Source organism: Nostoc sp. (genome assembly GCF_036917235.1).
GTDB lineage: Bacteria > Cyanobacteriota > Cyanobacteriia > Cyanobacteriales > Nostocaceae > Nostoc.
Window position 1 is genome coordinate 1 of sequence record NZ_JBALDU010000053.1, and the last position, 57671, is coordinate 57671.

Consider the following 57671-nt stretch of genomic DNA (forward strand, 5'->3'; position numbering starts at 1 on the left):
ATTCTCAACACCATTGTGTTCAGTTTAACCATTGAGTTTTACCCACTTGACAAAACTCTAATTTTCTTAACTTGACACCAATGGCGAGACGCCCATCCCACAAGAGTAATTGATTTTTTCTTACTTAGTCCACGGAGGTGAACTAAGCTTTGTGTAGTAGCGAATTCTATTCGCCCAATCTTTTCTTACTTATCTGGCTGGCTAAAAAACCCTCTCTTGAAATTCACCCAAAAGACTGCCTTACAGTGCAGATTTGAGCAAAGCGATCGCTCGAACCCATAACATAATACTAATGGGCGCTCCAAGTAGAATACCAGCGATCGCCCAGCCTCTCTGATGGGCTTTGAATTGTTCAATACTGCGCCACTGCCTACTTTTCCAAGCCCATTCATTGCCTTTTGCACCAAGTGCGATCGCCATTACCCACCAAGCATTAGGTACAAAACAGAATAAACCATACCACACTTGATTCGGCCACATCCACAACCAAGGCATTAGAAAAGCGCCCCAATTCCAACCAAGAATTTCCTCTGGGACTGTTTCATTCTGATTACTTATGCCGCATCCAGAATTGTTGATTATTTCTTTTAGCGGCAAAAGCTGATTATTCTTTGCAGATTTGACAGTCAGTCCCGATTTGAGAGCATTCAGCGCTTGGGTGGCGCTAGTAAATCTTTGTTCGGGAGCAGGTTCTATCAACTTTTGTAGCCAACTGACAAAACTGGAACTCAAGTTAACTCGGTCTGTAAATTGCAGTCGCAAATCCTGTTGGGGTAAATCAGAGGGGGAAGTTCCAGTTAACAAATGAATTAAAGTTGCTCCCAGTGCATAGAGGTCTGAAGCCGGAACCGCTCGACCACCAAATTGTTCCATTGGGGCATAACCATAAGTACCGACAACGGTAAAAGTAACGCCCTCTCTTGCCGCTTTATCCTGAACTGCGCCAAAATCAACTAAATAAATCCGATTATCGTCGCCCCAGATTAAATTACTTGGTTTAATATCTCTATGCAACACTCCAGGATTCAACTCATGTAAATAGGTGAGAATATTTAAAACCTCAACAGCAATTTTTCTCGCTCGCTTTTCACTAAACCTTTTGCCAACAGCAAGTTTTTCCTTAAGCGACTCACCAGGAATATATTCTTGGATTAAGGCAAACCAGAGTGTGCGATCGTCGATACAAAAATAATCTATATATCGAGGGATGCGGGGATGGTTTAGCTGTTTAAGAATTTGTGCTTCCCTCTCAAAAAGTTTCAGGTCATCCCACTGCACAGTACCGCCAAAGGCCAAAAGTTTGACCACAACAGTCGAATTTTCGCCGTCAGAGGCTTGTAAATCCAATGCTTGCCAAGTTTGGCGAATTCCATTGTTGCCGAGTTGGCGCTGGATTTGATAACGATCTTGTAATATCTGTTCTGGTTGCAGCATCTTACACCTGCTGGCAGTTTACGCTGATCTGAATTCCCTTATATTTAAGGATAGTCATTATTTAGATAAACTGTGAGAGCATTAGAGGATGTCTGAAAAGTTTTTTTGTATACACTTAACCCTTGGAGATCCCCCTAAATCCCCCTTAAAAAGGGGGACTTTAAGACTTTTATTCCCCCCTTTTTAAGGGGGTTTAGGGGGGATCAACAAATATTTGATACTTCTCAGACATCCTCTTAGGTGCAGAATGTGAGTTTGTGGGTTACAGATAATTTTTGCGATAGTAAGCTTGATATTCCTCAGACAGCAGAGGTTCCCACCAATCACGATGATTGAGATACCATTCGACAGTTAAACGTAAACCCTCAGCAATTGTTACTGAAGGTGTCCAACCAAGCTGAGTTTTAATTTTGTTTGCATTAATTGCATATCTCCTGTCGTGTCCCTGTCTATCCTTAACAAAAGTAATCAACTGCTTGGCTGGATATACTGGTAAATCAGGTGCTAATTCATCCATCATCTGACACAAAAGTTGCACCAAGTTGAGATTTTCCACCTCATTGTTGCCGCCAATATTGTACGTTTCTCCTGGTTGACCATGATTGATTACTACATCTAAAGCACGGCAATGATCGCCCACATAAAGCCAATCCCGTACATTTTTACCATCACCATAAACAGGTAATGGTTTCCCAATTAAAGTGTTGATACACATCAGGGGAATTAGCTTTTCAGGAAACTGATAAGATCCATAATTATTAGAGCAATTTGTGATAATAGTTGGAAGGTGATAAGTATGATAATAAGCACGGACTAAATGATCGCTACCAGCTTTTGAAGCTGAATAGGGACTATTGGGAGCGTAGGGTGTCGTTTCACAAAAAGCTGCATCATCTGCACCCAAACTACCGTAGACTTCATCAGTAGAAACGTGTAGAAAACGATAATCAGATGGCTGTGCTTTCGTCTCCCAATGTTGCCGAAAAGCTTCCAGCAGCGTGAAAGTTCCGACTACATTAGTTTGCACAAAAGCAGCTGGGCCAAGGATCGAACGATCAACATGAGATTCAGCGGCAAAATGGGCAATGGTATCAATATTTTCCGTTGATAATAGCTCGTCTAAGATGGTGCGATCGCAAATATCCCCCAGCACAAACCGAAAATTCTCTCTTCCCTCAACCAGCGCTAAATTCAGACGATTCCCCGCGTAGGTAAGAGCATCTAACACCACTACGCGATCGCCTGGATAAACCTGACACCAATGATGGACAAAATTCGCCCCAATAAACCCCGCACCTCCAGTAACTAATAACCGCCGATTCATTCAATTTCCTCTCTTCTCTCTGTGTTCTCAGTGTCTCTGCGGTTCGTTTTTATAACTTAAAATATTTTTTCCTCAATTTACCATATATCTTCTGAGCAAGTAATTTCGCCATCCGTATTTTAGTCAAACTCTTAATATTAGATGGCTGCTGTCTCTTGTGATCAAAAAACTCATTTAACTCATCCAGAATAACTTGGAAACGCTTAATAATGTTTTCAGTCCGATGCTCAACCAAAAAATCTTCGGATAAGCTAAAAACTTCCGAAGATTCAATCACCTTTAGAATTCGTTGCACATCATACTCTTGAGAATATCCAGCAATTTTATAACAATTAAATCCAGGGTCTAAGTAATCAGCTAGTCCACCGTTGACACTAGAAAATACTTGGCAGCCACAGGCAAGAGCTTCCATTGGTTGTAAACCAAATCCTTCACTAACACGCTGTTGTGCCCAGTACTCAGCAGAATCATAGAGGTAAACCTTAGCTCGGTTGAAGAGTCCAGGTAAATCCTCTACATAAGAGTCAACAACCAATACTTTGCAACGTTTTTGCAACGCCGGAATCAATTCTTTAATTAAATATTCAGAAGACTTCCGAGCTTGAACCAAAACATCAATATCTCGTTCCAAACCTAAATTTTGAAACTCATCAGAAATTTGATTGGGCAAATAATAAATTAGAGAATTGGGTGATTTTTCTCCCCAATAACCCATTGTATAGCGGCTAACAGTCATTATTGGAATACTTGCAGGTAGTCTAAACGGATAACCTGGACTATGTGCATGGTAAACGACATTGTATTGTTTAAGTTTAGCTACGAGTTGAGGTATATGAAATCCCCAACTGATTACAAAAATTACATCATTTAAATTTTTCTCTTTTAGCAAATCATCAATAAAAAGCTTATCTTTCTCTCGTTGACGGTAAGTTACAACTTCAGCACTACAGAAATTCTGAGCTAGATTAAGCGCTTTTAACTCAGCCCAAAGACCACCACAGGCAAATTTGCTATCTGTACCGGGAAGTAAGAAGTAAAGTTTTCTCATAATTTTTTTAGGGGAGTAGGAAGTAGAGAGTGTGGGGAGATGTGGTAGACAAGAGAGAAAATTTTATCTTGTCCCCCTCATCTCTTCTTGCTCTCTTCATTCTTGCCAGCCCACTTTAACAAAATGTGCTTCACGCCCCCAAACATCTCGTGTACGGGTAATATTTTCAATTCCTAAGTTAAAAGGAATGGCAGTTGTTAGGTAACGCTGTGCCATAGAACCTAAATCAGGTGCGATTTCCGCGGCTGTCGTTGCCGCTAACCCCAAACCTATAAGTTGCTCGATTGGTCGAAATGGTAGCAATAGATGCACACCGACAGCTAGTCCAGCTGTTAAGAGCATTGCTACTGATAAATTTGTGCCACAACGGGGATGTACGGCCAAATCCCATTCTCCACTGGTAATCCGATGTCGAGCAAGTGTGACTGCACGCCGCAAATCACTAATATTTACCTCACCATAAAGGTAGAATCCCTGCTCAGTAGATAAACCGCCTAATAGTTCATTATCTAGTTGAACATTAGTGGATTCTGCTGGAGCAGAATAGGCGCTTTTTGATTCGCTAAGAACCCAAACAGTAGCATGTTCTAAAGCGTGAACCTGCCGCAGCATCAAAATTTCTTTCAACCCTGGAATAAACGATAGCTGTCTGAGTAAGTCGGCATCTTGTGTGGTTTGCGGAAAGTCTGAAGATTGCTCTTCCAGACTTGGAACCTTCTCAGATACAGGTATCGTAAAATCAAAGTTAAAAAATTCAAAGGGAGACGAGCTACCCTGAAAAGAAGCGGAAGTATTCATTGGAACACTACTCCCAAAGCCGATGGGGCAACATAGATTTCTTTCAAATGTAACGCTTACACCACTGAATTGTTGCTAATTTTTGTAGATGATTTTTAGTTAGGGGATTGGGCATTGGGCATTGTAGATGGTTCTCCCTATTCCCCAGTCCCCAGTCCCCAGTCCCCATTGCCCCTAATCCCCAGAGGGGACCCCGAGTTCCCCATTCCCCAGTCCTACATCTGTTCTGCTGAATAAGAAATTCTGATCTTTGATAGTTTCCGAGTCCGAGGGTCAGCTGGCTCCACTAACATAAACTCCGGCTGAGTGAAGGACTCGGAACTTTTGGTAGAGTGTTCACACTGAAAACTTAGGCGTAAGGAGGGGAACAATCAGTAAAACTTGAAATTGGCTTGTAATTTACCAGACCAAAGCAATTAAGCTTCTACTAGTAAATTGTTCATTCGATCTGGTTCGGTAGAGTACAGCAATTGACATCATTTAAACAGACTTTGCCCCACTGTAAAGCCCAGCGGACAAGAGCTACTCGATTATCTGTCTCAGTCTTCGTGAGAATATTACTGATATGGTTATCAACTGTACGCTTGCTAATCTCCAGTTTTCCTGCAATCTCTTGGTTAGTTAAGCCAGCGGCCACTAGGTCGATAATTTGCAGTTCTCTGTCTGACAGACTAACGGGGGTCTCAGACTTGCCACCAGCCATGACTATTTCTATCCTCCCTTGGTATATGTACTTAATCGCTCTTTCTAATTCTAGAAGATTCTTTTCTTGGTAGGGGTTTCAAGTGTTAGCAGTAATATGATTGTCAATATTTTCTTTGGATTTCAAGTTGGCAAAAATATAACCTACGAGACATTTTAAGTAATAAATATAGCCAATTTTGAGGTAGTTTTCATCTCAGCACTGAGATAAAATAAGCGGAGATTAGAAGCACCTACATGCTATAGGAGTAGTAAAAATTGCTATTTCATTCTATGAAGGACTGGCGACAGATTAGCAAAAACTATTGTAGATTTTATACTGTAAATTCCTAATCCCAAATCGAAATCTAAAATTGAAAATGAGATGAGCAATCCCCGTGTTTTGTGCCTTGGTGAAATTTTGTTTGATTGTTTAGCCGATCAATTGGGGCTAAAGCTGGAAGAAGTGAAATCTTGGACTCCTTACCCAGGAGGGGCACCAGCTAATGTAGCCTGTGCTTTAGTCAAGCTGGGAATGTCAGCGGGATTTATCGGAGCTGTTGGCGAAGATGAGCCAGGAAATGCACTGGTCAAGCTATTACAAGATGTAGGTGTAGAGACTACGGGAGTACAACGCCATCCCACAGCACCAACGCGGCAAGTTTATGTTACACGGGATCTGACTGGCGATCGCACCTTTGCCGGATTTGGTCAGTACGATACCGCAGAATTTGCCGATACTCGCCTGCAAGCTAAACAATTGTCAGATTCGCTGTTTCAACAGGCAGATTTTCTAGTTTTGGGTACTTTGGAATTAGCGTATCCTGAAAGTGAAGAGGCAATAAACCGCGCTCTAGAGTTAGCAGAACTTTACGACTTAAAAATTGTGCTGGATGTCAACTGGCGTCCTGTATTTTGGAAGGAGCCAAACATCGCCCATCAAAAAATTCCAGAATTAGTTAAGCGAGTCGATTTTCTCAAACTCTCCAAAGAAGAGGCTGAATGGCTATTTGAAACCGCAGATCCCGGAGCCATTACTTATCGTCTAGCTTCGATTGAGGGAGTATTGGTGACAGATGGGGAAAACGGCTGCACTTATTGTCTGGGTGAGAACGAAGGCAAATTACCCTCCTTTTCCATCCCTGTAGTTGATACAACTGGTGCAGGGGATAGCTTTTTAGCAGGATTCATCCACCAACTGGGTCAGTATGGTATCCATAGCTTGCGGGATGCAGAAACAGCAAAACGCATTGTTACTTATGCCAGTGCTGTTGGGGCACTAACTACTATTAAACCAGGTGCGATCGCTTCTCAACCTACTGCTGCTGAAGTCGAAGCTTTTCTAGCCACACATCAACTCTAGGAACTAGCATAAACTGGGATATCAGCCACCCCACCACAGGCTGATACTCCTGGCTAGAAAATGGACGAAAATCTTCATGCCATTGTGCCGTCATATTGCACAATAAACGCAGTTGGAGAGGTGTCGGTACTGGGTTAACGCGCTCAATTTTTACTTTTAGAAGTTCCGAATTATCCTCAGTGCATAAGAGCAATGCACTCAGATTAGATGGATTTTGAAATTTGTTATAAATACAGCAGAATTCAGAATTCAGGAGTAAAACACGCTTTATACCTGGGTAACAGACGAATCGTTATGTACCTCATTTTCCTTGAAATCTGCTGTATAACAGTTCACCCGTTTGTAATCGATTAATCCGTTCAGTTGCATAAACAAGAAGGTGTCGCAGTCTATTTGCAAAAAATATTAAATCTTTATACTTCTATTATCTGCATAAACAGTAATACTGATATTTATAAGTTAATGGAAAGTATAGATTAGCTTAAAGTATTGCTGAAGCATTATGAAAAACATTACAAAATGGCTTTTGGGCTTGGCGATTGTTCCTGCAAGTTTAGTATTGGCATCTAGTCATGCTAAAGCCAGTCAAATTGCTGGTGAGTGGTTCTTTGGTCTCTGGGATTGTAATATTGATGGTAGACCAGCCAAAATGCAGTGGAAAGTAGTCGATGATCCACAAACTAGTTGTAACGGTGATGTTTGCTCTACTACTTCTGGTGTCCGTCTCATCGGGCGGTTTAGTGATAACGGTAGTGGGTGGGTTCCTCTAGGAAAACGTTTTTCCAGCAGACAAAAACAGGATTTAGGTATTCGTTATTTAGGTGCAGAACAAGATAACTGGTATCTCAAATACAACAGTAGTACTAAAATAGCAGATGGTTGGACGACATGGCGGGGTAAGCGCTATCCACTACAATGTCGTAATCGCAGATAAACATTTGCCAAATTATGCAAAATATGTGAATAAGCGATCGCTAACTTTGAGTAATAAACACACCAGCACCACATTTTTATTTAACTTGACAGGCTAATCCTTTAGTTAGCCTGAGCTTGCTGCCATAGAGTATTAACAGTCACAAACTCATAACCTTGTTGTAGCAGTTGTGGAATGAGAATTTGAATTGTGGCAGCAACATCTTGTCCACCGCAAGCACCATCATGCAAAACAATTATTGAACCATTTTTCACCTGCTGCATAATTCGCTCTACCACGGTGGTTACGCCTGGTCGCACCCAGTCTTCTGGGACAACGCTCCACATAACTGGGCGGTAATTCCACTGAGAAAAAAATTTTAAAGTAGCAGGTGTAAAGAAACCATTAGGCGGGCGGACATCTTGCACTTGTTGAGGTTGCAGGTTGCAGGCATTGTAAATGGCAGCTTGGGTTTTTTCTAAACTGTCCTTCAGGTCATTTGGGGAAAGCATGGGAAAAGAGCGATGATCGTAGCCATGCAATCCGATCCAGTGTCCGCGATCGCTAACGGCTTTAGCAATGGCTGGTGAACGGTTGACGCAAACACCCAACCAAAAAAAACTCGCTGTAATCTTGTAACGATCTAACACTGCCAAGACTTCGGGCGTGTATTGTGGATGTGGCCCATCATCAAATGTGAGTGCGATCGCTTTAGCATGAGAATTTCCAGTCCAAAGACAGTTGGGAAAACTCGGCTGGAGAATGCGGTAGAAAATTGGGAACAGGGGAGCTAGTTGCATTTTGCGTTTATCTACTTTGTAACAAAATTTGTAACAGCAATACTATTTGAGCTATTACTCGTCTAGATTGATGAGAAATCTAAGGGTAATCCCTGAATTAAGGGTTGATGTTACTAAAAGATATACGAGATTATCAGATTTTATTTTTGGGCTTATTCCTAGTCTTGGGAATCGGTACACGAGATTGGACGCTGCAACCAGAGTTAATTGGGGTAGCGATCGCCACAAGTCTAGCAACTCAATGGATCTTGTCATGGTTAGCAGGGAAAGAACAAGTAACGAATCTTCGTAGTGCTTTAATTACCTCACTGGGACTCAGTTTACTGTTGCGGGCTGACCACTGGACGACAATGGCAATAGCCGCAGTTCTTGCGATCGCCAGTAAATTTATCTTCCAATTCGGCGATAAGCATTTCTTTAATCCCGCCAATTTTGGCATCATATCTGCCTTGATTCTCACCCCCGATGCTTGGGTTTCACCGGGACAATGGGGTGAAGAGTGGTGGTATGGGCTATTATTTCTCGGTACTGGCGGCATGATTTTGCAGCGCGTTGGTCGCTGGGACACCACAGCAGCTTTTTTGGGTTCTTACTCTTTACTGGAAGCCATTCGTAATCTCTGGCTGGGTTGGACTTGGGATGTTTACTGGCATCGATTGATGAGTGGATCTTTGCTGCTGTTCGCCCTATTTATGATTACAGATCCGCGATCGATTCCCAATTCCCGAATTGGGCGTATAGTTTGGGCAATTTGTATCGCTGGATTAACTTTTATCCTGCGAAATTATTTCTTTGTTTCCACAGCAGTTTTCTGGGCGCTGTTTGCCCTTGCACCGTTGAGCATCTTGCTAGATGGTTTCTGGTTAGCCCCAAGGTTTATTTGGCAACAGAAAGATGAGGAAGCAGGGGTAGAACTCCTAACTCCTAACTCAGCACTCAGCACTAAAAAAGTAGAGGTATAAAATGAAGTTTTTTCGACTTTTAACACCATTATTGTTAGCAATTGTAGCTGTTTTGTGCTTTGCCCCCGCAGCTTGGGCATTTTGTGGATTTTATGTAGCCAAGGCTGATACAAAACTGTATAACAAAGCTTCTCAGGTGGCGATCGCGCGGGATGGCGATCGCACTATCATGACAATGGCAAACGATTTTCAAGGCGAAGTCAAAGATTTTGCAATGGTAGTACCAGTGCCAACGGTGCTGCAAAAAGAACAAGTTCGCGTCACTGAACCCAAGATTATCGAGCGGCTAGATGCTTTTAGTGCGCCGCGATTGGTAGAATATTTTGACCCAGATCCTTGTGCCCCAGTTTACGATAGGGAGTTATCAGTAGCACCAGCACCAGCAGCAGCGAGAAGTGAGGCGGGGAGTGCAAGGGGCGATGCTAGTTTGGGTGTGACGGTTGAAGCACGTTTTAACGTTGGCGAATACGACATTTTGATCCTCAGTGCGAAAGAATCTGGTGGATTGGAAACTTGGCTAAAACGCAATGGCTACAAAATCCCCAGAGGTGCGAAACAGTTACTTCAGCCTTACATTCGCTCCTCAATGAAATTCTTTGTTGCTAAAGTCAACTTGGATAAATTCGAGCAATCTGGCTACCAGTTCCTCCGTCCGTTACAAATTTCCTACCAATCACCTAAATTCATGCTGCCAATTCGTTTGGGCATGATCAATGCTAAGACAGAGCAGGATTTAATTGTCTACATTCTCTCGCCCCAAGGACAGGCAGAAATCACTAACTATCGGACGGTAAAAATTCCCTCCGACGCGAACATTCCCTTATTTGTCAAAGATGAATTTGGTGAATTCTACAAATCCATGTTTCAAACTATCTACACCAAAGAAGACAGGAAAGTTGGTTTTTTAGAATACGCTTGGGATATGGGTAGTTGCGATCCTTGTTCTGCCGAACCCCTGACTCCAGAAGAACTCAAGCAAGCAGGTGTATTTTGGCTAGATGATAATTCTACAAGTAATGTGCCAGTATCCCCCAGCTTTCGTCGTTCCTCTCCTAGAAGTAACGTTTTTATCTCTCGATTGCATATTCGCTATACCCGCGACAAATTCCCTGAAGACTTGATATTTCAACAAACTGCCAACAGTGAATCTTTTCAAGGACGCTATGTTTTACAACATCCGTTCCAAGGGGAACTCAAGTGTCAGGCTGGTAGACAATATAAACAGTCTTTACCCAAACGTTTTGAACAAGAGGCGCAAACTCTAGCTAAACTAACCAACTGGAAAATCCAAGATATTCGCAACAAAATGAAATTGAGTGTAGGTAATCTGAGATATTCTTGGTGGGAAAATGTCCTATCCTGGCTGGGATTGTATTGAGGAGATTGGGGAATCGCCACGACTCTAAACGGACGCAGAGGAATTGTCAGACTACGACTGTAGCAGAATCCGTTGAAGCGTCAAGAATCACCGAGGCTTCAGTCCGGTGAGTATTTCAAGAAAGGTAATTCTTTCGGGTGTTGTTATACGCAATACTAAGATATTCTTGCTTTCTTCGCCAAGATTGTCATGGTTCAATTCGATGAACAGCTACGCCGCTTAGTTACAGAAGCCTGTGGACACCAACCTGGAAGCCCTCAGCGTCAGAAGCTGCTCACGCAAATTATTCGCTTGACAGCAAGTAGACTCTGGAGGGAAACTACTCCCTACTATCAAGACGCACTACAACAAACTTGGTTGTATTTCTGTCGCAATGTTTGTGAAGGTTTGACAGGTCAAATCTACGATCCAAATTATGGCAGTGTGATCACCTGGCTGAATGCTTACCTAAAACGGAGACTACAAGACTTTTACCTTAAGCAGAACCGAGAACAAGCCACAACAGTCCCTTTGAGAATTCGTCAGTCTACATCTGGTGGAACAAGTGAAACCATCGATCCTGTAGATAATCTACCGGCTAGCCCCCAAGCACCTCCGATTTTGGAAGAGTTGGAGATATGGGCGAAGACAGATTCGGATGGGGAACTGCGCGGTACTTACATTAAAGGGCGTCCAGATGTGAATTGTCAGGTGTTAATTCTCAAACGCTTACCCCCAGAAGTTAGCTGGAAAGATTTATCTGAGGAATTTAAGTTGTCAATTCCGACATTAAGCAGTTTTTATCAACGCCAATGTTTACCGCGTTTGCGTAAGTTTGCAGAATTGGAGGGATTATTATGATCGGTACTGTTTCGGTGGGTTTTTGGTTAAGGTTAGCGATCGCCTTTTAACCTAGTTCAGCAGAAGTCCTACATCTGACCTGTACTCAGGCAGTGTAGGATGCCAGTCGCCTGCGATGGGAAACCCGTCTACAGCGCTGGCTCATGAATGCGCGTGAGTGAGGAATTGACCAACAAACGAAATTGAACACAGTTCAATCAGGATCGTTGGTCGTTGGCGAAGCCTCTCGAAGAGATGACGAACGAACATTTTTTATTTCTGGCAATGAATCTATCCAATCTTCTATCAGTCTAGTCATTGATTGTTCTTTAGTTTCTGCAAAAAGCTTCAACTTATTCAATCTGCGCGGTGTTGTTCTTATTCTTATATATTCACTTTTCATACTGTATCCTATTTGTTTCCTCTATATGCTACTATATAAATAGGTCGTAAAACAAATAAAACAACATGAGAAAGAACATCCTATCAATACCGATTAAAGCCTAACAAGAAGCAGATAAAAATAATTGATAACACACTAGATATGTTGCGTTGCCAATATAATTATCAGCTTGGACAAAGGTTCGAGTGGTTTGAGCAACGATTTTGCTCAAGGGACAGATGCTCACTTGTTGTTTGTCATATCCCAGAACTAAAGGATAAGCCGAATAGATTTAGTCAACAAGCAACTCTAACCCAACTTAAAAAAGACCGTCCTTGGTACAAAAGTATTCACTCTCAAGTATTACAAGAAGTACCAAAAAAAGTAGAGCTAGCTTTTGACCGTTGGTTAAAAGGAGATGTTAATGGAAAACGTAGTGGTAAGCCGAGATTCAAAGCCAAAGGTCAATACAAGACTTTCACCTATCCACAATTCAAGAAAGAACATTTTGCTAATGATAAAATAACACTGTCAAAGATAGGTACTGTCAAAGTAATCGTTCATCGTCAAATACCAGATGGTTTTGATATTAAAACCGTATCTATTACCAAAAAATCAGACGGTTATTATGTTACTTTGAGCTTAGAAGATAAGACAGTTCCAACAATCAAGCCTGATTTTGATATCAATAATATTGTTGGCATTGACGTAGCATTGATTGATTTTATTGTTACTTCTGATGATGAAAGAATTTCTGCACCAAAGTTTTTACGCAAAGCTGAACGTAAATTAAAGTCGGCACAACGTCGTATCTCTCGTAGAAAAAAAGGTTCTAACCGTCGTAAGAAAGCAATTGTAGAATTAGGTAAACAACATAAAAAAGTAGCTGATACTCGAAAAGACTTTCATTTCAAAATTGCTAATACTCTACTCAAAAAATATGATGTTATCGCAGTAGAAAAATTAAATATTAAAGGACTCGCTAAAATAAGACTAGCTAAAAGTATAAATGATGCTGGTTGGGGACAATTTATAAGCATACTTTCAAACAAAGCCGAGAATGCTGGTTTGAAGGTTGTAGCTATAAATACAAACGGTACTAGTCAAGAATGTTCTAGCTGTGGTACTAAAGTAAAGAAGCCTTTATCCCAAAGAATGCACAATTGCGCTAATTGTAAGGTCAGTTTGTGTAGAGATTTGAACGCAAGTTTGAATATAAAAGCGCGTGGGACACACGCCTTAAAAGCTCAGATTATGTCTTCAATGAAGAGTCTCTGAGAAGCTCACGCTTACCTGTACTCAGGAAGCGTGAGTATGTCACCTATAGCTAATCAAGTTTCACTGCGATCGCCATAAATAAGAAAATTGTGGAAGCTCAAAGATTGGTGAGGGATGGGAATGTTAACATTACCCTGTTAGCCTACAGTTCATCCTATGTGTTTCTGGTTATCACCTACCTCTCATCATGCTTATGGCTAAAACAACTAGGATTTTTGGCGCGAATTTTCTAAAGTTTAAAACCAGGAGTCGGGAAACGGCAAGGACGCGCTGGCTCACCCCCCTAGCTCAGTGTTTACGTTTGCCTTTGTACTTCCTGGTCGCTTTGCTATGCATTGTCGGTTCACCAGTGCTAGCAAAAGTTCCTAGCTCAATCAATTCTTTATCCCAATTGCCAATAAATAGTCTAACATCGCTGACTGTGCCCACTGATGCCGCTTCACTCCTACAACAGGGCAAAGTTTTATACAGTAATGGCAACTTTGCCAAAGCTGTAGAAGTGTTACAGCAGGCTGTCCAAATATATAAGCAGCAAGGGGAGAGCCTTAGACTAGCAGCCACATTGAGTAATCTTTCTTTAGCTTACCAACAACTCGGTGCATGGAGTCAGGCGCAGCAGACAATTACAGAAAGCTTAAATTTACTCAAAGGACTGGATAAAAACCAAAATTTGACAATATTTGCCCAATCATTAGATATTCAAGGTCGTCTGCAATTGGCAATGGGACAGTCCGAGGCGGCTTTGGCAACTTGGCAGCAGACAGAAGAAATTTACAAACAAGCAGATAATCAAAATGGCGTGGTGCGATCGCTAATCAATCAAGCACAGGCCTGGCGCACCCAAGGATTTTACCCACGAGCGTTCAAAACACTCGCTCGAATAAGTCAGACGTTAAAATCTCAACCAGATTCTATAGAAAAAACAGTGAGTTTGCGATCGCTCGGTGATGCCCTTTTGGTATTGGGCGATTTGAAAAAGTCACGCAAAGCGCTAGAAGAAAGTCTGATAATTGCTCAAAATCTCCGATCAAGCGCTGATATTGCGGCTAGTCTGTTCAGCTTGGGGAATAATGCCCGTAAACAAAACCAAAAGGAACAGGCGATCGCCTATTATCAACAAACAGTCGCAGTATCTCCCTCACCCCTCACAAAAGTTCAAGCGCAACTCAATCACCTGGGACTACTAATTAAAGATAGGGAATGGGCAAAGGTTCAAACTATTTTGCCGTCGATTGAGTCCCACTTCAAGCAACTCTCTCTCAGCCGTGCGAGTATTTACGCTCAGGTTAATTTTTCACAAAGTTTGGCAAAAGTCAAGAGTGGTGTGCTGCAAGCATCCAGCCATAATTTTTACTCAGGATTAAGTACAAAAGACTCAGCAAAATTACTCGCTAGCGCCATCCAGCAATCTCGTAGTTTAGGAGACAAGCGGGCAGAGGCTTATGCTCTGAAGAGTTTAGGCGGCTTGTATGAAGAAACCAGACAGTGGTCAGAAGCGCAAGATTTGACCAGACAAGGATTAGCTTTGGCACAGAGTAGCAATGCACCAGAAATTACCTATAGCTTGGAGTGGCAGTTAGGTAGATTGCTTTGGGCACAAAAAGATATTAATGGTGCGATCGCCGCTTATGATGCTGCTGTAGACACTCTTGAGTCTCTCCGCAGAGATTTAGTAGTCAATAAAGATATAGTGAACCAGGATGTGCAATTTGACTTTCGGGACAGCGTAGAACCCGTCTACCGCCAGTCAGTAGAGTTACTGCTGCAATCTCAAAAAGGAAAACCAAATGAAAAAATATTGGAGAAAGCACGCGAGCGAATTGAAGCACTCCAACTAGCCGAATTAGACGACTTCTTTCAGGAAGCTTGTCTGCAAGGTCAGAAAGTAGCCCTAGATCGAGTAGTAGACAAAGATAATTCCAAGGCTGCCATCCTTTATCCAATTATTCTTCGCGACGAAATCCAGGTAATTGTCAAAATTCCTAAACAATCTCTGCAAAGCTACAGTACCAAGATTTCCCAAGGAGAAGTAGAGAAACTCTTAATAGAACTGCGAAGAAATCTTGTCGATCCAACTGCTACTAAGATCGTCCAAACCCAATCGCAAAAAGTTTACAACTGGCTGCTTAAACCCATTGAGTCACAATTACAACAAAGTCGCGTCGATACGTTAGTGTTCGTCCTAGATGGGCCATTACGCAATTTACCAATGGCAGCTCTCTACGATGGTAAACAATATTTAGTAGAGAAATACGCGATCGCCCTGAGTGTCGGTCTACAACTCCTCGACCCGAAACCGCTGGTAAAACAGCAGCTGAGAGCGCTAACCGCAGGACTAACTCAGCCGCCGCCAGGATTTCCCAAGTTTGCACCATTGCTGGCGATCAAATCTGAATTTGACGGTATTGCGAAAGCAGGAGTTTCGACAACCAGCCTATTGGATGGAGATTTTAAGAAAAAGAATTTGGAAAGTGAAATTGGTGGTGCTTCATTCAACATAGTGCATTTAGCAACCCACGGTCAGTTTAGTTCCCGCCTTGAAGACACGTTTATTTTAGATTTCGATGGTCAGATCAATGTCAAAGATTTTGATACTCTCTTCCGCAGTCAGAGTAAAACCCTAGTAGAATTATTGGTTTTGAGTGCTTGTCAGACAGCAACAGGAGACAGCCGTGCAGCACTCGGTCTAGCAGGAGCAGCTGTCCGAGCTGGGGCACGTAGTACCATCGCTTCCCTGTGGCAAATTGATGATGAATCAACAGCAATGTTTGTTAGTGCCTTCTATCGAGAACTCAAGACTGGCAAAATCACCAAAGCCGAAGCAGTCCATCGTGCCCAACTACAACTGCTGAAACATCCCAACTACAGAGCGCCAAGCTTTTGGTCTGCCTATGTATTAATTGGTAATTGGTTGTGATTTAGGGAGCCAATTTTCGTAATCGATGGCTCAAATTGTCCGCCCAAAATTTGACAACCTATCTGCTAGTTGATAAGCCGCTTTTAGCAGCTTGAAGCTATCCTTATAGAAGTATAAATACTCAAAATCTCTATTTCCCAGATCATTGCAATATACAATCTTTTAATTTTATGGGATATTTTTACCTAATCCCCAGTCCCCAATTTTCTTTTTCCAGTATTCAGTTTTGTGGCATAAATTTATTGAATGCGGGTGATATATACATAGCAGCATTGATCCCTAGAAATTGACTTATGAATAACTCCACCTATCAGCTAGATGATTTCGCTTTAACATTGCCGATTTCCCAAACAGCCCGCATAACTGCCCAGCAATTTGCTAACCAGCAACCAAATCTTGAAAAAGCAGAGCAAGTCCGGCTGAATACTTTAGCTGTATGGGTGGTGAATGACTACTTGCAGATGATGGATATTCCTACCGATCTTCAAGCTAGTGACAGTTGGAACCCCATCATGCGCCTTTCTGGGGATGTTGCTGATTTAGAAGTGCCCTCAATTGGCCGTCTGGAGTGTCGCCCTGTCCATCTGCATCAGCAAATATGTTTTATTCCTCCAGAAACTTGGGAAGAACGGGTGGGTTATTTAATAGTTCAATTTGATGAATCGCTCGAAGAAGCAAGGCTGCTTGGTTTTATGCCTACTGTAGCAACTGAAACAGTTCCTTTAGCGCAACTACAACCATTGGAAGCGTTTATTGACCACATCTGGGAACTGCGTCAATCCCCACTTAATTCATTAGTGAATTTGAGTCAATGGTTTGCTGGTATATTTGAGACGGGTTGGGAGACTATTGAATCGCTGTGGAACGTGCCGGAACTCAGGACAACTTATGCCTTTCGCAGTGTTGAAACTTTGGAATTAGATACCCTCAAACAACCAGAATCAATTACTAAACGGGCAAAAGTGATTGATTTAGGTATCCAAATCCACAACCAACCTGTGATGTTGATTGTGGAAATCAGCCCCGAAAAAGATCGACAAACTAGTATTCATCTGCAATTGCACGCCACTGGAAATCAAATCTACTTGCCACCAGGAGTTCATCTCACTGTTATAGATAGTTCAGGAGCAATATTTCTCGATGCTCAATCTAGAAAATTAGACAACTACATTCAGTTGCAGTTTCGTGGTGAACCCACAGAGCAATTTAGTGTTAGGGTAGCCTTGGATAATACCAGTATTACCGAATATTTCCGAATTTGAAATATGTAGCTATCTTCCTTTTTTCTCGGTAATTTATTAAGTGATAATTCATTAATTGAAAATTAAAAATTAAAAATCCAAGCCAGCTTTTGGGGATTTTGAAAAAAATCTGTAGACGCTTGCGATCGGACATGAGAACAGGGCACGATCTTGCATGGGGAAATAGCGACGGTTATGCGTAAATTAGTGGCGATCAAATTTGGAGAGGGTAGTTTTGAGCAGGGGTTTGCTGTCACCCTCCAAATTGGTGAAGAACACGAGCGTGCTACAACCGAAATCACCGGGAGGCTCCCTTCATTCCCGGAAATGCCGCTCTATTATAGTCATTGGCAGTCTAGTTATCGGCAGATAGGCAATCGTTATCGCCTCCATGCTGACAAAATGCAGGTGACGAATGTATCGATGGTGCAAGACTGCGAAAACGCTTCTCATATTTTGCGGGCACGCTTTAATACCTGGCTGCGAGCAGAGGAGTTTCGCCCGTTGAGAGAAAAATGGTTAGAAAGATTATCGTCCAGCGACGAAATACGGGTGATTCTGCAAACAGAAAATATCCAATTGCAGCTATTACCCTGGCATCTGTGGGACTTATTAGAACCCTATCCCAAAGCGGAAATTGCCCTTTCTTCACCATCTTACGATCGCATTCACAAGCCACGCACTCTCAATCAATTAGTCAATATTTTGGCAATTGTGGGCAATAGTAAAGGGATTGACACCCAAGCCGATCGAGCTTTACTGCAACAGTGTAGTAACGCAGAGGTGAGCTTTTTGGTAGAACCACAACGTAAGGAACTGACTGAGCATCTCTGGGGAAAAAACTGGGATATTCTTTTCTTTGCTGGACACAGTTCTAGTAACAAAAATGGAGAAAGCGGACGAATTTACCTGAATAGAACTGATAGTCTTACCATTGGCGAGTTGAAGTACGCTCTTAAAAAAGCCATTGAAAACGGTTTGCAATTAGCTATATTCAACTCCTGTGATGGATTGGGGTTGGCGCGAGAATTGGCTGATTTGCAAATTCCTCAAATAATTGTCATGCGCGAACCCGTCCCAGATCAGGTGGCGAAGGAGTTTTTAAAATATTTTCTCCAAGGCTTTGCCGGTGGCGAGTCTTTATATCAAGCGGTACGCCAAGCGCGGGAACGCTTGCAAGGACTTGAAGATAGATTTCCTTGTGCGACTTGGCTACCAGTAATTTGTCAAAATCCGGCGCAGATACCACCGACTTGGGATCAATTAAGGTCTACAAAATCTGAAGGTGAAGAGCAAGCAAGTTTACCTTTGTCTAACAGACGCAAATTTAAGAGAACTGTATTATCCAGCTTGGCAGTTACAGCTTTGGTTTTTGGCGTGAGATTGGTGGGATTGCTAGAAAATCCAGAGATTCAAGCCTTTGACCTGATGATGCGATCGCGCCCTGCCGAAGGTCTCGATCCCCGACTGTTGATTATCACAATTGACGATGACGATTTAGCAATTCAAAGACAAAATGGCGAGTCCTTGATCGGAGCTTCTATTTCTGAAAAATCTCTCAATAAACTCTTAGCAAAACTGAATCAATACCAACCCCGCGCGATCGGCTTGGATATCTACCGTGATTTTCAGGCCAAAGAGCCAGATTTAATTACTCGTCTCCAGCAAACTCAGAACTTGGTTGGCGTATGCAAGGGGAGCGATCGCACAGGAAATATCAAAGGCATTAAGCCGCCACCAGAAATCCCTCCAGCAAATCTGGGATTTAGTGATTTTATTCACGATCGCGATGGAGTTATTCGTCGGCATCTTCTGTTCATGAATCAGGAGACGACATCATTGTGTTCTGCTCCATATTCCTTCAGTTTACAACTAGCATCCCTTTATCTGCACCCTTTAGGAATTCAAACAAAGTTCACCCCTGAAGGAAATTTGCAGTTGGGTAAGACTATTTTTCCGAATCTGAAATCTCGTACTGGTGGCTATCAAAATATTGATGCTAATGGCGGTCAAATCTTACTCAACTATCGTTCTTCAAAAGAAATAGCCGAACAGGTAAAGCTAACACAATTTTTATCTAGTCCAATTAACCCCAACGCCATCAAAAACCGGATTGTTCTCATTGGTGTGACTGCAAAGGGAGATTCTCCAGACACCTGGCCTACACCTTATGGCATTCCTTTAGATGAGCAAATGCCAGGAGTACTTGTACAAGCTCAGATGGTCAGCCAGATCCTTGGTGCAGTCCAAGATGGGCGGCCTTTGCTGCACGCTTGGTTATGGTGGGCGGAGGTCGCCTGGATTTGGGGCTGGTCTTTGATTGGGGGAGTCCTAGCTTGGCGCAGACTTTCCTTACCCTGGTTGGCGTTAGCAATCGGTGTTACTTCTAGCGTTTTGTATGTAGTTTGTTTTAGTCTGTTAATTTCGGGTGCTTGGGTGCCTTTCGTACCGTCGGCTTTATCGCTTGTAGTTATGGCGAGTTTGATGTCAATTTATAATCATTCAAAAACAAAAGTGCGAGTGGGGAATGGGGAAGAAGCAAGGGAGCAGGGAGCAGGGGGCAGGGGAGCAGGGGAGAAGTTGCAGTAAGTTTTTCCCTTTGCCCCTCTGCCTCTTTTCAATGCCCAATCTAAAATCTAAAATCCTATGAGGTCAGGTTTCTATGAATTCAAATTCACAACCGATAAAACTGTTTTTAGTAGTAGCTTTTAGCTGTACAAGTTTATTAGCTAGTCTGACTCCAGTACTAGCAAAACCAACCCCTAATAGCTCTGATGCTAAAACGATCCTTGCTCAAGCCAAAACCTTTGATCAACCTCCAATTCCAGCTGGCTCCCCTCCTGGAGGTCGCGTTCGTGGTGGAGCGAAGCGCGGGGAACCTGGATGTCCTACAACTAAAATTGACTTAACTGCTTTAGTGCCCTTTACTCAGGAAGCTAACTCGGTGATTAATGTCTGGGGACAAACAACAGTAGAACATCCAAGTTGGTATTTTTATGTGCCATATACCAAAGATTCGCCATATACAGTTGAATTTGTACTGCAAGATTCAGACGCTAACGAAGTATACAAAAAAGCGATCGCTTTATCGGATAAGCCAGGAGTCATCCGCGTTTCTTTGCCTAGCACTGCTCCCGGTTTAGCAGTAGACAAACAATACCGTTGGTTTTTCACCATTAACTGTGACCAGGAAAAGAATGCTCCCCCAACTTTTGTTGAAGGGGTAATAAAACGAGTTAATCTGAGTCAACCAATAGTCAAAGAAATAGAAACAGCAGAACCTATAAAACGCTATGCTATCTATGCCCAAAATGGGATATGGTACGAGGCACTGACGACGTTAGCTGAACTGCGTCAAAAAAATCCTCAAGATGCAGCCCTGAAAGCAGAGTGGCGAAATTTGTTAGGCAGCATCCGCTTAAATGATGTTGCCGGAGAACCGATTCTTTCAGGAACACCTTAAACTAGGAAAAATTTTCAGTTAATACCAATTTGAAAAAAGAATCCAACAAATAGACCATTTGTAGAGACGCGATTCATGAGCAAGCGCGTTGCGGGGGTTCCCCCCGTTGTAGCGACTGGCGTCGCGTCTCTACGTAAGGATGTGTTGCAATCATTAATTGAATTAGTATAAGCAAAAATTAATGTAGAGACGTTGCAATACAACATCTCCACAGATGTGTTATTTAGTTTGCAGCAGCACTTACTAAACCGTTGTGCCTGAGCAAAGCGATCGTACTTGGTTCACGACCCCGGAAAGTTTTAAACACCTCCATTGGATGCTTGCTACCACCGAGCGCTAGCACCGTATCACGATAACGCCGCCCTGTAGTTTTTATAGCTTCTTCATTTTCTAGCCCAGCTTCTTCAAAAGCGGCAAAAGCATCAGCACTAAGTACTTCAGCCCATTTATAACTGTAGTAGCCTGCTGCATAACCACCCTCAAAAATGTGCCCAAAAGAACACAACATTGAATCTTCTGGAAGTGGTGGTAAAACAGTAGTAGTCTTAGCTATGCGATGACGCACATCTGCTGGAGTTTCATTGCTGCCAGAACGATAACGGTAATGTAGTTCTAAATCAATACTGCTAAGGTGAATTTGCCGTAACATACCAGTACCACTCATATAATTACGCGCCGCTAGCAGCTTTTGATAATAATGCTCTGGTAGGGCTTCTCCAGTTTCGTAATGTTTAGCCATGCCAAACAAAGTGGGTCGCTCATAACACCAGTTTTCCATAAACTGACTGGGTAGTTCCACTGCATCCCATTCCACATTATTGATGCCTGCGGCTCCAGCATAGTCAACCTTGGTGAGCATGTGGTGCAATCCATGACCAAACTCGTGGAACAAAGTCTCTACTTCGTAGAAAGTCATCAAACTCGGGTTGCCATCTACTGGGGGAGTTTGGTTACATATCAAATAAGCCACAGGCAATCGGATGGCAGTTGCACCATTTTCAGTTTTGGCACGATTGATGCATACATCCATCCAAGCACCGCCGCGTTTTTCTGCTGGACGGCTATAGGGGTCTAAGTAGAAGTAAGCGATGGGAAAACCAGTTTCATCGGCTATTTGGAAATAACGGACATCCTCATGCCATACTGGGGCTTTACCATCGGCAGGGGTTACTGTAACACCAAACAGCCGCTTAACAAGCCCAAACAAGCCATCTAGCACTTGGGGAAGGGGAAAGTAGGGACGTAATTCTTCAGCGGTAAAGGCAAATTTGGCTTCTCGTTGGCGTTCTGCCCAAAAGCTGATGTCCCAATGTTTCAAATCTTGATATTCTTCTCCATAAGATGCAGCAAAAGCTTGGAGTTCTTTTAAGTCTTTGACAGCAGCATCATAACTGGCCTGGCGTAGTTCTTCTAATAGCGCTTCGACTGCCTCAACATTAGGAGCCATTTTACTTGCAAGGCTCAACTCGGCAAAACTCTTAAAGCCAAGTATATCTGCGAGTTCTTGCCGTAACTCCAAAATACGCACAATTAACGGGTTATTATCTAAATCGCCACTAGAAGCACGAGTGATATGAGCTTTGTAGAGCTTTTCACGCAAATCTCTGCGGGTGCTGTGCTGCATGAAAGGGCCGTAGCTGGGGAAGTCTAAAGTAATGCGCCAAGGGCCATTTTCTGGTGTGGCGTTCTCTTCTTTTGCCGCACGTGCAGCTTGGGCAGCTAAACTCACCAAACTTGGTGGTAAACCGTCAATTTCCGCTTTTGTTGTCAGGGTTAAGCTAAAGGCTTTCGTAGCATCAAGTACATGGTTAGAGAATCTAGTAGAAAGTTCTGCCAACTCCATCTGAATGGCATTGAAACGGTCTCTTACCTCTCCTTTTAAGCCAACACCAGAAAGTTCTGCATCTCGAATGGCGGCTTCTACAATGCGCTGTTGGGCTAATTCTAAAGTTGCCCAACTATCACTGCTACGGAGTGCCTTAAAAGCATTGTATATGGGTTGGCTTTGACCGAGTTTGTTGATAAATTGTACAACTAGTGGCTGTACGATTTCATGAGCTTCGCGCAGTTCCGGGCTATTTTTAACACCCATTAAATGATTTACCGTCCCCCAACTCCAGGTAAGCCGTTCTGTCAGCTTTTCTAAGGGTTCTACTAAATCACTCCAAGTAGGCTGTACGCTAGCCTCTAAAGTGGCAAGTTGCTGGTCAAGTTCTGCTAACAACTGATTGAAGGCGGGTACTACTCGTTCTGGTTTAATCTCTGTAAATGGAGGTAAACCAGTGCCTTGGAGTAAGGGATTATCAGAAATAATGGTACTTGCACTCATAGTTTTGTGTGAACTGCGAACGAATAAAAATCAACAATGATTTTTAGTTATATATCTTCTAATGTAACGATCGCTGTGCTATTTATTATTGCCATTGTGGCAAAAAGGTAAAAAAAACGATAATTCCTCACAAAAGTATCCTGATATGACTATTTTGTTTAGTTTATGAACTTTGCGATCGCATATCATAGGTACTTCGCATTGGGAACAGGGTGTATTCACCTAGCTCACTCTGACTAAAGGCGATGCCTATGGCGGGCTACGCCTACGCAAAAAGACGCGATCGTGTATTATGTCAAGCATGGGCGTTACCTAAAAAGCAGAGTTTCAGCCCGATAACTGCACGTTTTCAAGGCGTAGAAGCGTACAAATTAACTGAGCGTCAGCGAGCGTCCTTAGCAAACCGAAAAGGAAGGCTCCAGATTTCCATATTTATGATATTATTTGGCAACTCATCTTTTTACTCGTAAAATCGAAGACAAGATCAAGGTCAGTAGAAAAGAGTCCCTAAATTAATGAATACGTTAATCAGTCAGGGTGGAAGAGCTATCACTAAATTTCAGGTGGTAGACCGGATAAACGATATAGCTTGGCAAGCTCACCAAGGCAGCGTTGCGGCGATTATTCAGTTATTGAACGAAAAGCTAGCCCAGTCGTGTGTCAGAACTAGAGCCATTTTTTCTGATGGTGTCTTACAAATTCTGTGCGAGGCAGCTAAAGTAGAGCAACTAGAGCAATCTCCCCTGGTAGAACAAATCCAGCAAATTCTTGAGTCTATCGCCCCGCGTTACATTCGCCGCGTCAAGATCAACAGTCGGATTGTTCGAGAACAACAATTGCTGTGGTTAAAAGAAATAGATAGCGATCGCGAAAATCAATTGCTTTGGTCACACGAAATTACATTGATTCAGCCCAATATTGTAAAGCAATTAATTAAAGATTTCACAGAAGCTCAAGCTGAACTAGGAAAACCAAATTATCCTAAAACTCAAGTCTCTCGTCCTTTAGTACTCATTAACAAAGAAAAATACAAAAATAAATCTAAAACAAAAATATTAGCGGCAGCTGGTTTATGCTCGCTGTTGTTGCTTACTTGGGTTGTTTATGCCCAGCTAGGTAATAAATTGAAAAACCTCATACAACCAGAAACTTCCAAATCTTTAACTACAGAAAACACTAACGATAGGAAAGCCCAAATACCATCCCGCGCTCCTAACAATAGCTTTTCTGAGCCTTCTGACGATCCATTTCAAATATCTGTGCGAATTGCCAACCAAGCTTCTGCATCTGGTAAAACAGCTACAACCTCAACTCAGTGGTTAGAGATCGCTGCTAAATGGCAACGTGCTTCAGATTTAATGAGTACAGTGCCACAAACCCACAGCCGTTATCAAGAAGCTAAGATTCGTACTCAACTATATAAAAAATATAGTGAGGCGGCACAGAAAGAAGCTGATAAAAGTAAATCTTAGTACAACATTTCATTAATTATTAGCGAATTTTTTGCGTACCTTTGCGTTTAAATTTCAACCCTCAATTCGCCATGATTTTACGCAAAGCTGTACTTATAGGACTTCAATTTGATTTCTGAAAACATAATGAGACCCAAAAGCCCATTTGATTGGGGTTTTATCTGAAATATTGTTCAAAAATCAGAATCGTGAAAATTTTTCTTGTATAGTAGTCAAACAGTCTTGTACAAAATACTGTTGTGGACAATTGGAAAAAAAATCGACTTTATTGGCAATAAGGTCGATTTAATCAAGCAGATTAATTTGTAGAGTCAATCCAAAATCCAAAATATGTATGTCGCCTAACTCAGGAGTTCTCCTGTTTCTTGCAGGGAGTGCAAGCGGCGGTAAATACCCTCGTGACGCAAGAGTTCATCGTGGCTACCCACTTCTACAATCTTTCCTTGCTCTAGAACGACAATTTTATCCGCTTCCCGTACTGTGCTTAAACGGTGGGCAATAACAATGGTAGTGCAAGTGCCCTGAATCGATCGCATCGCTAGCTGAATTGAACGCTCAGACTCATAATCTAAACTAGAGGTGGCTTCGTCAAAAATCAGCACATCTGGTTCCACTAACAGCGCTCTCGCAATTCCCAAGCGTTGTCGTTGTCCTCCAGATAACCTGACACCTCGTTCTCCCACAACGGTGTAATAACCTTGGGGTAAGTGCTGTACTACTTCATCGACTCTGGCAATTCTACAGGCTTCCTTAACCTGCTCCAAACTGGCATTCGTTCTACCATAAGTCAGGTTATCCAAGATAGTACCGTTGAAAACGTCTACTTCTTGGTGAACGATCGCTAGCCTTCGTCTATACTTACCTACATTCAAAGTGCGAATATCTTGACCATCAATCAGAATTTGACCTGATTGAGGTTCAAAATATCGCAATAGCAATTTTACTAAAGTAGACTTACCAGAACCGGAACGCCCCACTAATGCCACTGTTTGGTATGGCTCAATCAACAAGTTGATATCTTGCAAAACTTGATGGTTGGCATCATATCCAAAACAGATGTGCGATAACTCGACTTTTCCAGTAAATTTATAAGGTGATTCTGTCTGGTTACTCTCTTCTAAAAGACTAGCTGAATCAGATGCAGTTGGCTCTTGGAGAAATTCGTGAAACCGCAGCATGGAAGAATAACGACGGGCAAAAACTTCTGCCAAATTGCTAATAGGTTCTAATTCGGCATAAGCCATGCTAGAAAGAGTTAGAGTCATGACAAAGTGACCGAGAGAAATTCTACCGTCTACTGTTGCTGCTAGAGTCAAACCCAGAATAGTAAATACGCAGAACTGAATTACAGTTCTTTGCCAAGTAGCCAGTTTTATATAACCTTTGTGGACACGATACTCAACCACCATTAGTTCGCGAGCCAAACGTTGCTTTTGCCGCTTTAGTTCGTTTGCTTCTGTCGCAAATGCCTTAACCGTTTTGATGTTGGTGATCAGTTCAGAATTGCGGCTTTCAGTATCCTCTCCATATTTATCCAGAATAGTTTCGTGCCAAATTAGCTGCTTTAAATCCTTCAAGGTAAAGCTAAGAATAAGCACAAAGGAAATCAGATAAAAAATCGCAATTCGCCACTCAATCACTAAGATAAAAACAAAAATTCCTAGCACCCGAGCTAGTTTAGGAATCAATTGTCCAGCAATTTCTGGGTACGTAAAAGTGTGGTTAGAGATACCTCTAGCTATTCTTCCAGCAATGCGTCCAGGGTTATTTTCATCATAAAATTCTAGTGGGAGAGTGAGAATTTTTTCTATGGCTGTTTGGGCTTTTTGCCGACGCAACCTTAAGGTTATACCCCAATGAAACCAATGAGTTAACCAAGGTTGTGTTGGCGCTCTCACTACAGTGACAACGAAAACTAAACCCAGTAATACACTCAAAGATAGAGTTTTAGTAATTGGATAATTGGTGATCTCCGAAAAAGTTGCGATCGCACTTTGAAGTGGTTTGTCCAAGGGTTGAGCAGATAAAATATTTAATATCTGCCCGATCGCATAAGGAACAACCAAATCAATAATTTCGTAAATGCTGGATGCTCCGATACTAAAGAGACTCAGCTTCCAATCAGAGCGAAAGTAATTGACAATATCTTGAAATTTGGCCATGATGCACACCGTCCAAGAGCGCGATCGTAAACTTGGAATTTATATACTACGCACACATTACAAAGTAGTCAATAGCTAGATGACAAATCACTCTTTGGGAGTAGTTGGTAGTTCTTGAGGGAAAAATTCGAGGCGATAGCGGTAGAGAGCAACTGGTCGAGAACCGGCTTTAAAGTAATCTGGATCTTGGGGTGAAAGATAAACAGCAGTGACTTGATCTGCTTCAATCGCCGGATTAGATGTTGGAAGTTTATGATAAGCCGTAGTAGATTCTACAGAGTTTAAATAGGGGACTGAACCGCCTTTAAATAGTTGTTGAAACACTTCTGTGGTGATGAATTTGCCATCAGGGGTAGTTTCTGTGGCCCTTGCAGTCACAATAGAAACTAGTTGGCGACTGCTACGCAAGAATGTAATTTGACGATTAGGTGAATCTGGATCTACTTTGACTAATAACACTGCTTCATCCCCTAAATAAGCCCTTGCCAAATTCAAGCTATTAAATGCTCTATCTGCTACTAAAATGGGGGATTTATAACTTATCTGAGGAAGTATTTTTAATCCAGTAATAGATGGTTGCTCTTTCACAAATCTTACTACAAAACTCACAGGCTGATTTAATTGTCGGCGATTACCTTCAAACCCTGGAGTTACAATTTCTGGTGCTAAAGGCGCAGCTAAATCTACTAAAGTACTTGTAACTTTCCAAGTACCAGCCATCCATTCAAGGTAAACCAAATCACCCGAAGCCGATTGCACTGAAGTTAGTTTTTCCCATTGGGGAAAATTTGCTAACCTTTCAGACAACTCTCCTGCAAAAGCTTCACCACCCCAGAGAAGGAATAAAAACAGCAAGCAAAAACTCCAAATTACCTTCATTACAAGCATTAGCAGTTTTGTATTTAATGGTTATTGTTTATCGATTAAAAATTAAGTAATTTTCTGTAATAAATTAAAACTTTGTAGTGAGATAATTAGCCCTATCCTGAATTTATAGTGATAGCATGACATTGGCATTAGGCATGATTGAAGTTTATGGCGTTCCCACAGCAGTGGAAGTGGGAGATGCCATGTGTAAAGCTGCCCGTGTAACCCTTGTTGGTTATGAAAACACTGATTTGGGACGAATTACCGTGTTAATTCGAGGAGCTATAGGCGAGGTGAATGTAGCTGTGACAGCAGGATTAAAGGCGGTGCTGCGAGTTCACGGTGGCGAGGTACTTTCTAATCACATTATTCCCCGTCCCCACGAAAATTTAGAATATATTTTACCGATTCATCGCAGCGTTAATATCGAGCAGTTTAGTGCAGATATCCGATTTCCTCCACCTTTATCAGTTTAGCTGTATTAAATTTCTGCTGGTGAAGGTTGCCAAACTTCCCCATACTTCTCTTTTAAAGTTTGCCAAGCTTCCACTTGTCCTAGTTCATATTCTCCCGGTTTACCCCATTGTAAAAAGAGGCTTAAAGCAGATTCCTGTTTATCATCTAAAAACCGGATAGCATAGGTTGTAAAATTACCTCTCTTCGCTTCACCTGTTTCAAATTTTACCTGAGTGATTTTATCCATATTCAAGTGAAATTCAAAGCCTTCGGTGTGCATATTCGCGTACTTTCCTTTGGGCAATTTTGCATAAAATAACTTTTCTATTTTTCCTCGTGCTTCTAACACCGCAGCACTGCTAGTAACAATTAAACGCAAAGTTCCCAGAGTCTCGCAAGCTTCTAAAAATTCTTTCAAAGTAGTACTCATAAATTGTTATCCTTTGTCAGTTTTTTCACTAATGACTAATGACTAATGACTATTTTTCATATTGTTCATAAGCAGCAACAATGCGCTGAACTAGAGGATGGCGCACGACATCTTTTTGGGAAAATTCGCAAAAGGCAATGCCTTCAACGTGTTTTAAAATTTGTAAAGCCACTCCTAAACCCGATTGTTGATGAAGCGGTAAATCAGTTTGTGTCATGTCGCCTGTAATCACCATCCGCGAACGGAAACCCAAACGAGTCAAAACCATTTTCATCTGAGCGGGTGTAGTATTTTGTGCTTCATCGACAATTATAAAAGCGTTGTTGAGGGTGCGTCCCCGCATATAGGCGAGTGGTGCAACTTCAATCACACCGCGTTCCATCAAACTGGGTACTTTTTCTGGGTCGATGAATTCATAAATAGCATCATAAAGTGGGCGAAGATAGGGATTAACTTTCTGCTGTAAGTCTCCAGGCAAAAAACCGAGTTTTTCACCAGCTTCGACGGCAGGGCGAGTTAAAATTAGCTTTTCCACTTGGTTGGCAAGGAGTGCTTGGACGGCGACAACAACAGCGAGATAAGTCTTGCCGGTACCAGCAGGGCCAATTCCAAAGGTGAGGTCACGTCTACGGAGTGCGTCGATATATTGGCGTTGGCGAAAGGTTTTGGCACGGACTTCTTCACCCCGGCGACTTTTGGCGAGGACATCTCGCTGTAAATCTTGCAGTTCCCCTTGGCGATCGCTATCTATGGCTTGACGGGCTGTTAAAATATCGGCACTGGAGATAGTATGGCCTTTAATCCAGAGGTCTTCAAGCGATCGCACTAATCGAGAAGCCAGATCAATTTGCCCTTCAGTACCAGAAATCACTAATTCCTGTCCGCGTAGCACTAAAGTGGCTCCTGTTTGCCGAGATAGGATTTTGAGATTTTCTTCTCCATCTCCGCCAAGAGCGATCGCACTGAGAACATTCGGCAGCTGAATTGTTAAGGCACCTGCCATAGTATTTCTTAATTGGTGAGGATCTGTATTTGACAAAGGTTAATTTTTCTCGCTAACGGCGAAATTATGCTTTTATTACCTACATTCTGAAAAATTTTTGTAATAAATGAATCGTCCGTAGGGGCGTATAGCTTACCCTCATCCCCTAACCCCTTCTCCCAATATGGGAGGAGGGGAACTGGAGAATTTACTCCCCTCTCCTATGTTGGGAGAGAAGCTGGGGGTGAGGGCATAGCCCCTACTGGTGAAGAGTCCAAAAAAAGATTTTTAAATCTTTTTGCTACTTTCCATCGTTATAAAAATTCTGAGCGGAGGTAACAACAACCGCTCAGATTTGCTCTTTAGTTTCAACCTAGCGGAGGCGCGGTTTAACAATGGGTTTAGGCCCATCATTTCGCGGTTCTCTCTTAGTTGGTGGTGGCGATCGATCTTCTGTGTCTTCATCAAAAGACATACCCTCGCGGCCCGGCGTGGTGCTGCCGTAGATATCTAGGTATGTTGATTGCCCAGCTGCGGCTGCGGCTGCGGCAATTACTGTACGAATCGCCTGAATATTGCGTCCCCCTCGACCAAACACTTTTCCTTTATCTGTGCTTTCAAAGGCGATGCGAACCCAAACCCGGTTGAGGGCCTGAGAAATTTCACAATCGACACTTAATGTCTCTGGAGATTCCAAAAACGGCTGCACCAAAAACCGAACCAGCTCAACATAGTTGGGGCTAGCTGTTGGGAGTTTTGTTCCGAAATTATGATGCGGCTGTTGCACTGACCTGCTCAAAAACATTAGCTTTTACTAGAATGCGACGAACGGTATCAGTGGGTTGAGCGCCTTGTTGTAGTCGCTTGACGATACCGGGAACGTCTAGTCGCACTTCATCAGTTCTGGGGTTATAAAAACCCAATTCTTCTAAGGGACGGCCATCGCGGCGAGCGAGGTTGTTAATGGCGACAATGCGGTAACTTGCTTCCCGCTTTTTACCGAATCGTTTCAAGCGCAGTTTGATCATGGTTGAAGAATCATTCTCCTGTTGTTAGGTATTAGTTAGCAACTAATTGGTGAGGAAGTAACCTAAATCTGGCTGTTGCCGAGAAATTGAGGGTTAGTTTCCTCTGCTGATAAATTCTGAGGTCGAAATGCTAATTTTAGCACTGCCTAGCATTTGCTGCTATTTGTCATTAGTCCTTTGTCATTAGTTCTTTGTTAATGACTAAAGATTACCAAAGCCTTTTTTCTTTTTATCTTTGGGTTTTTTCTTTTTCGTAGCTGGGACACCATCATAACCTCGCCATCCGGGGGCTGCGGGACGATTACCAGCACCTGCGAAGGCATTACCCATACCACCGCCACCGCCGAACATTCCCGGCATTCCAGGGAAGCCACCTTGACCCATTTGCTGCATGAGCGATCGCATTTTTTGGAAATCACCCACCAGTTTCGTTACATCTGACTCTCTATAGCCGGAACCAGAAGCAATCCGCCGCCGCCGACTGGGAGAACTGGCTAATAAATCGGGGTCGTGGCGTTCTTGGCGAGTCATGGAGTTAATCATCGCCTCACAGCGCTTTAACTGGGTTTCTCCCTGTTTGAGTTGATCGTCTGAAAGCTTGTTCATCCCTGGAATCATCTTGATCAAGCCTCCCAGAGAACCCATGTTCTTCAGCATCCGCAACTGCTTGAGAAAATCAGTAAAGTCAAACTTTGCTGACAGGATTTTCTCCTGCATTTTCTCAGCGTCGGCTAAGTCAAACTCTTCCTGGGCTTTTTCTACCAGGGTGAGCACATCGCCCATACCGAGAATCCGCGATGCCATGCGATCGGGATAAAACGGTTGCAGTGCCTCGACTTTCTCACCCACGCCCACAAATTTAATCGGCGCTCCCGAAATCTTTCGCACCGAAAGCGCTGCACCACCACGGCTATCACCATCCATTTTGGTGAGAATTGCCCCAGTAATTCCGATCTGCTCGTGGAAGGTGCGGGTAAGATTTGCGGCCTCTTGACCAGTCATCGCGTCCACTACCAAGAGAGTTTCATGGGGTTGGACAGTTGCTTTGATGCGGGCTAATTCCGCCATCATATCTTCGTCAATTTGCAGGCGTCCCGCAGTATCAATAATTACTGTATTTACACCTTCTGCCCTAGCGCGTTCTACACCTTGTCGGGCGATTTCTACGGGATCGGCGTCGCTTCCTAGTTCAAATACTGGTACGTCAATTTGCTTACCCAACGTTAGCAACTGATCGATCGCTGCTGGGCGATATACGTCTGTCGCCACCAACAAGCAGCTACGCTCTAATTTTCTCAGATGTAAGGCTAACTTAGCGGTAGCTGTGGTTTTACCAGTACCTTGCAACCCAGCCATTAGCACAATAGTCGGCTGTTCCTTGGCTTCTGCAATGGGAACATTTTCTTCTCCCATCACCTCCACCAGTTCATCGTGAACAATTTTGATGAACTGTTGGTCAGGTCGCACGCCAGTAACCACCTCGGCTCCCTGGGCTTTGGCTTCGACTTCGTTAATAAAATCTTTGACTACCTGGAGATTGACATCTGCTTCCAACAGGGCGCGGCGCACTTCGCGCAATGCATCTTGAATGTTGGATTGAGAAATTTTGTCCTGTCCCCGCAGTTTTTTCCAGGCGGATTCTAAACGGTCAGATAATGCATCAAACATAATGTAATTACAGGTAGTTCGCCAATGGGGAATTCTAAACCGCCGATGAATGGGATTTGGAATTTCCGCTAAAGTTTTAACGTGCTATTTACCAGCTTAGTATTTTTCACCGCGACTGTAGCAATCAGATACGGATTGGGGAAGAAGCAGGGGAGCAGGGAGCAGGGGAGCAAGGGAGAAGTTGCAGTAAGTTTTCCCCTCTGCACTTTGATCTCTCTGCCTCTTTATCAATGGACTTCTTGCATAAGTGGAAGGTGGGGTTCCCTCTGGGGATAAGTGGCGGGGGTAAAGGTATGGAATTTTCGCTTCCCCCTCTTCATGACGATCGCGCGTTTAGTGTGTAGCGCTTATCCGATGCGATAGATTTAGACTGAGCGAATCGTATCACTTCTTATCTCGACAAGACCCCAAGTATACAAAAATAGAACTTTTTCTGGAGAAATATCAATGAGCATTTCAATGTATCAAGCTTCAGTACCAGTGTTTATTCACACACTAAATAGCCTTGTAGGTCTTCTGGAAAAAGGTGCTACATATGCAGAAACAAAAAAAATAGATCGGTATGTGTTGGTCAATAGTCGTCTATTCCCAGATATGTTTCCATTGTCAAAACAAGTACAAATTGCCTCTGACATCGCAAAGAGAGGTGCTGCACAATTAGCAGGGGCAGAAGCACCCAAGTTTGAGGACAATGAAACTACATTGCCCGAACTTATTGACCGCGTTCAGAAAACTATCTCTTATTTAGACACATTTAAACCCGAACAAATAGATGGTTCGGAAGATAAAACAATTACCATTACGCAGGGTGACAAGAGCCTATCTTTTGAAGGAATGCCATTTCTGCTATATTTTGTTTTGCCAAACGTTTATTTCCATGTCACAACAACCTATGACATTCTCAGACACTGCGGTGTAGAGCTTGGCAAAAAAGACTTTCTCGGCAAGCCTTAACGCTCCGCAATATAAGAGCTAAATGATTTCCATTCTCCATATCGGGTGAGCGTATAGCGGCTAAATTGTTGTGTCGCCCGATAATTCCTATTATTGTTATCCAACACAGTGGGGATTGGGGACTTTGATGATTGAATATTGGCTACTGCTGCGATCGCTAATTCGTAATATGATCAGTTAGGTAGCTACAGTAGCCAAGATGTCGCAGCGAATCAAAGTTTACTCCTACTCGATATACCACTCGTCAAATTCATATATTGGTATCACTCTTGCCGAAAAAGCATTGCAGGGTTTACCTGTTGATATTGAACGACGACCAATTTACATACCGAAGGAACGAGGTATAAAGGTAGTTGACCTACAAGGACGAACTGAAAACGCCCTATTATCTTCGTATCACAAAGAAGATTGTCTGCGGTGGGCAAAAAAGTACGGCATTGAAATTCGGCTCAAAGAATTTGAAGAATTTGGTAGGTGGGTCAAGCGCTGGGAGACAATGAAATTTGGTCGCGAAGAACTTCCTGCAAGAGCGTATTACGCTGCTTGTGGAACAGGGAAGGAGCATCTGCTGGATGCCGCTTTTTTTCGAGCTACGTACATCGATCTACTTGATGTCAATGATGAGTCTGTGATTAAGAAAGTTGCAAATCATGTTGGGTTGAATGGCGATCGCATTCTTGAGTTAATCCACGGTGAAGCAGCTAAACTTGCAGCAGTGTCAGCTTTGGCAGAATACGAACAGTTTGGCTGTCCTGGAGTTCCGACTTGGGTAGTCGAAGGTGAGAGATTTTGGGGAAAGGATCGTGTTGATTGGGTAGCAGAAAAGGTAAAACAATTATGTAATACTACTGTTACCAAAACAGTAGTGAGTGCCGAGTAAAAAAGTGATAATTTTTCAGATGAATGCGTAAAAATCATCACTTTGCCTCTTTGCTTATTCCTGGTCTAACCCGTTGATTTTAACTACTGTTTTTTAGTTGTTACCTGATGAATCGGCAACTCAATCACAAACTCTGTACCTTTGCCAAGTTCAGATTGGCAGTATATTTTGCCGTTATGTTTTTCTGTAACTATCTGATAGCTGATAGACAGTCCCAACCCTGTACCTTTACCGACAACCTTAGTAGTAAAAAATGGATCAAACAGTCGAGAGAGGACTTTTTCATCTATGCCGAGTCCGTTGTCGACGATGCGAATGACAATCCAATCTTTATTGAGCAGGGAGGTAGAAATTCGGATTTTGTTGGGGTTTTTTGCAAGCACTTCGGAAGATTGCTGTGTGGTTCGTTCTTCTAGGGCATCAATGGCATTAGACAGCAAATTCATAAATACCTGATTCAACTGACCGGGATAGCATTCTATTAGAGGTAAAGTACCATAATCTTTGCTCACATGAATGGTAAGGCTATCAGCTGAGGGCTTCAAACGGTTTTGCAAAATCATCAATGTACTATCAATACCTTCGTGAATATTTGCTGGCTTGAAATCAGCTTCGTCTAGGCGTGAGAAGTTTCGCAAAGAGGTGACAATTTCACGAATGCGTTCAGTGCCGACCTGCATGGACTGGAATAATTGAGGTAAATCCTCGACCAAATACGCTATTTCGGCTTTTTTGAAGAACTCTTGGATTTCTGGTGCGGCATCAGGATAATGATGCCAATAAAGTTGCACATAGCGAAGCAATTCTTGCGTGTATTGGTGGGCGTGTTCTAGGTTGCCGTGGATGAAATTAATCGGGTTATTAATTTCATGGGCAACTCCCGCCACCAGTTGCCCCAAACTGGCCATTTTTTCAGCGTGGATAATTTGCATTTGGGCAGTACGCAGTTCATTTAGAGCCTGGGCGAGTTGATTCGCTTCTTCACGAGTTTGACCCAGCAAACTAGATTGTTGAAACAAGTTCGCTTGACGCAGCGCTACACTGAGTTGAGCCGCCACTTGGGTGACAAATTCCAATTCTGCCTCTTCCCAATGACGTGTATGGGTGCATTGGTGAATGCACAACAACCCCCACAGTTCATCGCCTTCCATCAATGGCACAATAATCTGTGCTTTGACTTGGAATCGCTCAATCACATCCAGATGAGGTACTTTGGAACCAACGCTGTTGACATCAGATATAACTTGCACTTGCCCTTGGCGATATTGCGGTGCGTATTGATCTCCGAAGCAATAGTCTTGTACCTTTACAGTCAGGGCAGAATCGAACTTGGGTAATACATCTTCAGCGATAAATTCACCACTGCAAAAACCGACATTAGGATCGAAGCGGAAAATGCCGACTCGATCTGTACTCAGCGATCGCCGCACTTCCTGTACTGTAGTCTTAAGGATCGTCTCCAAATCCAAGGATTCCCGAATTTTGACGACCAAATCAAATAAAATCCGCCGCTGTTCAGCCGATTGTTGCAGTTCATCAGCGCGAGTTTGAATTTGAGTCACCATTTGAGAACTTTGCAGCGCTACTCCCAATTGGCTAGCAACCTGTCCCAAAAATTCCACTTCCACACTATCCCACTGACGCGGTGCAGAATGTTGATAGGCAGCCAGCAATCCCCACAGATTCCGTCCTACAAAAATTGGGGTCAACGCATAAGCGCGAATCTTGAATTGCTCTAAAATATCTAGGTGACAGCGCGAGTGCCCAGCTTGATAAATATCCTCTACAGCAAAATTTTCGTTGTTGCGGTAGCGTCCACCCTTGGTTTCTTGGAGGTGGGTATCTTCCCAAACGAGATTTTTGCCAAAGGGATTAATGCTGTCCCACTGTGCCTCAACCATGCCGAAATTACTCACGAATTCGCCACTCCAGTCTGGATTAAAGCGATAAACGCCAACCCGCTCAACTCGCAGCAGTTTACATACTTCTTGGCAAGTAGTTTTTAGGATTAAATCAATATTCAGGGAGGAGCGAATTTTACCGACTACTTCAGTTAATGCTCGTTGCCGAGCGATCGCCTCTTTGAGGGCAACTGCCTGTTGTTTCGACTGAGCCAAATTTTCGGCTTGCTGAATCGCAACTCCTAATTGTGCCCCTACCTGTCCGAGAAACTCGACTTCGTAATTTGCCCATTGGCGCGGCCCAGAGTGTTGATAGGCTGCGATCAGTCCCCACAGTTTTGGGCCGATGAAGATGGGTGCTAAGGTATATGCCCGAATCTTGAATTGCTCCAAAATATCGATGTGACAACGCGAGTGTCCGGCTTGGTAGATGTCGTTGACAACAAAACTTTCGTTATTGCGGTAGCGTCCACCTTTCGTCTCTTGGAGGTAGGTATCTTCCCAAACTAGATTTTTGCCAAAAGGATGGATTCTATTCCACTGTGCCTCTACCATCCCGAATTGGCTGACAAATTCACCGCTCCAGTCTTCATTGAAGCGGTAAATTGCTGCCCGCTCTAACTTCAGGAGTTTACAGAGTTCTTGACAGGCAGTGTCTAGAATAATTTTGGTATTTACAGACGAGCGAATATTTCCTACCACTTCCGTCAAAGCACGTTGCCGCGCGATCGCATCTTGCAGTTCTGCTGTGCGTTGTTTAGTCTGTTCTAAATTTTCTGCTTGCTGCATTGCTAAACCGAGATGGCTGGCAGCTTGGGCAAAGAATTCGACTTCGTGAGGATACCATTGCCGAGGAGCGGAATGTTGATAAGCTGCAAGCATTCCCCACAATTTTGCACCAATAAAAATCGGTGCGATCGCATACGCCCGAATCTGAAATTGTTCTAATACTTCAATATGACAACGAGCGTGTCCTGCATCGTAAATGTCAGCTACAGCAAACGGCTCATTTTTGCGATATCGCCCTCCCTGAGTTTCTTGCAAATGCGAATCTTGCCACACTAAGTCTTGTCCAAAGGCAGTTAAGGCATCCCAAGGATGCTCTGCAAAGCCAAAACGATTGAGAAAACTACCGCTCCAGTCAGTGTTAAAGCGATAGATTGCAACTCGCTCAATCTTCAATTGCCGACAAATATCTTGACAAGAAGTCGAACAGAGAGATTCTATATTTACAGATGCGCGAATCTTAGCCAGAATCCTCGCCAATATTTTTTGATATTGAACCGTTAGCTGTAGCTGTTTGTGACACTCTTGCAGGTCTAAGTGGTTCGACGTTTCATAACTGTTCATTGTCATAAAGTATAAATAAAATAGACTACCTGTTTTCAGTATTCCCTTGTTTATTTGTAATTGCTCAACTAGTCTTGGTTCGTGGAGAGTCTTAATTATTTGTAGCTTGCAGTACGGTTCTTTAGTTTCTGGATTTCCTTTCATAGCTCTACTATCAAGGCTTCTGTTGCCTCCTTTGATAGTTGTTTGAGGTTGGGCAGTTTTTGTATTTATTCAGTTAATTTCTATCTCGGTCTCTTGTTAAGAGTGTTGAGCAATTACAAAATCAATTCATAATTAATTTTGGGTATAGAGCGGTCTAACTTCAATTATGAAAAATAGAAAACTGGTAAGTATTTTTATTCAGAGACACCAGAATTTATTCGTAGTGTAAAAATTACATAAAGAACTCATATTGATTGCGTCAAAAAGCTAAGTATAATTCAAATAGTCTTCTTGCTCTTGCCTCTTGTCTGCTAAATCAAGTAAGTTCTCCAAATCAAAATGGATTCCTATCTTTCTCTCTGACTGCCAACATAATTCAAAATATAGAGAGCCTACCTGCTACTCAAGGTGTAATAAACACTAGTGGCGCACAGCTAGCTGTGCGCCACTACGAATCACCTATATTCCAACCTACAAAAGTTTCGGGTTATGAAATCCAGATTACTTAGTAATGATTTAGGTTAATGCCAGCTGCTTTTGCCATTGCTTCTAACCCATTAATTTGTAGGGTTTTAATCGCTTTGGTAGACAACTTTAATCTCACCCAGCGATTTCCGCCTTCCCACCAAACACGCTTGTCTTGCAGATTAGCGTGCTGAAGGCGTTTTGTACGGCGGTGAGAGTGGGAAACAGAAAAAGCGTTATTTGCCTTCTTACCAGTTAGTTCACAGCGACGGGACATAGCTACTATCTCCAGATTGTTATTTTAATACAGCCTTTCCATTTTAGGTCTTAGGCAGCAGAAGTGGGGAGATGAGGGAGCAGGGGAGCAGGGGAGAAATAACTCCTAACTCCTAACTCCTAACTTCCCACTCAGCACAGGCTAAACCTTAGCTATCCGCTAACAGCACTCAGCACTATTTACTAGCTTGTTCTGTCAGCTTGGTGAGTACCTCATTCGATCGCTCGACGAAGGATTTCATTCCCTCAGCGTCAAATCCTTTCTGAGACATCAGTGCTAAATCGTAGACGTGTTGACAAATCAAGTTCACTAACTGATCTGTAGACGATTCACCGTTACCTTGAATGATACTACCTTGGTTCAGATTAGCCAGATTTTGAATTAGCGGGTGAGCAGTATTCACAAGCAAAATGTGATCTTCGGGAAACTCTGCTGTTCCCTGCTGCATCATGGCGTTCATTTCGCGCAGGCGGCGGAGAATCTCTGGTAAAAGCACGATCGCAGGTGGTGTACCATGAGGATCGTCTGATTTCAAAGCTTCGGTACGGATGTTGAGTTTGGGTTTGTTGAGCGATTTCTCAAATAACTCTTTGATTGTCTCGCTGCGAGTTTTATTCGTCTTGGGATCGACAATTTCCTTATCTTTATCTTGTTCCAGCAGAGTATTATCTAAATCTGAGTCTACCCGCGTAAACTTGACATCCTGATATTCGCGCTCTAGGAAGTTGATAAAGTGAGTGTCGATGAAGGAGTCCATAAACAGGACTTCCAAGCCTTGATTTTTGTGCAGTTCTATGTATGTAGCTTGGGTTGTTTCATCAGTGCTGTAGAAAACCCGGTTTTCGTTGCGTTCTTTGTTGCGTTCTAGATACTCTTTCAGCGTAGTATAGGGAGCGCTGGGTGCTGAGTCAGAACTGGGTGCGGGAGTGACATCTTGCCAAGCATCGCCGTCTGAAGATTGGACTTCAACCACTGGCGTTTCAGCAGCAACTTTTTCTGTCAGCTTGGCGGTGGTGCGGAAGACGATGATATCTTCGATTTGTTTTTTGAATTTCTCGTCGTTGAGAACGCCGAATTTTACAAAAGTGCCGAGGTCTTTCCAGGCACTAATATATTGTTCGCGGTTATCGCGGAAAAGTTCTTTGAGGCGATCGCCTACTTTTTTGGCAATGTAGTCACCAATTCTCCGCACGGTGCGATCGCCTTGCAAGGCACTGCGCGATACGTTCAGGGGAATATCGGTACTATCAATCACACCCCGCATTGGCATCAAAAATTGCGGGATAATTTCTTCGCAGTTGTCGCTAACAAAAACTTGATTGCAAAATAGCTTGATCTGACCTTTCGTAACATCTACATCCGGTCGCATTTTCGGGAAATACAAAATCCCGTTGATGATAAAGGGATAGTCTGTATTTAGATGTACCCACAACAAAGGTTCTTCCTGAAAAGGATACAGGTAGCGGTAAAACTCTAAATAATCTTCTTGAGTTAGGTTACTTGGAGACTCTCGCCACGGTGCTTTTTGCTTATTTATTACTTCGCCATCTAGTTTAATCGGGACTGGCAAGAAGTCGCAGTATGTCTTGACAAGATTCTTGATTCGTGCTGATTCGAGAAATTCCTCTTCTTCCCCTTGCAGGCTGAGAATAATAGTAGTACCGCGAGTTGTCCGAGAAGATTCTTCGAGAGTGAAAGCTGGGGAACCATCACAAGACCAGTGAACCGCCTGCGCCCCTTCTTGATAGGAAAGGGTATCAATTTCTACCTTTTGCGCCACCATGAAGGAAGAGTAGAAACCAAGACCGAAGTGGCCGATTATTGGTTGATCTGATTTGCCTTCATACTTATGAATAAATTCTTCAGCGCTAGAGAAGGCAACTTGATTGATATATTTCTTAACTTCATCTGCGGTCATCCCGATACCGTTATCGGAGATGGATAGAGTTTTCTTATCTTTGTCAATGGCAATTTCAATTTCTGGTTCGCCGATGTCTCCAGCATAATCTCCAGCGCGGGATACCATTTTTAGCTTTTGGATGGCGTCTACAGCGTTGGATACCAATTCCCGCAAGAAGATTTGGTGATCTGAGTAAAGCGACTTCTTGATGATCGGGAAAATATTCTCAGTATGAATACTGATAGTGCCTTGTTCTAGCATAATTGGTAATCTTCGATGTTAGTATCTGAAATGATGATAGTGGCTAATACAGCTTATCCCTCTGTTTTCCAGGATAAACCCGGTGAACATAGAAGGGTATGATACCAATTATGATTTTAAAAGCATAGCTTAGGCGATGTCTACGACGGGCTGCGCCTACGCACCTTTTTTGAGCATTGTTTGCCGCCATTTTCTGATTCGGATTCCCCTACTTCCGACTCGCCACTCCCCACAGATTGCTGTTTAAGTATTACTAGAATTCTTCTCCAACACCAAAAAATAATGGTATGGATAAGTGGGATCGATAAATTCTTGCTTAACAGTTAACCCAGCTTTGGCAACAGAGTTTAAAATCCGCGTTTTCGGATATCCTTTTAAACCCATTTCCCAGCAGTGTTCGTCACAGACTGGTGTTGTACTCCAGAATTTTGGCACATTGAATAGTAAATGCCTTGGTCTGCCAGAGAAAGAAGTTTTCACCTGAAACGCGAGGTATTGAGTGCAATAGGGAATCGAAATCACCAAAAATTTCTTAGTTGCAATAGCAAGTTTTCTCAACGCTTCTTCTGATTCAGGGTAGGGGAAGTGTTCCAGCACTTGAAACAGGACAATTGCATCAAATTTATCTTTTGGTAAGGAAAAATCTGTAGTCAAATCCAAAATTATTTCTGGTTTGAGGCTGGGGTCAACATCAGCAGTGGAGACGTTGTATCCATTATTCTTCAAGATGTCTGTTAACAGAGAATTAAAAATCCCAATTTCCAGAACGTTTTTTACCTGATTACCCAGCGAAAAAATTAGACGCAACTGGTGATGGTAACTGATGAGGCGATTTTTGGATAAATATTCTGAATTTCTAATATCTAAGGAGGTGATGAGTTGCATAAATAAGCCTACCTAAGCTGAAAGATTAATAAATTTGGTGGGTATACAACTACAGGATTCCCGGAACAATCATCAAAGTAACATCTGAACCTCACTCCAAACCTCTCTCCTTGTAGGAGAGAGGCTTTGAATCTTACTCCCCTTCTCCTACGAGGAAAGGGTTAGAGAGAGGTAGAGAACAAGTTAGGGGGATTTTCCAGGGCAAAATATCACTAACACCAAGCGTATTACTTTAACGAGTAAGATTCTACGCGCTAAAGTATTTTGCTAACGGGTGATAGGTAATAATCGCAGTGGTAGACTGTTCTGGATAAAGTTGTTCGCTTTCATCCATATACAAGTTAATCCTGTCAGTCTGCAATAACTCCAGTTGCTTGTATTGATCCTGAATGTTCGGACAAGCTGGATACCCAAAACTATACCGCGAGCCACGATAGCGTTGTGCCAATATATCCCGAATATTGTCGGGTTCTTCAGCAGCAAAACCTAACTCCCGGCGAATTCTGGCGTGTGTCCACTCAGCTACAGCTTCCGCCACCTGCACTGCCATGCCGTGGAAATACAGATAATCGGTGTATTGATTGGCAGCAAACAGCTTTTGGGCAAACTCTGTGGCAATTTCCCCTACAGTCACCGCTTGCATTGGGAACACATCAATAATTCCCGACTCCTTCGGTGCAAAGAAATCTGCTATGCATAGCCGCCTTAAAGACTTCTGTCTAGGAAAGTCGAAAGTTGTAACCTGCTGTGATTGGTTCTCTGAGTCATATATATGTAGAGAATTCCCCTCGGCTTGACAAGGGAAATATCCATAAATCACTTGGGGATGCAACAGATTCTCTTCAATAATTCGCTGTTTCCAAGTTTCTAAAACTGGGTACACTTTCTCAGCTAAGAAAGCCTGATATTCTTCCTTAGATTGTTCCTTTGGTTTGCGGAATTGCCACTGTCCCGCAATCAAAGCTTGTAAATCCAAGTGCCAGAATATTTCCTCGATGGGAATATCACTAGGCTGCAATAACTTCGTTCCCCAGAAAGGCGGTGTGGGACGTTCAATATCTACAGCCACAGCTTCGGAACGTCTTGTATCTACTACTTTTGGTTCAGCAGATGTTTCTTCAGCAGTTGTAGCTTTTGGTTCTTTGTGACCATTTGTCGAAACTTCAGCCGTTTCGACTTCGTTCAAAAATCCCTGCAAATCTTGCCAGTTATCAGCAGCTTTTGCTGGCATTAATTTATCCATGAAGTGCAAGTCAGAAAAGGCATCTTTGCCATAAACAACTTTACCTTTGTAGGTTTTTTGGCAATCTTCATAGACAAACTTGGGAGTCAACGCCGCACCACCTAATATCACGGGGACACTAATTCCTTTTTCGTTGAATACCTCCAAATTCTCTTTCATGAAGGCGGTGGATTTTACTAGCAAACCACTCATGGCAATACAATCAGGTTTGTGCTGTTCGTAAGCGTTGATGATGTTTTCCACTGGCTGCTTAATTCCCAGGTTAATCACCTTGTAGCCGTTGTTGGATAAGATGATATCCACCAAGTTTTTACCAATGTCGTGGACATCGCCTTTCACTGTGGCAATGATAAAAGTTCCTTTCGCATTGTTGCCTGATTCTGATTTTTCCATGAACGGTTCTAGAAATGCCACCGCAGCTTTCATCGTTTCCGCAGATTGCAAAACGAAGGGTAACTGCATTTGTCCAGAACCGAATAATTCCCCGACAACTTTCATGCCATCTAGCAAGAAGGTGTTGATAATTTCTAAGGGGGGATGTTCTTCTAAGGCTTTTTTCAGATGTTCTTCTAAGCCTATGCGTTCGCCGTCGATGATGTGACGTTTGAGGCGTTCTGGGATGGGAAGACTTTCATCTAAGGAGCGATCGCGCTTAGTTGTCACCCCAGCAAACGCTGTGGTAAGCTCTCCCAAGGGATCGTAAACGCAAACGTTACCCTCAAATTTCCGTTCGTCATAAATCAACTGCCGACAAATTTCTTGATGGCGGGCGTCAATCTTCGAGAGCGGTAAAATCTTGTTAGCGCTGACAATGGCTGCATCCATTCCTGCCGTTGTCGCTTCGTGTAAAAACACCGAGTTCAGCACCATCCGCGAGGCTGGATTCAAACCAAAGGAAATATTGGAAACACCCAAAATTACATGACATCCAGGCAATCCTTCACGAATGCGCCGGATGGATTCAATGGTGGCTTTACCGTTTTCTCGGTCTTCTTCAATCCCGGTGGAAATTGGTAACGCTAGGGTATCAAAGAATATTTCTGTAGGTGGTATGCCAAATTCTACAGCTTGACGGTATGCGCGTTGGGCGATCGCAAATTTCTTATCTGCTGTCCGTGCCATCCCGTCTTCATCGATAGTACCAATAACTACACCAGCGCCGTATTTATTCGCTAAATCCAACACCTTCAAAAAGCGCGATTCCCCATCTTCGTAGTTGGTGGAGTTCAGCAAACACTTACCACCGGCAACCTTTAAACCCGCCTCCATCTTTTCCCATTCGGTGGAGTCAAGCATTAAAGGCAATGTCACATTATTGACAATGCGCGAAACTAATTCGTGCATATCTCGCACGCCGTCACGTCCCACATAATCGACGTTGACATCGAGGATGTGTGCGCCTTCTTTGACTTGCGCCCTCGCCATTGAAACGAGTCCATCCCAATCTTCGGCATTTAGCAAATCGCGGCACTTTTTGGAACCACTGGCGTTAAGACGTTCGCCAACAATCAAGAATGAATTATCTTGGTCGTAGGGCTGAGTGGTGTAAATTGATGCTGCTGCTGGTTCTAAACTTGGCTGTCTAACTTTTGGCTTCAGGTCTTTAGCAAGTTCTGCCAATTGTTGAATGTGTTCTGGACGCGTCCCACAGCAACCCCCGATCACTTGGACACCCAAATCTTCAACAAAATGCATCAGCGACATCCGTAATTCCAACGCTGTCAGGCGGTAGTGTGCTTGACCGCCAACGTTCTCAGGTAAACCCGCGTTAGGAATACAGGAAACAATAAAAGGCGAATGTTCTGACAGATACTTGATATGTGGTTTCATCAAGTCTGGGCCTGTGGCACAGTTTAGACCGAGAATGTCAATTGGGTAAGGTTCCAAAATTGTCAGCACAGCACTGATTTCGGAACCAACCAACATTGTGCCCATGCTTTCCATTGTCACAGACACCATCAACGGTCTGCGATCGCCTTTTTTGGCAAACACTTCTTCAATGGCATTCAGCGCCGCCTTAATTTGCAGCACATCTTGGCAAGTTTCCACCAAAAATAAATCGACACCACCATCCCACAGCGCCTCTGCTTGTTCAGCAAAAGTAGCTTTCATGGTGTCAAAGTCAATATGTCCCAAGGTTGGGAGTTTGGTTGTGGGGCCGATGGAACCTGCCACAAACCGGGGTTTTTCTGGCGTGGAAAATTCCGCAGCCACACGCTTGGCTAATTCTGCGGCTGTCTTGCTGAGGTAGTAGGCTTGGTCTGCCAAGTCATATTCTGCCAGCACCAGGGATGTACTGCCAAAGGTATCCGTTTCAATCACATCTGCACCAGCAGCGAGAAAGTCGCGGTGAACCTTAGCCACAGCTTCCGGTTTCGTGTGGACTAAGTATTCGTTACAACCTTCATACTGTGGGCCGCCGAAGTCTTCAGCAGTGAGGTTTTGGGTTTGTAAATTGGTTCCCATCGCCCCGTCGAAGACGAGGACTGGGCTATCTGGACTACGCAGGCGTTCAAGGAAAGAATGAGTCATATTTTCCTAGAATAAATGAGGATATCAAGTGAGTCTTGTGATACTCGACTTACTTTATTATTTTCCAAAATTGTGGTGGTTTTGGCATCTTTTCATAAAGTCTGTTTTGCTGAAACTCATCACTGGCTTATTTTGACCTAATTTATCAAGGTTGGCGACGACAGAATCAAGATTTCAGCGTGCTACTTCAAACTAGCTGACTTGAGACGACTGTTATGAAAAGAGTAATTCGTCATTACCATTGCGTAAGGGTTTTAGATATTTTAAATGGGTGGTTTATTTACGCCGTGCTGTATTAGTGTGTGAATGACGTTCGCCATTGTTCAAATTGACATAGGTGGAGTTTCACTGAGTCTACATATAGTCAGATGAAATATTTTCGCCAAGTTTATTATCTTGGGATCACAACCTAGAGTTGCTATATCATGTCGCCTTGATTACTTATTAAACCCAGAGAACCGCACCCTTTATTACTACCGTGTATACACGAATTACCCCCCTTAATCCCCCCTTGTAAAGGGGGGAAACCGGAAAATCTTGTTCCCTCCCCTTTGCAAGGGGAGGGCTAGGGTGGGGTAAAAACCAGATTTGTCGCGGACATGATATTACTCCGTTCAACTCAAAGATGGAAAAAACACCAGGTGTATAACTTGATTCCTACTATGGATTTAAATTCTTTGTTCAATCTCAATACATTTATTGAATTATTACTGGGGATTAGTTTGAGCGCGGCGGCTGGCTTTCGAGTATTTGTACCACTGCTAGCATTGAGTGTGGCTTCAGTTTTTGGACATTTAGATTTGCCGACTAACTTTGATTGGGTGGAAACACCTCAAGCTGTAATTGTTTTTGCCGTCGCTTGTTCGCTAGAAATTATCGGTTATTACATTCCTTGGTTGGATCATCTGCTGGATATTGTTGCCACTCCTGCGGCATTTATCGCCGGGACAATCGTCACAGCATCTGTTGCTCCAGAGATGAATCCACTGGTGCAATGGACGTTAGCTTTAGTTGCTGGTGGCGGAACCGCAGGATTAACTCAGGGATTAACGAATATATTGCGGATAAGTTCTACAGGCGCTTCAGGTGGATTAACCAATCCAGTTGTGTCAACCATTGAGTTGCTCATTGCAATCGCGCTGTCTGTGCTGGCGCTAGCTTTCCCAGTGGTAGCAGGAACGATTGTGATTGGTTTTCTAATAATAGCTATTCAAAGAATTTGGAATTTCTTCTTCAATAAAGCATCTTCTCAAACTAACGAAACCGTCTCTCCATCTAGAGAATTGGGATAAGTAGTTATGGATTTGTTTTAGAACTGCGACGCCGAATAGCCCGTCGTAGACATCGCAATTATAAAGCGATCGCAGTCTTCGGGTGTGTTAGCGCGAAAGCGTAGCGCACTCTTTGAACTCCGTAAATGAGTCTTTTATACTCGCCGACGAGTCTTTTATACTCGCCGACGAGTCTTTTATATTCGCTGACGAGTCTTTTATACTCGTGGACGAGTCTTTTATATTCGCTGACGAGTCTTTTATACTCGTGGACGAGTCTTTTATACTCGTGAACGAGTCTTTTATACTCGTGGACGAGTCTTTTATACTCGTGAACGAGTCTTTTATACTCGTGAACGAGTCTTTTAGCTCCATTAATGAGCCTTTGAACTTCTTTAATGAGATTTTTATACTCGTGAATAAGTAAATATTATTGCGAGGCTAGCGATGTCTACGACGGGCTACGCTTACGCACTCAGCTATTGACCGTGAAAAGCGATCGCACTCAGCTAATTTAAACATCACAGCCGTTTTTATGGACATAAACACCCTAATCCAGTCTCTAATGTTTAGTTGCGATATACTATACTACCTTAGTAAATATCGCTACAGAGTTGATGAGGTTTGCAGGTGACAAACGAAGAACTGTTGCAAATTATTGAAAAAGCTGCCCACGAAAAGGCAACAGAGCTAGACCTCCGTAACAATCAACTCAGCAGCCTGCCGCCAGAAATCAGCCAACTCTCCAGCCTGACAACGCTATCCCTGAATGACAATCAACTCAGCAGCCTGCCGCCAGAAATTAGCCAACTCTCCAACTTGACAACGCTATACCTCGAAAATAATCAACTCAGCAGCCTGCTGCCAGAAATCAGCCAACTCTCCAACTTGACAACGCTATCCCTGAATGACAATCAACTCAGCAGCCTGCCGCCAGAAATCAGCCAACTCTCCAGCCTGACTAAGCTAAACCTCTCTAAGAATCAACTCAGCAGCCTGCCGCCAGAAATCAGCCAACTCTCCAGCCTGACTGAGCTATTCCTCGAAAATAATCAACTCAGCAGTCTACCGCCAGAATTCAGCCGACTCTCCAACTTGACAACGCTATCCGTCTCTAAGAATCAACTCAGCAGCCTGCCGCCAGAAATCAGCCAACTCTCCAGCCTGACAATGCTCTTCTTTCATCACAATGAACTCAGCAGCCTGCCGCCAGAAATCAGCCAACTCTCCAGCCTGACTGGGCTATTCCTCGATAACAATGAACTCAGCAGCCTGCCGCCAGAAATCAGCCAACTCTCCAACTTGACATGGCTATTCCTCGATAACAATCAACTCAGCAGCCTGCCGCTAGAATTCAGTCAACTCTCCAGCCTGACAACGCTATCCCTCCAGAACAATCCATTAACTTCGCCACCACCTGAAATTGTCGAGCAGGGAACACAGGCAATTTTGACCTATCTGCGAGAAAGGTTAGAGGGTAGTCAACGGCAGTGGGTTTCTAAACTGCTAGTCGTCGGTGAAGGAGGTGTGGGTAAAACATCCTTATTAAGAGCATTGCGTGGTGAAGAGTTCGACACTCAGGAATCCACCACCCACGGTATTGAAATTAAATCCCTGGAATTAACCCATCCCACGCAAGCTGTCACCATGCAGCTGAACACCTGGGACTTTGGCGGACAAGAAATCTATCACGCTACCCATCAATTCTTCCTCACCAACCGCTCTCTATTTTTACTCGCCTGGAATGCCCGACTGGGATTTGAGCAAGGTAAACTCTATTACTGGCTGGATACTATCAAAGCTTTAGCCCCGGAATCTCCGATTTTACTCGTCGCCACCCACATCGATGAGCGAGATGCCGACCTTCCCCTAAAAGAGTTACGCGACAAATACCCCCAGATTATCGAACATTGTAAAATTAGCTCTAAAAGCAGCCTTGGCATTGAAAAACTTCGGCAAGGAATTGCAGAATCAGCTGCCAAGTTGCCTTTAATGGGTGAAATCTGGCCTACCACCTGGCTAGATGCTGCCAATGCCATCCGCACCCAGCCAAAAAAACAAATCACACCACAACAATTGTGGGACATCATGGCTGAGTCCCAAGTTGCGGATATCAGCAAGGAAGTACTAGCGCGATGGCTGCATGAATTAGGCGAAATTCTCTACTTCCAAGACAACGAAGAACTTAACGATACCGTTATCCTTAAGCCCCAGTGGGTAACTGAATATATCAGCAAAGTTTTGGAAAGCAAAGACGTAAGCGATAAACTTGGCATTTTCACCCGTCAGGAAATGGATCGACTTTGGCGCGACTTAGAGCCATCCATGCGCGACCACTTTCTGCGCCTCATGGAGCGTTTTGACCTTTCCTACCGCACTCAAGAAAACCGGGATATCAGTTTAGTTGTGGAACGTTTGCCCCTCGACGCGCCTAATTATGAACACAAATGGCAGCAAATTAAACAAACAGGTAAGTGCAATGAAATTTCGATGAAATTTCAACTCAATACCATTCCTGCGGGTATTCCCACTTGGTTTATTGCGCGTCAACACCGCTTCACAACTGGCATCCATTGGCGTAACGGTGTCTTATTTGCTTATGAGCAAGAACATTTAGCATTAGTGGAAGCTGTTAAAAGCGATCGCTATATTAAATTAACAGTGCGAGGCCCTAACCCGCTGAATTTCTTTGTTCTGCTTCGAGATGGCATCGAACTCACCCTCGCCAGGTTTCCCGGATTAGACATTCAACGCACAATTCCATGTCTTGGTCATAATGGTCAACCATGCACTCACGAATTTGACTATAAACAACTATCGCAACGCTGGGAAAAAAAGAAAGGAACAATTGAATGCCCAGAAGCTATGGAAGATGTATCAGTGCCAGAACTCTTATATGGCTTAAACTGGAATACTCAAAATGCAGTGTTAGAACGCATTGACCAGTTAGAAAAAACAGTTGTTGACACAGTTGTGGATGGACAAACAGTAATTCTCAATGAATTCAAAAATCTCCTAGAACTGACACAACGGGGATTTACCAATACATTCCGCCGCGAACAAGCAAAAATTGATTCTCACTGTCCCAACGTCTTTATTCTGCGTCCACATGGCGGTAAAGCTTGGCAAAAGAATCTAACTGGACAGAAATTAGATTTACAACTCTATTGCCAAGCACCGGGTTGTTGGCATCCCACCCAAGAAGGCGGTTTATATGAAATAAATGAACCTGCCAAATGGTTGAGAGTAACTGCACCTTATATTGGTAACTTATTCAAAGTCTTAAAATATGCCGCACCGATAATTGGCCCTTGGCTGGGTGTCGTAGATTCCAAAGAATATGAAACGCTATTTAAAAATGACTTAGAACTATTTAAAGAAGTAGCAGCAAAATTACCTGAACTCAAAGAATCTGAAGATTTAGAATTAGCAGACAAAATTGCTAGAGGTGAAGATTTAGATCCAGAACGCGCCGATGGTGCGGCTTTACGTGCCCTACGTCAACTTTTAGAAGAAAAAGATCCACAGCAGCACTGGGGTGGCTTAAAGAACGTCTTGACTCCAGAGGGACATTACCTGTGGCTATGCGAACACCACGCAGCAGAGTATAAACGCTAACCCTTTCAGATTTGAGATTGCGCTCTTGAATTGTAGAGACACAATTCATCAACTATTCAAGCAGTAGCAATGGTTTTAGGAGCATTTAAATAGCTCCATAGACAGAGGAAGCATTTAAAACAATTACTTAGCATTCAACATATACTAGTAACGTATATTTGACTAGAATTAAGGTATTATAGCGATTATTATTTGGATACCATAAGCGGTAGGGGTTTACAGAAGTGCACCTCTACAACTGACACGCCAGTTTAGCTATAAATTAATATCTACCGTTTTACGGGTATTAGAAAAATGAAGTTTACAGACTGGGTGACTAGGGTACTACTAATCTGGCTGATGTTTGCCACTCTAATTGTAGTGCTGCTAATTGGACGAGCAACAAAATTACACAACAATCCGACAATATCCCGTACATCCAATCCACAGGTTACAGCTTTCAGTAAATATCCCCAGGCGCAATTTCAATCAGCGAAAGAGCCAGAGAAGAAATTTCAAAATGTTATCAAGTCCCCAGTCAAGACTAACCAGCCTGTCGCAAGATACATAACTACTCAAGCTTTTGCACAGTACAGACCTAATTATCAAGTTGCTTCGGTCGATCCAAGTAATTATGGAGAACGTTACACCCAAGATGTTAACGGCATTTCTGTCAACAATCAACCAATTATCGTCCTCCATGAAACTGGTTATTCTGCTTCTAGCGCCATTAATTTCTTTCAAGTAGCCCATAGCGATGAAGGTGTACAAGCAAGTTACCACGCTTTAATCAAGTTAGACGGAACGGTGGTTTATCTAGTACCGCCAGACAAACGGGCTTTTGGTGCAGCTAACTCTGTCTTTGATGGTTCTCAGGGAGTGGAAACTGTGCAGACTAATCCGACTTTACCCGCGTCTGTGAATAATTTTGCTTATCACGTTTCTTTGGAAACACCGCCAGATAGTTATGACAGTAGCAGTCAACAAACTCATAGCGGCTACACGGAGACTCAATATCATTCCCTTGCTTGGTTAATTGCTCAAAGTCAAGTCCCAGACGATCGCATCACTACGCACCATTTAGTAGACCGTTCTGGTAAAAAAGTTGACCCGATAAATTTTGATGGTCATAAATTTCTGAGCTTACTTAATACTTATCGTCAGGTTAGACCAGTCTATCGAGTCAGCAAATAATTTGTGGAGACGCGAAAATTCTCGTCTCTGCAAGGGTTATGGATACAATTTTGAATTGTAAACTTGCTCAAGAAGGCGCGATCGCGTCAAAATAAGAGTTAAGACGCTGTAACCTAACTTAACAATGGCCATAACGCAGCTTGAGCAAATTTCCCCTCAACTAATACCGCCAAATGAGCGGGGATATGAATATGATTTGGTAATTGTCGGCGGTGGGATTATTGGGTTAACTCTAGCCTCTGCTTTAAAAGATTCTGGTTTGAGTGTCTTACTAATTGAGGCAAAAGTAGCATCTGCGGCGGTAGCCAAGGGACAAGCTTATGCAGTTCATCAGCTTTCGTCGCTAATTTATCAAGGAATTGGTGTTTGGGACAAAATGTTGCCTCAAATCGCCAAGTATTGCCGAGTTCGTCTTTCGGATGCCGATCACCCCGATGTGGTGGAATTTACCACAGATGATATAAATACAGCAGAGTTAGGTTATGTGGCGGAACACCAAGCCCTGTTGCAGCCGTTGCAAGAGTTTGTCCAAAATTGCCCAAATGTGACTTATCTGTGTCCGGCGGAAGTGGTAAATACGCAATACCAGCAGAATATAGTCGCCATCGAGATAAAAATTGCCGATCGACTAAAGACAGTTCGCAGCAAATTAGTTGTAGCAGCAGATGGATCGCGATCGCCAATTCGCCAAGCTGCTGGAATCAAAACTTCTGGCTGGAAATATTGGCAATCTTGTATCGTCGCCTTTGTCAAACCAGAAAAACCCCACAATAACACCGCTTACGAAAGATTTTGGTCTAGCGGCCCCTTTGCGATTTTACCTTTACCGGGGAACCGTTGCCGCATTGTCTGGACAGCGCCCCATGAAGAAGCAAAAGCTTTGTGTGCTTTAAATGACGAGCAATTTTTGGCAGAACTAAGCCGCCGCTATGGCGATCGGATGGGGAAACTGGAATTACTAGGCGATCGCTTTGTTTTTCAAGTACAACTCATGCAAAGCGATCGCTACGTTCTCCCCCGACTAGCATTAATTGGTGATGCGGCGCACAATTGCCATCCCGTCGGCGGACAAGGTTTAAATTTGGGTATCCGGGATGCCGCAGCTTTGGCGCAAATAATTCAAGCAGCGCACAAAGCGGGTAAAGATATTGGCAATATTCAGATTCTCAAAGGTTATGAACGCTGGCGCAAGCTAGAGAATCTGACAATTTTAGGTTTCACTGATTTGTTAGATCGGATGTTCTCTAATAATTTCTTCCCCGTGGTGGTAGTTCGTCGCTTGGGTTTATGGTTCTTGCAGCGAGTACCTGTATTAAAAGTATTTATGCTGAAATTGATGATTGGCTTGAAGGGGCGGACTCCAGAATTAGCAAAACGATAAGGCTTGAGAATGCGATCGCTGATATGTTTACTTTTTAAATTTGCAAGAAATTAGCGATCGCTTGCGGTAATGGCAGAATAATTACAATCAACAAAGCCATTGCCAGTAAGCCCCAAACGTCACGTTTGTTATCCAATTCAGTGACATCATTCAGCGCAGGTTCATCAATCAACGGCATAAATAATAAGATAATCGCCCACACCAAAAATTCTTCCCGAACTAAAGAAAGTAATAGCAACAACACGCGAGCAATTTGACCAATGACGATCGCAGTTCGTTGTCCAAACATCGCATGGACAATGTGACCTCCATCTAATTGTCCCACAGGCATTAAATTTAACGCTGTGACAATTAATCCCAGAAAACCTGCTACTGCAACTGGATGCAGATCGAGGGCTGATGTTGCTGTTAACTTACTTCCCAAAGCTAACTTCGAGAGTAACGCCAGTAAAATGGAATACTTGGGATTAAGGGCATCAGGGTTTAAAAGTCGGGTTTTTTCACTCAGAGCAACCACATCAGAATGAGCCAAGCCCCAGATTAGTAATGGCAAGGTGACAACAAAACCTGCAATTGGCCCAGCGATACTAATATCAAATAAAGCTTTGCGGTTGGGAATGGGACTACGCATCTGAATAAATGCGCCAAATGTTCCCAAGAAGAAAGGTACGGGAATAAAGTAAGGCAATGTCGAGCGAATCTTGTAGAATTTAGCTGTCAAATAATGCCCAAGTTCGTGAGTGCCCAAAATAGCCATCAGCCCTAAAGCATAAGGCAATCCCTTAAATAGGACATCTGGGTTAGATAGAAGTTTAAACAAAGATCCAATTTGCCAGATAGGCGGCAGAGTAACACCAGCATTTTGCACTCCCACCAAGGTAGTAGTGATCAAAGTAGCTGCTAGCAGCATCAGCGCTAATCCTGGTCGAGTTAATCGTTCCTGGTTGCGTCGTGGTGTATCTGTCTGTTTTGCAGCAGCTTGAGTGTTGGGAACCAGGACAAAGAAAGGTTTGCCATTGAAACCTTCTTGAAAAATCAGCAAGAAGCGATCGCCAAATTGTGCTTCAATATTAGTCTTAATCTGCTGGTAAGCGTTGCTGGCTTTAGTTCGCAGCTGACCCCGGCAAATCACAGATTGTGGACGATACTCAATATTTTGAACGTAGTATACAGACCAAGGAAAACAATTTCGCAGTTGAGTTTCTTCGGCTAGTTCAATGGGACGCACTATTGGTTCTGGGGTAGGCTGGATAGTCGGTTGTGATTCTGAGGCTGGGGTTTGGGCTTCGGTCTGTGTATCTCTTGGTACTTGACGCCCCCATTGAAACAACGCCCAGTACAAGACTGTGCAGACAAATACCGACCAGAGGATCAGTCCTGGCGGTGGAGGTTGTTTCGCCCCGTAGATTAGCGTCCATCCACTCAACAGGAATGCTGGTGTCATTAAAACCAGCCACAACAACCATACTGGTGTGCGGGTAATGAGAGCAACGCTGCGCTGCACCATTAGATAAGTAGCTAGCCCCAGCAGGAGGATAAACAGAAACCAAAATGCCATGTTCTCTTCAGTAATTTTGATAAAACGCCCCACCAGTAGCTTCAGCACCATAGCATTAACTACAAGGCAGACCTCAAATCCCAATTTTCTTCACAATGGTTAACAGTGCTGGTTAATGCTCAAGTTGCAATTCTTGAGAATTTCCGCACTGTCATCAAATTGTCCACAACTCCTCAGTTTCGGTTCTTTGATTATGTGCCCTTTACCTCAACAGCCAAGTTATACAACTAAGCCACCACGGGCTGTCTTCCCAAACGAAGTTCTGAGCGCAGGTTCTCTGCAATCGGACTTCGCACAAGAGAGCATTTTTGCTTTTCCACCCAATCGGGACACATTAGGGGGAACCTCTTATTTTATTGTAAGAAATGAAGGCAATATCCTCATAGATTGCCCTGCACTAGAAAAAACAAATCAAGATTTTTTAGCAGCGCATGGAGGCGTGCGTTGGTTATTTATCACCCATCGCGGCGCAATTGGCAAGACTGCTGAATTTCAGCAAGCTTTTGGCTGCGAGGTGCTGATTCAAGAGCAAGAAGCGTATTTATTACCAGGCTTAACCGTAACTACTTTTAGACAAGAATTTACTCTTGATACAGCTACACAAGCGATTTGGACACCAGGGCATTCTCCCGGCTCATCTTGTCTCTACTACAGTGAATTTGGGGGTATATTATTTTCTGGTCGCCATTTACTCCCTAACCAGTACGGTCAAACAGTACCATTACGGACAGCTAAAACCTTTCACTGGCCAAGGCAAATTCAGAGCCTTCGATTATTGTTAGAACGTTTTACACCAGAAACTCTCAAGTATATTTGTCCTGGAGCTAATACAGGCTTTCTTAGAGGTAAGCGGATCATAGATCGAGCTTATCAACACCTCGCCTCTCTGGATTTACCAACTTTGCTGGGGATACAACCATTTTAGAGGTAGCAGGGCTGTTGAGAACCGCAAGGATGAAATTTTGTCCAGACAGCAATTTTCATGTATTTGAACCATACCTGTCGTAGGGGTGTAGGCCTTCATAGGTGTCAACTTAACGCTAAACCCGCTTGGTGAAAACGTTTTGCCCTCACCCCCAGCCCCTCTCCCCAAGGGAGATGGGAGCCTAGACATTCAATTCCCCTTCTCCTTTGGGAGAAGGGGTTAGGGGATGAGGGCGTGAGGTGTTTGCAAAACGCCTGTCCGATATTTTTCCTCACAATGCCAAGAAGTCTACTGAACGATCTTGAGGTCTAATCAAGATTTAGGTTGAGCGTGAGTGCAAGGCTACAAAAGCTCTGTGATGGAAAATAACCGTTGTCGGTCTATTTGTTGAAGCTTAATTTTTTCAGTGTAGAAAGCCTGATAATAATATTGATACCGCTCTGGTTCTGCTTCTGGATCGGTTTGTTGCCATAGTTCTAAAAAGTGACGATAGCGTTTTTCAAGCATCACTAAATCCATACAAGCGATCGCAGCTTGAACTACTTGCGGAGTCCGCAGTATTTCTTTTTGGTTTTTTTCATCCACATGAAATAAATGGGAAATTAACCCGATCTCGCTGTCAAATTCTAAGAACCGATCTTGGAGACGGGAAATTAAATTTGGTAGAGACGAAAAACTTTGCGTCTCTCCATCACCGGATGAAATTTCTAAAATCTGTTGCCATAAAAATCGGTGGTGGGAAAGGCTAAATTGCAAATCTCGCTCCTCTAATTCGTCAACAATTATTTGACGTTGTTCGGTACAATGCAAGTAAATTCGCAATAATAACGCCTCTGCGTGTTCTAAAAGGCTGCGTTCTGTCGGGAGTGGGGAGTTGGAAATGGAGAGTGGGGATTTACCACCTCCCCATGCTTTCTTCGCTGATACGGGCTTAGAATATATAGCCGCAGCTGGAGCAATTTGAGTTAATAGATTTTCGACTCTTAGGGGTATAAGTCTGGTATCTCCTAAACTGAGTATTTCTGCACAGTAAGAAACGTAATAGTTGCGTGTATCGCTGTTAGCTATATTTTTAAGTAATTTGACTATTTGCTGAGTTACTTGCTGAAAATCAGTAGCCTGTTTCAAATCTCGGTCTTGAATAATTTGCTGAATCTGCCAATCTAGCCAAAGTGGCGCATTTTTTAGCAGTTCTCCATAATCTTCTGGAGTGTGACTATGCAAATATTCATCAGCATCTTTGCCATCGGGTAAATTGAGAATTTTTAGCTGAACTTCGCCCTTGTATGCTAGTTCGGCAATTTCACCAATCGCCCGTTCGGTGGCATTGGTTCCGGCTTTATCAGCATCAAAGTTGAGTATTAATTGTTTCGATTCTGTGTAGCGTAATATTAACCGGACTTGTTCTAAGCTTAAAGCTGTACCGAGCGAGGCGATGGCGTTATTAATACCAGCAGCGTGGAGAGCGATCGCATCAAAATATCCCTCCACCACCACCGCTTGATCGAGTCGAGAAATCCCATCTTTGGCTCGATCGAGGGCAAATAATGTTTTACCTTTACTAAAAAGTTCGGTTTCGGGTGAATTCAGATATTTAGGCTGTTCATCAGTCAGAGTTCTCCCACCAAAGGCAATGACGCGCCCTTGAACATCGCGGATGGGAATCATGAGGCGATCGCGAAATACATCATAATACCCCCCCCCTTCCTTTCGTGGCTTAATCAATCCCGCTTTTTCCAGTATTTGCACTGGGTAATGTTTATCTTCGACTAAATAACGATAGAGAGTTTCCCAACCTGCGGGGGCATAACCTAAACCAAATTGCTGTATAGTTTCTTCTTTGAATTGGCGGTTAGATTGCAAATATTGAAGTGCTTTTTGCCCTTGGGATTGTCTGAGGGCGTGTTGATAAAACTGTGCTGAAGAAGCGAGAACTTCATACAACTGCTCACGCAAAGATAGCTGACGCTGTAATTCTTGGCGTTGTTCAGGTTCTAGGGTTTGCACAGGTACTTGGTAACGCCGTGCTAAATCCAGCACCACATCAGCAAAAGAACGCTTTCCCAACTCCATGACAAACTTAATGGCATTTCCTCCAGCTTGACAGCCGAAGCAATAGTACATTTGCTTGGTCTGGCTGACGGTGAAACTAGGGGATTTCTCATCATGGAAAGGACACAAACCGACGAAATCTTTCCCGCGTTTGCGTAAAACTACGTATTCCGAGACGACATCTACAATATCAGCCCGTAGTTTAACTTCCTCAATTGTGTCTGGGTGCAAGCGGGGGATTTGCATAGCTTTGTCATTAGTCATTAGTCATTGGTCATTAGTCATTGGTCATTAGTCATTGGGGATTAACTTTGAAAAAAGGACAAAGGACAAAGGACAAATGACTTCTGATAGCTATTATATTCTTGTTGCCAGACCAAGAATGATGTATACAATTGCTTAGACTTAATTTTATCAGAGGAAATACTGAAAATGGGGCGTATTTTTATATCAGCGGCTCATGGAGGGAAAGAAGCGGGAGGAATAGATCAAGGTGCGATCGCAGGTGGTACAAGTGAAGCAAAAGAAATGATTCTGCTGCGGGATTTGATTGTCACGGAACTAAGGGCGCGGAGTTTGGAAATTTTGGCGGTTCCTGATGACTTGAGCGCCGCTCAAACTATCACCTGGATTAATTCTCGTGGCCGCCGGGGTGATGTCGCTCTAGAAATTGCAGCTAATGCGGCTAACAGCCCTTCTGTGCGTG

Annotated in this window: 42 protein-coding genes (1 of these 42 running past the window's edge); 20 read left to right on the forward strand and 22 right to left on the reverse strand. The window is 43.2% G+C overall.

What is annotated here, in order from left to right:
* Positions 1-240: 240 nt before the first annotated feature.
* From V7K44_RS16370 to V7K44_RS16390, 5 genes are all read right to left on the reverse strand, one after another.
* On the reverse strand, positions 241-1434 hold the full coding sequence (locus tag V7K44_RS16370; protein ID WP_334933004.1) for a serine/threonine protein kinase: 1194 nt from the start codon (positions 1432-1434) through the stop codon (positions 241-243).
* Positions 1435-1696: 262 nt separating this feature from the next.
* Positions 1697-2758, reverse strand: a complete 1062-nt coding sequence (gene rfbB, locus V7K44_RS16375; RefSeq protein WP_334933005.1) for a dTDP-glucose 4,6-dehydratase — start codon at positions 2756-2758, stop codon at positions 1697-1699.
* Positions 2759-2807: 49 nt separating this feature from the next.
* Positions 2808-3806 (reverse strand): glycosyltransferase, encoded by a 999-nt coding sequence (locus V7K44_RS16380; RefSeq protein WP_334933006.1) that lies wholly within the window; start codon positions 3804-3806, stop codon positions 2808-2810.
* Positions 3807-3902: 96 nt separating this feature from the next.
* Positions 3903-4604, reverse strand: coding sequence for a DUF6391 domain-containing protein (locus V7K44_RS16385; RefSeq protein ID WP_334933007.1), 702 nt, complete (start codon positions 4602-4604; stop codon positions 3903-3905).
* A gap of 439 nt (positions 4605-5043) precedes the next feature.
* Positions 5044-5307 (reverse strand): helix-turn-helix domain-containing protein, encoded by a 264-nt coding sequence (locus tag V7K44_RS16390; RefSeq protein WP_099103136.1) that lies wholly within the window; start codon positions 5305-5307, stop codon positions 5044-5046.
* A 363-nt stretch (positions 5308-5670) separates the two neighbouring features.
* Here V7K44_RS16390 and V7K44_RS16395 point away from each other — a divergent pair, with 363 nt between their 5' ends.
* A complete protein-coding gene (locus V7K44_RS16395; RefSeq protein WP_334933008.1) occupies positions 5671-6648 on the forward strand; it encodes a carbohydrate kinase family protein in 978 nt (325 codons plus the stop codon).
* Here V7K44_RS16395 and V7K44_RS16400 read toward each other — a convergent pair.
* Positions 6602-6841 carry a hypothetical protein gene (locus V7K44_RS16400; RefSeq protein WP_334933009.1) on the reverse strand — a complete coding sequence of 80 codons (240 nt, stop codon included), beginning with the start codon at positions 6839-6841 and terminating at the stop codon, positions 6602-6604. The genes V7K44_RS16395 and V7K44_RS16400 overlap by 47 nt on opposite strands.
* Before the next feature lie 309 nt (positions 6842-7150).
* Between V7K44_RS16400 and V7K44_RS16405 the strand changes: the two genes are divergently transcribed.
* Positions 7151-7582: a DUF6006 family protein gene (locus V7K44_RS16405; RefSeq protein ID WP_334933010.1), complete on the forward strand. Its 432-nt coding sequence runs from the start codon at positions 7151-7153 to the stop codon at positions 7580-7582.
* A 101-nt stretch (positions 7583-7683) separates the two neighbouring features.
* Here V7K44_RS16405 and V7K44_RS16410 read toward each other — a convergent pair whose 3' ends face one another.
* Complete coding sequence (locus V7K44_RS16410) at positions 7684-8361, reverse strand: polysaccharide deacetylase family protein (protein ID WP_334933011.1); 678 nt, start codon at positions 8359-8361, stop codon at positions 7684-7686.
* Between the two features lie 107 nt (positions 8362-8468).
* Between V7K44_RS16410 and V7K44_RS16415 the strand changes: the two genes are divergently transcribed.
* The 8 genes from V7K44_RS16415 (at position 8469) to V7K44_RS16450 (ending at position 20801) form a co-directional block, all read left to right on the forward strand.
* Positions 8469-9323, forward strand: coding sequence for an RnfABCDGE type electron transport complex subunit D (locus V7K44_RS16415; protein ID WP_334933012.1), 855 nt, complete (start codon positions 8469-8471; stop codon positions 9321-9323).
* A 1-nt stretch (position 9324) separates the two neighbouring features.
* Positions 9325-10701: a DUF2330 domain-containing protein gene (locus V7K44_RS16420; RefSeq protein WP_334933013.1), complete on the forward strand. Its 1377-nt coding sequence runs from the start codon at positions 9325-9327 to the stop codon at positions 10699-10701.
* Between the two features lie 189 nt (positions 10702-10890).
* The gene (locus V7K44_RS16425; protein ID WP_334933014.1) at positions 10891-11541 is read left to right on the forward strand and encodes a sigma-70 family RNA polymerase sigma factor; all 651 of its coding nucleotides are present in this window, start codon (positions 10891-10893) and stop codon (positions 11539-11541) included.
* Positions 11542-12037: 496 nt separating this feature from the next.
* Complete coding sequence (locus tag V7K44_RS16430) at positions 12038-13180, forward strand: RNA-guided endonuclease InsQ/TnpB family protein (RefSeq protein ID WP_334933110.1); 1143 nt, start codon at positions 12038-12040, stop codon at positions 13178-13180.
* 187 nt (positions 13181-13367) lie between these two features.
* Positions 13368-16097, forward strand: a complete 2730-nt coding sequence (locus V7K44_RS16435) for a CHAT domain-containing protein (RefSeq protein ID WP_442940698.1) — start codon at positions 13368-13370, stop codon at positions 16095-16097.
* A gap of 293 nt (positions 16098-16390) precedes the next feature.
* Positions 16391-17359 carry a DUF1822 family protein gene (locus V7K44_RS16440; protein WP_334933016.1) on the forward strand — a complete coding sequence of 323 codons (969 nt, stop codon included), beginning with the start codon at positions 16391-16393 and terminating at the stop codon, positions 17357-17359.
* Positions 17360-17533: 174 nt separating this feature from the next.
* Positions 17534-19927: a CHASE2 domain-containing protein gene (locus tag V7K44_RS16445; protein ID WP_334933017.1), complete on the forward strand. Its 2394-nt coding sequence runs from the start codon at positions 17534-17536 to the stop codon at positions 19925-19927.
* Between the two features lie 73 nt (positions 19928-20000).
* Positions 20001-20801: a DUF928 domain-containing protein gene (locus V7K44_RS16450; protein WP_334933018.1), complete on the forward strand. Its 801-nt coding sequence runs from the start codon at positions 20001-20003 to the stop codon at positions 20799-20801.
* A gap of 223 nt (positions 20802-21024) precedes the next feature.
* Here the strand turns inward: V7K44_RS16450 and V7K44_RS16455 are convergent, their stop codons facing one another.
* Positions 21025-23130: a M3 family metallopeptidase gene (locus V7K44_RS16455; RefSeq protein ID WP_334933019.1), complete on the reverse strand. Its 2106-nt coding sequence runs from the start codon at positions 23128-23130 to the stop codon at positions 21025-21027.
* Between the two features lie 515 nt (positions 23131-23645).
* On the opposite strand from V7K44_RS16455, the gene V7K44_RS16460 reads away from it, so the two are divergent.
* Positions 23646-24602, forward strand: a complete 957-nt coding sequence (locus tag V7K44_RS16460; RefSeq protein WP_334933020.1) for a hypothetical protein — start codon at positions 23646-23648, stop codon at positions 24600-24602.
* A gap of 341 nt (positions 24603-24943) precedes the next feature.
* Here the strand turns inward: V7K44_RS16460 and V7K44_RS16465 are convergent, their stop codons facing one another.
* Complete coding sequence (locus V7K44_RS16465; protein ID WP_334933021.1) at positions 24944-26764, reverse strand: ABC transporter ATP-binding protein; 1821 nt, start codon at positions 26762-26764, stop codon at positions 24944-24946.
* 87 nt (positions 26765-26851) lie between these two features.
* Positions 26852-27652 (reverse strand): DUF6816 family protein, encoded by an 801-nt coding sequence (locus tag V7K44_RS16470; protein WP_334933022.1) that lies wholly within the window; start codon positions 27650-27652, stop codon positions 26852-26854.
* A 116-nt stretch (positions 27653-27768) separates the two neighbouring features.
* On the opposite strand from V7K44_RS16470, the gene V7K44_RS16475 reads away from it, so the two are divergent.
* Positions 27769-28107, forward strand: a complete 339-nt coding sequence (locus V7K44_RS16475) for a carbon dioxide-concentrating mechanism protein CcmK (RefSeq protein WP_334933023.1) — start codon at positions 27769-27771, stop codon at positions 28105-28107.
* Between the two features lie 5 nt (positions 28108-28112).
* On the opposite strand, the gene V7K44_RS16480 is transcribed toward V7K44_RS16475, so the two are convergent.
* From V7K44_RS16480 to ffh, 5 genes are all read right to left on the reverse strand, one after another.
* A complete protein-coding gene (locus V7K44_RS16480; RefSeq protein ID WP_334933024.1) occupies positions 28113-28517 on the reverse strand; it encodes a ChuX/HutX family heme-like substrate-binding protein in 405 nt (134 codons plus the stop codon).
* Positions 28518-28566: 49 nt separating this feature from the next.
* Entirely contained in the window at positions 28567-29520 is a 954-nt protein-coding gene (locus tag V7K44_RS16485; RefSeq protein WP_334933025.1) for a PhoH family protein, read from the reverse strand.
* Between the two features lie 352 nt (positions 29521-29872).
* Positions 29873-30304, reverse strand: a complete 432-nt coding sequence (locus V7K44_RS16490; protein ID WP_322663291.1) for a KH domain-containing protein — start codon at positions 30302-30304, stop codon at positions 29873-29875.
* Positions 30267-30527, reverse strand: a complete 261-nt coding sequence (gene rpsP / locus V7K44_RS16495; protein WP_012409382.1) for a 30S ribosomal protein S16 — start codon at positions 30525-30527, stop codon at positions 30267-30269. Before rpsP ends, V7K44_RS16490 begins: the two co-directional genes overlap by 38 nt.
* Positions 30528-30728: 201 nt before the next feature.
* On the reverse strand, positions 30729-32195 hold the full coding sequence (gene ffh / locus V7K44_RS16500; RefSeq protein WP_334933026.1) for a signal recognition particle protein: 1467 nt from the start codon (positions 32193-32195) through the stop codon (positions 30729-30731).
* A 447-nt stretch (positions 32196-32642) separates the two neighbouring features.
* Here ffh and V7K44_RS16505 point away from each other — a divergent pair, with 447 nt between their 5' ends.
* Together V7K44_RS16505 and V7K44_RS16510 are read left to right on the forward strand one after the other, a co-directional pair.
* The gene (locus V7K44_RS16505; protein ID WP_334933027.1) at positions 32643-33149 is read left to right on the forward strand and encodes a DUF1993 domain-containing protein; all 507 of its coding nucleotides are present in this window, start codon (positions 32643-32645) and stop codon (positions 33147-33149) included.
* Between the two features lie 199 nt (positions 33150-33348).
* Positions 33349-34029: a 2-hydroxychromene-2-carboxylate isomerase gene (locus tag V7K44_RS16510; RefSeq protein ID WP_334933028.1), complete on the forward strand. Its 681-nt coding sequence runs from the start codon at positions 33349-33351 to the stop codon at positions 34027-34029.
* Between the two features lie 83 nt (positions 34030-34112).
* Here V7K44_RS16510 and V7K44_RS16515 read toward each other — a convergent pair whose 3' ends face one another.
* The 5 genes from V7K44_RS16515 to metH all read right to left on the reverse strand — a co-directional run bounded on the left by V7K44_RS16515 (position 34113) and on the right by metH (position 44987).
* Positions 34113-37424: a GAF domain-containing sensor histidine kinase gene (locus V7K44_RS16515; protein WP_442940699.1), complete on the reverse strand. Its 3312-nt coding sequence runs from the start codon at positions 37422-37424 to the stop codon at positions 34113-34115.
* A 505-nt stretch (positions 37425-37929) separates the two neighbouring features.
* A complete protein-coding gene (rpmB, locus tag V7K44_RS16520) occupies positions 37930-38166 on the reverse strand; it encodes a 50S ribosomal protein L28 (protein ID WP_289797780.1) in 237 nt (78 codons plus the stop codon).
* Between the two features lie 175 nt (positions 38167-38341).
* Positions 38342-40327 (reverse strand): molecular chaperone HtpG, encoded by a 1986-nt coding sequence (gene htpG, locus V7K44_RS16525; protein WP_334933029.1) that lies wholly within the window; start codon positions 40325-40327, stop codon positions 38342-38344.
* 243 nt (positions 40328-40570) lie between these two features.
* Positions 40571-41212 carry a class I SAM-dependent methyltransferase gene (locus tag V7K44_RS16530; RefSeq protein WP_334933030.1) on the reverse strand — a complete coding sequence of 214 codons (642 nt, stop codon included), beginning with the start codon at positions 41210-41212 and terminating at the stop codon, positions 40571-40573.
* 247 nt (positions 41213-41459) lie between these two features.
* On the reverse strand, positions 41460-44987 hold the full coding sequence (gene metH, locus V7K44_RS16535; RefSeq protein WP_334933031.1) for a methionine synthase: 3528 nt from the start codon (positions 44985-44987) through the stop codon (positions 41460-41462).
* A 662-nt stretch (positions 44988-45649) separates the two neighbouring features.
* Between metH and V7K44_RS16540 the strand changes: the two genes are divergently transcribed.
* From V7K44_RS16540 to V7K44_RS16555, 4 genes are all read left to right on the forward strand, one after another.
* On the forward strand, positions 45650-46279 hold the full coding sequence (locus V7K44_RS16540; RefSeq protein WP_334933032.1) for a DUF4126 domain-containing protein: 630 nt from the start codon (positions 45650-45652) through the stop codon (positions 46277-46279).
* Between the two features lie 609 nt (positions 46280-46888).
* Positions 46889-49876, forward strand: a complete 2988-nt coding sequence (locus V7K44_RS16545) for a COR domain-containing protein (RefSeq protein ID WP_334933033.1) — start codon at positions 46889-46891, stop codon at positions 49874-49876.
* 294 nt (positions 49877-50170) lie between these two features.
* Complete coding sequence (locus V7K44_RS16550; protein ID WP_334933034.1) at positions 50171-51049, forward strand: N-acetylmuramoyl-L-alanine amidase; 879 nt, start codon at positions 50171-50173, stop codon at positions 51047-51049.
* A 124-nt stretch (positions 51050-51173) separates the two neighbouring features.
* On the forward strand, positions 51174-52430 hold the full coding sequence (locus V7K44_RS16555; protein WP_334933035.1) for an FAD-dependent hydroxylase: 1257 nt from the start codon (positions 51174-51176) through the stop codon (positions 52428-52430).
* Positions 52431-52464: 34 nt separating this feature from the next.
* Here the strand turns inward: V7K44_RS16555 and V7K44_RS16560 are convergent, their stop codons facing one another.
* Positions 52465-53988: a site-2 protease family protein gene (locus V7K44_RS16560; RefSeq protein WP_334933112.1), complete on the reverse strand. Its 1524-nt coding sequence runs from the start codon at positions 53986-53988 to the stop codon at positions 52465-52467.
* A gap of 193 nt (positions 53989-54181) precedes the next feature.
* Here V7K44_RS16560 and V7K44_RS16565 point away from each other — a divergent pair, with 193 nt between their 5' ends.
* Complete coding sequence (locus V7K44_RS16565; protein ID WP_334933036.1) at positions 54182-54913, forward strand: MBL fold metallo-hydrolase; 732 nt, start codon at positions 54182-54184, stop codon at positions 54911-54913.
* Positions 54914-55255: 342 nt separating this feature from the next.
* Here the strand turns inward: V7K44_RS16565 and dnaG are convergent, their stop codons facing one another.
* Positions 55256-57211, reverse strand: a complete 1956-nt coding sequence (gene dnaG, locus V7K44_RS16570) for a DNA primase (protein WP_334933113.1) — start codon at positions 57209-57211, stop codon at positions 55256-55258.
* Positions 57212-57397: 186 nt separating this feature from the next.
* Here dnaG and tftA point away from each other — a divergent pair, with 186 nt between their 5' ends.
* Positions 57398-57671 carry the beginning of a hormogonium tapered terminus morphoprotein TftA gene (gene tftA, locus V7K44_RS16575; protein WP_334933037.1) on the forward strand. Its footprint extends 1079 nt past the window's final position, so the window shows 274 of its 1353 coding nt (coding positions 1-274); it begins with the start codon at positions 57398-57400; its stop codon lies beyond the right edge, outside the window.

Excerpts from the sequence above, each read along its gene's own strand:
- V7K44_RS16370 (WP_334933004.1), bottom strand. The coding sequence starts at position 1,434 with ATGCTGCAACCAGAACAGATATTACAAGATCGTTATCAAATCCAGCGC.
- rfbB (WP_334933005.1), bottom strand. The coding sequence starts at position 2,758 with ATGAATCGGCGGTTATTAGTTACTGGAGGTGCGGGGTTTATTGGGGCG.
- V7K44_RS16380 (WP_334933006.1), bottom strand. The coding sequence starts at position 3,806 with ATGAGAAAACTTTACTTCTTACTTCCCGGTACAGATAGCAAATTTGCC.
- V7K44_RS16385 (WP_334933007.1), bottom strand. The coding sequence starts at position 4,604 with ATGAATACTTCCGCTTCTTTTCAGGGTAGCTCGTCTCCCTTTGAATTT.
- V7K44_RS16390 (WP_099103136.1), bottom strand. The coding sequence starts at position 5,307 with ATGGCTGGTGGCAAGTCTGAGACCCCCGTTAGTCTGTCAGACAGAGAA.
- V7K44_RS16395 (WP_334933008.1), top strand. The coding sequence starts at position 5,671 with ATGAGCAATCCCCGTGTTTTGTGCCTTGGTGAAATTTTGTTTGATTGT.
- V7K44_RS16405 (WP_334933010.1), top strand. The coding sequence starts at position 7,151 with ATGAAAAACATTACAAAATGGCTTTTGGGCTTGGCGATTGTTCCTGCA.
- V7K44_RS16410 (WP_334933011.1), bottom strand. The coding sequence starts at position 8,361 with ATGCAACTAGCTCCCCTGTTCCCAATTTTCTACCGCATTCTCCAGCCG.
- V7K44_RS16415 (WP_334933012.1), top strand. The coding sequence starts at position 8,469 with ATGTTACTAAAAGATATACGAGATTATCAGATTTTATTTTTGGGCTTA.
- V7K44_RS16420 (WP_334933013.1), top strand. The coding sequence starts at position 9,325 with ATGAAGTTTTTTCGACTTTTAACACCATTATTGTTAGCAATTGTAGCT.
- V7K44_RS16425 (WP_334933014.1), top strand. The coding sequence starts at position 10,891 with ATGGTTCAATTCGATGAACAGCTACGCCGCTTAGTTACAGAAGCCTGT.
- V7K44_RS16435 (WP_442940698.1), top strand. The coding sequence starts at position 13,368 with ATGCTTATGGCTAAAACAACTAGGATTTTTGGCGCGAATTTTCTAAAG.
- V7K44_RS16440 (WP_334933016.1), top strand. The coding sequence starts at position 16,391 with ATGAATAACTCCACCTATCAGCTAGATGATTTCGCTTTAACATTGCCG.
- V7K44_RS16445 (WP_334933017.1), top strand. The coding sequence starts at position 17,534 with ATGCGTAAATTAGTGGCGATCAAATTTGGAGAGGGTAGTTTTGAGCAG.
- V7K44_RS16450 (WP_334933018.1), top strand. The coding sequence starts at position 20,001 with ATGAATTCAAATTCACAACCGATAAAACTGTTTTTAGTAGTAGCTTTT.
- V7K44_RS16455 (WP_334933019.1), bottom strand. The coding sequence starts at position 23,130 with ATGAGTGCAAGTACCATTATTTCTGATAATCCCTTACTCCAAGGCACT.
- V7K44_RS16460 (WP_334933020.1), top strand. The coding sequence starts at position 23,646 with ATGAATACGTTAATCAGTCAGGGTGGAAGAGCTATCACTAAATTTCAG.
- V7K44_RS16465 (WP_334933021.1), bottom strand. The coding sequence starts at position 26,764 with ATGGCCAAATTTCAAGATATTGTCAATTACTTTCGCTCTGATTGGAAG.
- V7K44_RS16470 (WP_334933022.1), bottom strand. The coding sequence starts at position 27,652 with ATGCTTGTAATGAAGGTAATTTGGAGTTTTTGCTTGCTGTTTTTATTC.
- V7K44_RS16475 (WP_334933023.1), top strand. The coding sequence starts at position 27,769 with ATGACATTGGCATTAGGCATGATTGAAGTTTATGGCGTTCCCACAGCA.
- V7K44_RS16480 (WP_334933024.1), bottom strand. The coding sequence starts at position 28,517 with ATGAGTACTACTTTGAAAGAATTTTTAGAAGCTTGCGAGACTCTGGGA.
- V7K44_RS16485 (WP_334933025.1), bottom strand. The coding sequence starts at position 29,520 with ATGGCAGGTGCCTTAACAATTCAGCTGCCGAATGTTCTCAGTGCGATC.
- V7K44_RS16490 (WP_322663291.1), bottom strand. The coding sequence starts at position 30,304 with ATGTTTTTGAGCAGGTCAGTGCAACAGCCGCATCATAATTTCGGAACA.
- rpsP (WP_012409382.1), bottom strand. The coding sequence starts at position 30,527 with ATGATCAAACTGCGCTTGAAACGATTCGGTAAAAAGCGGGAAGCAAGT.
- ffh (WP_334933026.1), bottom strand. The coding sequence starts at position 32,195 with ATGTTTGATGCATTATCTGACCGTTTAGAATCCGCCTGGAAAAAACTG.
- V7K44_RS16505 (WP_334933027.1), top strand. The coding sequence starts at position 32,643 with ATGAGCATTTCAATGTATCAAGCTTCAGTACCAGTGTTTATTCACACA.
- V7K44_RS16510 (WP_334933028.1), top strand. The coding sequence starts at position 33,349 with ATGTCGCAGCGAATCAAAGTTTACTCCTACTCGATATACCACTCGTCA.
- V7K44_RS16515 (WP_442940699.1), bottom strand. The coding sequence starts at position 37,424 with ATGAAAGGAAATCCAGAAACTAAAGAACCGTACTGCAAGCTACAAATA.
- rpmB (WP_289797780.1), bottom strand. The coding sequence starts at position 38,166 with ATGTCCCGTCGCTGTGAACTAACTGGTAAGAAGGCAAATAACGCTTTT.
- htpG (WP_334933029.1), bottom strand. The coding sequence starts at position 40,327 with ATGCTAGAACAAGGCACTATCAGTATTCATACTGAGAATATTTTCCCG.
- V7K44_RS16530 (WP_334933030.1), bottom strand. The coding sequence starts at position 41,212 with ATGCAACTCATCACCTCCTTAGATATTAGAAATTCAGAATATTTATCC.
- metH (WP_334933031.1), bottom strand. The coding sequence starts at position 44,987 with ATGACTCATTCTTTCCTTGAACGCCTGCGTAGTCCAGATAGCCCAGTC.
- V7K44_RS16540 (WP_334933032.1), top strand. The coding sequence starts at position 45,650 with ATGGATTTAAATTCTTTGTTCAATCTCAATACATTTATTGAATTATTA.
- V7K44_RS16550 (WP_334933034.1), top strand. The coding sequence starts at position 50,171 with ATGAAGTTTACAGACTGGGTGACTAGGGTACTACTAATCTGGCTGATG.
- V7K44_RS16555 (WP_334933035.1), top strand. The coding sequence starts at position 51,174 with ATGGCCATAACGCAGCTTGAGCAAATTTCCCCTCAACTAATACCGCCA.
- V7K44_RS16560 (WP_334933112.1), bottom strand. The coding sequence starts at position 53,988 with ATGGCATTTTGGTTTCTGTTTATCCTCCTGCTGGGGCTAGCTACTTAT.
- V7K44_RS16565 (WP_334933036.1), top strand. The coding sequence starts at position 54,182 with ATGTGCCCTTTACCTCAACAGCCAAGTTATACAACTAAGCCACCACGG.
- dnaG (WP_334933113.1), bottom strand. The coding sequence starts at position 57,211 with ATGCAAATCCCCCGCTTGCACCCAGACACAATTGAGGAAGTTAAACTA.